Annotated in this window: 45 protein-coding genes (2 of these 45 only partly in view); 25 read left to right on the top strand and 20 right to left on the bottom strand. The window is 62.7% G+C overall.

All coding sequences use genetic code 11. From position 1 onward, the window contains the following. Positions 1-2,446 carry the 3' portion of a TonB-dependent receptor gene (locus tag U8326_RS09170; protein WP_324739876.1) on the top strand. 143 nt of this gene lie to the left of the window's left edge, so 2,446 of the gene's 2,589 nt are visible here — the last part of the coding sequence; its start codon lies off the left edge, out of view; the stop codon is at positions 2,444-2,446. 157 nt (positions 2,447-2,603) lie between these two features. On the opposite strand, the gene U8326_RS09165 is transcribed toward U8326_RS09170, so the two are convergent. Continuing rightward, positions 2,604-4,709, bottom strand: coding sequence for a PQQ-dependent dehydrogenase, methanol/ethanol family (locus tag U8326_RS09165; protein WP_324739875.1), 2,106 nt, complete (start codon positions 4,707-4,709; stop codon positions 2,604-2,606). Positions 4,710-4,890: 181 nt separating this feature from the next. On the opposite strand from U8326_RS09165, the gene U8326_RS09160 reads away from it, so the two are divergent. Both U8326_RS09160 and U8326_RS09155 read left to right on the top strand, forming a co-directional pair. Further along, on the top strand, positions 4,891-5,187 hold the full coding sequence (locus tag U8326_RS09160; RefSeq protein ID WP_324739873.1) for an EthD family reductase: 297 nt from the start codon (positions 4,891-4,893) through the stop codon (positions 5,185-5,187). A gap of 259 nt (positions 5,188-5,446) precedes the next feature. Then, on the top strand, positions 5,447-7,744 hold the full coding sequence (locus U8326_RS09155) for a membrane-bound PQQ-dependent dehydrogenase, glucose/quinate/shikimate family (RefSeq protein ID WP_324739872.1): 2,298 nt from the start codon (positions 5,447-5,449) through the stop codon (positions 7,742-7,744). A gap of 85 nt (positions 7,745-7,829) precedes the next feature. Here the strand turns inward: U8326_RS09155 and U8326_RS09150 are convergent, their stop codons facing one another. The 5 genes from U8326_RS09150 to U8326_RS09130 are packed head-to-tail and all read right to left on the bottom strand — an operon-like array spanning position 7,830 to position 12,315. Next, the gene (locus U8326_RS09150) at positions 7,830-8,942 is read right to left on the bottom strand and encodes an NADH:flavin oxidoreductase (RefSeq protein WP_324739871.1); all 1,113 of its coding nucleotides are present in this window, start codon (positions 8,940-8,942) and stop codon (positions 7,830-7,832) included. 14 nt (positions 8,943-8,956) lie between these two features. After that, positions 8,957-9,763 carry an alpha/beta hydrolase gene (locus U8326_RS09145; RefSeq protein ID WP_324739870.1) on the bottom strand — a complete coding sequence of 269 codons (807 nt, stop codon included), beginning with the start codon at positions 9,761-9,763 and terminating at the stop codon, positions 8,957-8,959. A 24-nt stretch (positions 9,764-9,787) separates the two neighbouring features. After that, entirely contained in the window at positions 9,788-10,249 is a 462-nt protein-coding gene (locus tag U8326_RS09140) for a nuclear transport factor 2 family protein (protein ID WP_324739869.1), read from the bottom strand. Beyond that, positions 10,246-11,553 (bottom strand): acyl-CoA dehydrogenase family protein, encoded by a 1,308-nt coding sequence (locus U8326_RS09135; protein ID WP_324739868.1) that lies wholly within the window; start codon positions 11,551-11,553, stop codon positions 10,246-10,248. The genes U8326_RS09140 and U8326_RS09135 overlap by 4 nt, the downstream gene beginning before the upstream one ends. Before the next feature lie 21 nt (positions 11,554-11,574). Next, positions 11,575-12,315 carry a glucose 1-dehydrogenase gene (locus tag U8326_RS09130; protein WP_324739867.1) on the bottom strand — a complete coding sequence of 247 codons (741 nt, stop codon included), beginning with the start codon at positions 12,313-12,315 and terminating at the stop codon, positions 11,575-11,577. Positions 12,316-12,772: 457 nt separating this feature from the next. Here U8326_RS09130 and U8326_RS09125 point away from each other — a divergent pair, with 457 nt between their 5' ends. From U8326_RS09125 to U8326_RS09085, 9 genes are all read left to right on the top strand, one after another. Beyond that, complete coding sequence (locus tag U8326_RS09125; RefSeq protein ID WP_324739866.1) at positions 12,773-14,995, top strand: TonB-dependent receptor; 2,223 nt, start codon at positions 12,773-12,775, stop codon at positions 14,993-14,995. 53 nt (positions 14,996-15,048) lie between these two features. Continuing rightward, complete coding sequence (locus U8326_RS09120; protein WP_324739865.1) at positions 15,049-15,744, top strand: SDR family oxidoreductase; 696 nt, start codon at positions 15,049-15,051, stop codon at positions 15,742-15,744. Beyond that, positions 15,732-16,763: a phosphotransferase family protein gene (locus U8326_RS09115; protein WP_324739864.1), complete on the top strand. Its 1,032-nt coding sequence runs from the start codon at positions 15,732-15,734 to the stop codon at positions 16,761-16,763. The genes U8326_RS09120 and U8326_RS09115 overlap by 13 nt, the downstream gene beginning before the upstream one ends. Beyond that, entirely contained in the window at positions 16,763-18,421 is a 1,659-nt protein-coding gene (locus U8326_RS09110) for a long-chain-fatty-acid--CoA ligase (RefSeq protein ID WP_324739862.1), read from the top strand. Before U8326_RS09115 ends, U8326_RS09110 begins: the two co-directional genes overlap by 1 nt. Further along, positions 18,414-19,067 carry a TetR/AcrR family transcriptional regulator gene (locus U8326_RS09105; RefSeq protein WP_324739861.1) on the top strand — a complete coding sequence of 218 codons (654 nt, stop codon included), beginning with the start codon at positions 18,414-18,416 and terminating at the stop codon, positions 19,065-19,067. The genes U8326_RS09110 and U8326_RS09105 overlap by 8 nt, the downstream gene beginning before the upstream one ends. 121 nt (positions 19,068-19,188) lie before the next feature. Next, positions 19,189-20,265 (top strand): LLM class flavin-dependent oxidoreductase, encoded by a 1,077-nt coding sequence (locus tag U8326_RS09100; RefSeq protein ID WP_324739860.1) that lies wholly within the window; start codon positions 19,189-19,191, stop codon positions 20,263-20,265. 11 nt (positions 20,266-20,276) lie between these two features. Continuing rightward, on the top strand, positions 20,277-21,437 hold the full coding sequence (locus U8326_RS09095) for a CaiB/BaiF CoA-transferase family protein (protein WP_324739859.1): 1,161 nt from the start codon (positions 20,277-20,279) through the stop codon (positions 21,435-21,437). 500 nt (positions 21,438-21,937) lie between these two features. After that, on the top strand, positions 21,938-24,265 hold the full coding sequence (locus U8326_RS09090; protein WP_324739857.1) for a glycosyltransferase family 4 protein: 2,328 nt from the start codon (positions 21,938-21,940) through the stop codon (positions 24,263-24,265). Further along, positions 24,237-25,547 (top strand): glycoside hydrolase family 130 protein, encoded by a 1,311-nt coding sequence (locus U8326_RS09085; RefSeq protein ID WP_324739856.1) that lies wholly within the window; start codon positions 24,237-24,239, stop codon positions 25,545-25,547. Before U8326_RS09090 ends, U8326_RS09085 begins: the two co-directional genes overlap by 29 nt. A 47-nt stretch (positions 25,548-25,594) precedes the next feature. Here U8326_RS09085 and U8326_RS09080 read toward each other — a convergent pair whose 3' ends face one another. After that, complete coding sequence (locus U8326_RS09080; RefSeq protein WP_324739855.1) at positions 25,595-26,452, bottom strand: SMP-30/gluconolactonase/LRE family protein; 858 nt, start codon at positions 26,450-26,452, stop codon at positions 25,595-25,597. Between the two features lie 212 nt (positions 26,453-26,664). Next, the gene (locus U8326_RS09075; RefSeq protein ID WP_324739854.1) at positions 26,665-27,432 is read right to left on the bottom strand and encodes a FadR/GntR family transcriptional regulator; all 768 of its coding nucleotides are present in this window, start codon (positions 27,430-27,432) and stop codon (positions 26,665-26,667) included. Positions 27,433-27,596: 164 nt separating this feature from the next. On the opposite strand from U8326_RS09075, the gene U8326_RS09070 reads away from it, so the two are divergent. The 5 genes from U8326_RS09070 (at position 27,597) to U8326_RS09050 (ending at position 35,481) form a co-directional block, all read left to right on the top strand. Further along, positions 27,597-29,351: an N-acyl-D-amino-acid deacylase family protein gene (locus U8326_RS09070; RefSeq protein WP_324739853.1), complete on the top strand. Its 1,755-nt coding sequence runs from the start codon at positions 27,597-27,599 to the stop codon at positions 29,349-29,351. A gap of 86 nt (positions 29,352-29,437) precedes the next feature. Next, positions 29,438-30,769, top strand: a complete 1,332-nt coding sequence (locus U8326_RS09065) for a phosphotransferase family protein (protein ID WP_324739852.1) — start codon at positions 29,438-29,440, stop codon at positions 30,767-30,769. Positions 30,770-30,794: 25 nt separating this feature from the next. After that, positions 30,795-31,721 (top strand): DUF7065 domain-containing protein, encoded by a 927-nt coding sequence (locus tag U8326_RS09060; RefSeq protein ID WP_324739851.1) that lies wholly within the window; start codon positions 30,795-30,797, stop codon positions 31,719-31,721. A 5-nt stretch (positions 31,722-31,726) separates the two neighbouring features. Then, complete coding sequence (locus U8326_RS09055) at positions 31,727-33,748, top strand: hydantoinase/oxoprolinase family protein (protein WP_324739850.1); 2,022 nt, start codon at positions 31,727-31,729, stop codon at positions 33,746-33,748. After that, positions 33,748-35,481: a hydantoinase B/oxoprolinase family protein gene (locus U8326_RS09050; protein WP_324739849.1), complete on the top strand. Its 1,734-nt coding sequence runs from the start codon at positions 33,748-33,750 to the stop codon at positions 35,479-35,481. The genes U8326_RS09055 and U8326_RS09050 overlap by 1 nt, the downstream gene beginning before the upstream one ends. A gap of 12 nt (positions 35,482-35,493) precedes the next feature. On the opposite strand, the gene U8326_RS09045 is transcribed toward U8326_RS09050, so the two are convergent. The 8 genes from U8326_RS09045 to U8326_RS09010 form a co-directional block, all read right to left on the bottom strand. Continuing rightward, positions 35,494-36,609 carry a CaiB/BaiF CoA-transferase family protein gene (locus U8326_RS09045; RefSeq protein ID WP_324739848.1) on the bottom strand — a complete coding sequence of 372 codons (1,116 nt, stop codon included), beginning with the start codon at positions 36,607-36,609 and terminating at the stop codon, positions 35,494-35,496. Further along, the gene (locus U8326_RS09040) at positions 36,606-37,592 is read right to left on the bottom strand and encodes a nitronate monooxygenase family protein (protein WP_324739846.1); all 987 of its coding nucleotides are present in this window, start codon (positions 37,590-37,592) and stop codon (positions 36,606-36,608) included. Before U8326_RS09040 ends, U8326_RS09045 begins: the two co-directional genes overlap by 4 nt. Further along, on the bottom strand, positions 37,592-38,752 hold the full coding sequence (locus U8326_RS09035; protein WP_324739844.1) for an acetyl-CoA C-acetyltransferase: 1,161 nt from the start codon (positions 38,750-38,752) through the stop codon (positions 37,592-37,594). Before U8326_RS09035 ends, U8326_RS09040 begins: the two co-directional genes overlap by 1 nt. Then, positions 38,749-39,543, bottom strand: coding sequence for an enoyl-CoA hydratase/isomerase family protein (locus tag U8326_RS09030; RefSeq protein WP_324739842.1), 795 nt, complete (start codon positions 39,541-39,543; stop codon positions 38,749-38,751). The genes U8326_RS09035 and U8326_RS09030 overlap by 4 nt, the downstream gene beginning before the upstream one ends. Then, on the bottom strand, positions 39,540-40,301 hold the full coding sequence (locus U8326_RS09025) for an SDR family NAD(P)-dependent oxidoreductase (protein ID WP_324739840.1): 762 nt from the start codon (positions 40,299-40,301) through the stop codon (positions 39,540-39,542). Before U8326_RS09025 ends, U8326_RS09030 begins: the two co-directional genes overlap by 4 nt. A 52-nt stretch (positions 40,302-40,353) precedes the next feature. After that, entirely contained in the window at positions 40,354-41,421 is a 1,068-nt protein-coding gene (locus tag U8326_RS09020; RefSeq protein ID WP_324739838.1) for a phosphotransferase, read from the bottom strand. Further along, the gene (locus U8326_RS09015) at positions 41,418-42,593 is read right to left on the bottom strand and encodes an acyl-CoA dehydrogenase family protein (protein WP_324739836.1); all 1,176 of its coding nucleotides are present in this window, start codon (positions 42,591-42,593) and stop codon (positions 41,418-41,420) included. Before U8326_RS09015 ends, U8326_RS09020 begins: the two co-directional genes overlap by 4 nt. A 139-nt stretch (positions 42,594-42,732) precedes the next feature. Next, positions 42,733-43,860 carry an acyl-CoA dehydrogenase family protein gene (locus U8326_RS09010; RefSeq protein WP_324739835.1) on the bottom strand — a complete coding sequence of 376 codons (1,128 nt, stop codon included), beginning with the start codon at positions 43,858-43,860 and terminating at the stop codon, positions 42,733-42,735. Positions 43,861-43,953: 93 nt separating this feature from the next. Between U8326_RS09010 and U8326_RS09005 the strand changes: the two genes are divergently transcribed. After that, positions 43,954-44,601, top strand: coding sequence for a TetR/AcrR family transcriptional regulator (locus U8326_RS09005; RefSeq protein ID WP_324739834.1), 648 nt, complete (start codon positions 43,954-43,956; stop codon positions 44,599-44,601). Here the strand turns inward: U8326_RS09005 and U8326_RS09000 are convergent. The 4 genes from U8326_RS09000 to U8326_RS08985 form a co-directional block, all read right to left on the bottom strand. Next, entirely contained in the window at positions 44,576-45,334 is a 759-nt protein-coding gene (locus U8326_RS09000) for an SDR family oxidoreductase (protein ID WP_324739832.1), read from the bottom strand. The genes U8326_RS09005 and U8326_RS09000 overlap by 26 nt on opposite strands. A 31-nt stretch (positions 45,335-45,365) precedes the next feature. Further along, a complete protein-coding gene (locus U8326_RS08995) occupies positions 45,366-45,755 on the bottom strand; it encodes a hypothetical protein (protein ID WP_324739831.1) in 390 nt (129 codons plus the stop codon). A gap of 16 nt (positions 45,756-45,771) precedes the next feature. Beyond that, positions 45,772-47,697 carry a hypothetical protein gene (locus tag U8326_RS08990; protein WP_324739829.1) on the bottom strand — a complete coding sequence of 642 codons (1,926 nt, stop codon included), beginning with the start codon at positions 47,695-47,697 and terminating at the stop codon, positions 45,772-45,774. 158 nt (positions 47,698-47,855) lie between these two features. Next, complete coding sequence (locus U8326_RS08985) at positions 47,856-50,450, bottom strand: TonB-dependent receptor (RefSeq protein WP_324739828.1); 2,595 nt, start codon at positions 50,448-50,450, stop codon at positions 47,856-47,858. Between the two features lie 332 nt (positions 50,451-50,782). On the opposite strand from U8326_RS08985, the gene U8326_RS08980 reads away from it, so the two are divergent. The 7 genes from U8326_RS08980 to U8326_RS08950 form a co-directional block, all read left to right on the top strand. After that, a complete protein-coding gene (locus tag U8326_RS08980) occupies positions 50,783-51,433 on the top strand; it encodes a GntR family transcriptional regulator (protein ID WP_324739827.1) in 651 nt (216 codons plus the stop codon). A gap of 336 nt (positions 51,434-51,769) precedes the next feature. Beyond that, entirely contained in the window at positions 51,770-52,915 is a 1,146-nt protein-coding gene (locus U8326_RS08975; protein WP_324739825.1) for a hypothetical protein, read from the top strand. A gap of 10 nt (positions 52,916-52,925) precedes the next feature. Beyond that, positions 52,926-53,909: a phosphotransferase family protein gene (locus U8326_RS08970; protein ID WP_324739824.1), complete on the top strand. Its 984-nt coding sequence runs from the start codon at positions 52,926-52,928 to the stop codon at positions 53,907-53,909. Between the two features lie 156 nt (positions 53,910-54,065). Further along, positions 54,066-55,610, top strand: coding sequence for a hypothetical protein (locus tag U8326_RS08965; protein ID WP_324739823.1), 1,545 nt, complete (start codon positions 54,066-54,068; stop codon positions 55,608-55,610). After that, positions 55,611-56,120 (top strand): acetyl-CoA carboxylase biotin carboxyl carrier protein, encoded by a 510-nt coding sequence (locus U8326_RS08960; protein WP_324739822.1) that lies wholly within the window; start codon positions 55,611-55,613, stop codon positions 56,118-56,120. Positions 56,121-56,122: 2 nt separating this feature from the next. Further along, positions 56,123-57,481: an acetyl-CoA carboxylase biotin carboxylase subunit gene (locus tag U8326_RS08955; protein ID WP_324739821.1), complete on the top strand. Its 1,359-nt coding sequence runs from the start codon at positions 56,123-56,125 to the stop codon at positions 57,479-57,481. 4 nt (positions 57,482-57,485) lie between these two features. Beyond that, positions 57,486-57,671 carry the beginning of a pyruvate carboxylase gene (locus tag U8326_RS08950; RefSeq protein WP_324739820.1) on the top strand. It continues 1,272 nt past the right edge of the window, so the window shows 186 of its 1,458 coding nt (coding positions 1-186); it begins with the start codon at positions 57,486-57,488; its stop codon lies beyond the right edge, outside the window.

Raw genomic sequence — 57,671 nt, 5'->3', positions numbered from 1 at the left:
GGCCCTGCAGAACCGCCGCGTGGCCTCGCTGGAAGACGTGGCCTCGGTGGCTCCGGGCCTGATCTATACGCCGTCCACCAACAATACGCCGATCTTCACCCTGCGCGGCATCGGTTTCAACGAAAGCTCGATCGGCGTGTATCCGGCGGTCAGCGTTTATGTCGACCAGATCCCGCTGCCGTTTCCGGTCATGGCTTCTCACTCCGCCTACGACCTCGAGCGGATCGAGGTGCTGAAAGGGCCGCAAGGCACTCTGTTCGGACAGAACTCGACCGGCGGCGCGATCAACTATATCGCGGCGGGCCCGACCGACACTTTCCAGGCCGGCGGCGATATCAGCTATGGCCGCTTCAATGCGATCGAAGGCAATGCCTATATCAGCGGTCCGCTGTCGGACGCTGTCGGCTTCCGCCTGGCGGTCAACGGCAAGAACGCGGATGGCTGGCAGAAGGCCTATACCCGCCGTGATACCAACGGCAAGGAATCCTATGTTGCCGGCCGCTTCACTCTCGATTTCGAGCCGAGCGATACCGTCAACCTGCGCTTCACCGCCAATGGCTGGAAGGACAAGTCCGATCCGCAGGCGCAGCAGCTGATCGCCACCCATGAGCAGATCGGCGCTGGCGGATCGAAGGTGCTCACATCCACGCCGCTGGTCGATCCGCTGCGGAATGCCTATCTCACGCCGCCGGCTGGCTGCCCCTCGGCCCAGATGTGCTATCCCTTCCCGACCAAGTTCAATGCACGGACGGCGGAGTGGGGCGTGCTGTTGACCGATCCGAATACTTCCTTGGCAAATGCCGGAGGTATCAGCGATCCAGCCTTGGCCAGCACCACCTCTTTTGAACCGCGCGGTGATCGTGACTTCTGGCAACTCGCTCTTCGTGGAGATTTCGAACTGGGTTCGCTGACGCTGACCTCGCTGACTTCCTATGCGAAGTTCACTCAGGATATGGTGATCGATGGCGATGGCATGGAATTGCCGGGCTTCGACATCCAGCAGGCGCTTGGCTCGATCAAGACCTTCAACCAGGAATTGCGCCTTGCGAATGATCCATCATCTCGGCTGCGCTGGGTAGTGGGTGCGAATTATGAAAAGAGCAAGACGATGGAGGATCAGATCCTCCGTTACTGGGCGAACTCGAACTATTACGCGAACAACCTTTATATCAACCATAGCGGCATCGTTCTCAAGCAGGATATCGAAAACTACGCCTTCTTCGGAAATCTGGAATTCGAAGTTACCGATCGCCTGACACTTAAGGCAGCGGGCCGGTATACCAATTCAAAGAACAGAGTCTTCAATCTCGCCTATACAGGTCCGAACGGTAACGTGGACAAGCTGTTCAATGTGCTTGGCGGTATGTCCGGTCTGTCATTTACGCCAATCTTGCCAAGTGACAGTTACACGCTCAACTCGATCACTATCCCAGTGCCGAAGGATGTTACCGTTCATTCACCAGTTAGCACAGGTGGTTTCCTGGGGCTGGGTATTCCGGGTTACCCATTGGAAGCGACGTTGGAGCAGGATAACGTCTCCTGGCGCTTCGGCTTCGATTATAAGGCCACCGATGACGTGCTGCTCTATGCCAACGTATCGCGCGGCTTCAAGGCGGGCAGCTTCCCCGCAAACGCGTCCTCGGCCTATACTGGCGCTCTGCCGGTCACCCAGGAAAAGGTGACTGCCTATGAAGCGGGCTTCAAGGCGGGCTTCGCCGACGGCGCGGTCCAGTTGAACGCCGCCGGCTTTTACATGGATTACCGGGACAAGCAGGTTAAGGGTAAGCTGTTCGACTTCGTGTTCGGCACGCTCGACACGCTCGTCAATGTGCCCAAGTCGCGGATCTGGGGTGCGGAAGCGGACATCACCGTGCGTCCGACCCGCGGCCTGACGATTTCCGGCGCAGTCACCTACCTCAATTCGAAGGTTCAGGATTTTGTCGGCTACGACATTTTCGCCGGTATGGATAATGACATCGACTCCCGCCCCGGCAATTTCGATCCGACCGGCGCTACCCCGAACACAGAGGATCTGAGCGGGGTAAGGCTTCCCTACACGCCGAAGTGGTCCGGCTCGCTTAACGTCGATTACCGGCACGAGCTGGAAAATGGCGGTGCGCCGTTCTTCGGGTTTACCGTCAGCGCGCGTTCCAACCAGACCGCGGGGATTGGCGGCGAGGATACGACCCTTCCGGTTACCGGCACCAACCGTTACCGGATCGCACCGGGTGTCGGCCTCTATCCCTACATGATCGATGGCTATGCCACGGTCGATGCGCGTGCCGGATATGAAGCGCCTGACGGCGCCTGGAAGGTCATGGTCTGGGGCAAGAACATCTTCGACAAATATTACTGGACCGGCGTTATTCCCTCCAGCGACAGCTCGGCCCGCTTCGCAGGCCGGCCGGCGACTTACGGGATTACCTTCGGTTTCAAGTTCCAGTGAGTTTCACTGCTTAACAACGAGAACGATAACAACCATGAGAACAATCGGGCGCGGCTACATCGTAGCCGCGCTTTTTTTGTTATCGTGGGATGGCCGCTGTAAATCTGCCCTGCCTCGAGCAGGGTGAAGCGCGAAAGCGCTCTCGCGCAGCTACCCTTCAGAACAACCGCCCGCCTTCCTCGGGCGAGCTGTCTCCCTTCGCGGCGCGGCGGGAATAATATTTGACCGCCATATACAGGTCATGGACCTGCTGATCGGTCAGCTCGTCGAACTGCGGCATCCCCAGATTGGCCAGCGCGCCCTTCTGCACGATCTGGCGAAGCATTTCGTAATCATGCGCCATGGGCGATTCACGCAGGTCCGGCCAATTAGCATTCGCGCCGCCTGGGGTGTGGCAGATCGAGCAATTGCGAAGCCACACCTCGCGGCCGCGCGCGGCGGCGGCTTCGTCGATCTTGAAGCTGGGATCATCTATCGCATTCACGCTGAAATCGGGCGGCGGCGTGGCGGGCAATTTCGCTTTCCCATCGAGCTTGAAGCTCACCACTCTCGGCATGTGCTTGCCGAAGCGCCAGCCCGGATCATCCGGCGCGGCGGCGCCATAGCCGACCAGCAGGGTGATATATTGTTCGCCATCCACGAGATAGGTGATGGGCGGAGCCACGACCCCGTTGCCGACGTTGAACTTCCACAGCTGCTTGCCGTTGCGGCCGTCATAGCCATGCAGCCAGCCATCGGCGGTGCCCTGGAAAACCAGGCCGGAGGCGGTTGCCATTGTCCCGCCGTTCCAGCCGGTCGCATGTTTCACGGTCCAGCGCGGCTTCTGCGTCACCGGGTCCCACGCCACCAGCCCGCCCGTGCCGTCGTCCTTGTCGAGCTTGACCAGGCTGAAGCGGGAACCCAGCGCGAATTCATAGTGCTTCGCGCCAAGGGTGAAGCCTTCCGCCTCTTTCGCCTTGTCCGGAGTGGTCCAGTATTTGCCCGGTTGCTGGAGGGTCGGGATATAGGCAAGGCCGAGCTCGGGATTGAACGACATCGCCTGCCAGTTATGGACCCCCAGTTGTGAAGGATAGAGCGTGACCGGCCCATTCTCGTAGCGGGCATTGGCAACTTCCACCGGCCGCCCGGTCTTGAGGTCGATACGATCCGCCCAGGTCGCCTTGCCGAACTTTTCGGCCGAAAGCAGTTTGCCGTTCCGGCGGTCGATCACGTAGAAGAAGCCGTTCACCGCCGCCTGCATCAGCACCGGCCGCTTCTCTCCCTGTATGTCGAGAGTGGCGAGCACGATGTCGTTGGTGGCTTTCCAGTCCCAGGCCTCGCGGGGATTCAACTGGTAATGCCAGATGTATTTGCCGGTATTGGCGTCGAGCGCGACGATCGAGACGAGGAAGAGATTGTCTCCTCCTTCGGGGCTGCGCTGGGCCGGGTTGTAGTTGGATGAGTTGCCGGTCCCGATGTAGATCCGGTTCAGCTCCTTGTCATAGGTGATTGCATTCCAGACGGTGCCGCCGCCGCCCCAGCGCCACCATTCGCCGCTCCAGGTCTTCGCTGCCATCTTCTGCGCATCGTCCTCGAAGCCTTTCGCCGGGTCGCCCGGCACGGTGTAGAAGCGCCACAGGAATTTGCCCGTCCTGGCATCGTAGGTGGAGACATAGCCGCGCGTGCCGAAATCGGCGCCGGCGTTGCCAACGATGACCTTGCCGTCGAACACGCGCGGCGCGCCGGTGATGACCTTGCGCGAATCCACCTCGTCTATCGTATCGACGGTCCAGACGGGTTTTCCGCTCGTGGCGGCTAGAGAAATCAGGCGGCCATCCAGCGCGGCGAGAATGATGTGGCCATCATAATAGCCGATGCCACGGCTCGCCTGGTGGCTGGTGCGCAAGGTGCGGGGGTGCTCCTTGCCCACTTCGGGATCGTATTCCCACAATATCTTCCCGGTCTTGCCGTCGACCGCATAAACCTTCGACAGCGAGGTGGAGAAATAGAGCTTGCCGTCGATCGCGAGCGGGGTGCCCTGCATCGACCTTGCCTGCGGGGGCAGTTCAATGCTCCACGCCAGGCCCAGCCGGTCGATCGTATCGGCATTGATCTGTTCGAGCGGACTGTAACGCTGTTCGCTGCTTTCCAGGCCATACAAGGACCAGTTGGCGCCATCGGCGCCAGAGCCGTCCGGCTTCTGACAGGATGCCAGGGTTGCGGCTAAAGCGGCGGTTGCAAGGATGGGCAGCCATGCATGTTGCTTCAATTTTTTCGTCAGCACAGTTCGATCATCTCCCGGCGGGATTCGAGATCCCCTTGTATTGCGACACATCACGGTTTCTCTCTGCGATGCAAGGCCATATCCTTGCCAAGCCTTGGCCGCCCAACTCTTCCTGCGAAGGGGGCTGGGAGTTCCGCCTGCATTGCTCTAAGCCGGACACTCAATGGAGAGGGAGGCAATCTTGGCCAAATTGATTGTGAGCTATGCCAATCGCGACGGTGCAAAGTTCGACCGCGCCTATTACGAAGCAACCCACATGGCGCTGCTCGATGAGCATTGGGCGGCGACCGGATTTCTCGGTTGGGAAGTGCTGTATCCGGCCGATAGCGGCCAGCCGTTTGCCGCGATGGCGATCCTGCGCTTCAAGGATCAGCCGTCGATCGACGCTTCGCTCGGCGCGCCTGGAACCGCGGCGGTAGTGGGCGACGTGCCCAATTTCACTGATCTTGAGCCGACTCTTTTCCGCACCAGCAATTGAACGCCGAGAGGCAACGGCTCCGCCCCCATTGTAAGTCATGAGACTTATGATGGGGCGGGCTGAATTTGCGGCCCGGAAAAATATCAAGCTATATCGAGTGGTTGCGTCTTGCTTGGCCCGTGCCTTCTTTTGGGGGACGGCATACTTTACATCATGTGTTTTTCAGTAAATACCTCTCGCCTGAGTAATATAAGATTGCTGGAGGGGGCACATGCAGGCAGCAGCAGACAAGATTGAATCTGCAGGTTTTTTCAGAAAATTGCTGTCTGCGGTTCTGGCGCTGGTCGCGCTGGTCCTGATCGCCGGCGGGGCGCAGCTCGCCTTCCTGGGGGGATCGCTCTACTACCTTGCGGCTGGCTTGCTGGTCGCGGCATCGGCCTGGCTGATCTTCAAGGGCGATCGGCGGGGCATCTGGGTCTATGGAGCGATGCTGCTTGTCACACTGCTATGGGCATTATGGGAAGGCGGGCTCGATCCCTGGCGCTTGCAGAGCCGCTTGTTCGGCCCGGTCGTGCTGGGCGTCTGGGTGGCGTGGCCCCTGCTGGCGCAGCATCGCCGCTATCTGATCGGCGCAATCGCGGCGCTCGGACTGCTGCTGGCCGGCTGGATATACGGTGTCAGCCGCTATGCGGTCATTTCCGCTCCGGAAATTGCCGAAGCGAAGGTTCCCGCCGCGACCGCTGCCTTGGCCTCTGGCGAGTGGCGCAATTACGGCAACGACATCGCCGGTTCCCGCCATTCTCCACAGGCGCAGATCACGCCGCAGAATGTCGGCCAGCTGGAACATGCCTGGACCTATCGCACAGGTGTCATCAAGACCAATGGCATGGGGTTCGAGGCGACCCCGATCATGATCGATGACACGCTCTACCTTTGCACCAGCAACAATATCGTGTCCGCGCTCGATCCTGAAACGGGCGTGAAGCGCTGGGTGTTCGATCCGAAGGTAAAGGCGCCGCCCTCGGGCGCGTGCCGCGGTCTCGGCTCCCACGAAGTTCCCGAGGCGACCGGCGCCTGTTCCAAGCGCGTCATCATGAACACCGTGGATGCGCGGCTGATGGCAATAGACGCCGTCACCGGGCAGCCTTGCGCGGATTTCGGCGTGAATGGCAGCGTGGACCTCAAGAAGGGCATGGGGCACGTCATCCAAGGCTATTACTATGTGTCCTCCGCCCCGCTCATCACAAAAGGCAAGGTGATTATCGGGGGTTGGGTGTTCGACGGCCAATATGTGGGTGAGCCATCGGGCGTCATTCGGGCTTTCGACGTGATGACGGGCAAATTCGTGTGGGCCTGGGATATGGATCGCCCGGATTTCAGCGGCGAACCGCCCGAAGGGCAGCACTATTCGCGCGGGACTCCCAATGTCTGGGGCACGATGAGCGCGGACGAGCAACTGGGTCTGGTCTATCTTCCCATGGGCAATTCGACGCCGGATTACTGGGGGGCGCATCGCTCGCCGGCATCCGAGAAATATTCTTCCTCCGTTACCGCGCTCGATGTCGAAACGGGGAAGCCGCGCTGGACTTTCCAGACCGTGCATCACGACATCTGGGACTATGACGTTTCCGCCCAGCCGACACTCGTAGATCTGCCGATCGGCGGAAAGACGGTGCCGGCTTTGATCCAGGCCACCAAGCAGGGACAGGTCTTTCTGTTGAACCGCGCCGATGGCACCCCGCTGGCCGATGTGGAGGAAAGGGCGGTTCCACAAGGCCCGCCGCCAGGTGACTGGGTCACGCCCACGCAGCCCTTTTCGACGGGGTTGCCATCCTTCGATGCGACTGTCCTGACCGAGCGGCACATGTGGGGGCTGACCCCCATCGACCAGCTGTGGTGCCGGATCAAGTTCAAGCAGGCCCGCTACGAAGGGCCGTTCACGCCGCCGGGGGTGAAGCCCTCGATCACCTATCCCAGCTATCTGGGCGGCATCAACTGGGGCGGCGTCTCCATCGATCCTGATCGCAGGCTGCTGGTCGTGAACTGGAGCCGCATGGCGAACTACACCTCGATCGTGCCCCGCAAGGAAGCGGACAAGATGGGGGTCGAGATTTCGATGGATGGCGGCGCCCATGTGGGCGTGCCGGTCGCGCAGATGGGCACGCCCTATGCGTTGTTCACTGGCGCCTTCCTCTCGCCAATCGACGTTCCCTGCACGGAACCGCCGTTCGGGAAGATCACCGTGGTCGATCTCGATACGCGCAAGATTCTTTGGGAAAAGCCGCTGGGAACCGGGGCCGATAGCGGGCCGTGGGCGCTGCGCAGCCATGTTCCCCTGCCGATGGGCGTGCCCAACACGGGCGGATCGATCACGACCCGTTCCGGGCTGGTGTTCATCGGCGCTACGCAGGAACGCGCTCTGCGCGCCTTCGACATCAACACGGGCAATCTGCTCTGGCGCGCGCCGCTTCCGGCGGGCGGTCACGCCACGCCGATGACCTATGTCAGCAAGAAGTCGGGCCGCCAGTTCGTCGTGATCGCGGCAGGCGGCAGCGCGCCGCTCTATTCGGGCTATGGCGATTACGTGATGGCTTTTGCCTTGCCGAAAAAGGAATGATGGTGCGGGGCGGAGCGGCCCGTTTCCTCTCCGGGGTGCGCGGGGCGGTGCCATTGCGGCGCAGCGTCCCCTACGCCACTGCTGTTCAGGTAAGCGTCCTGGTGCATTCAGCGGAATAGGGCGACAGTTCCGAGAGCCTGCCATCGAGCACTTTCCGCAGCCAGTGCGCATCGCCAAGCAAGGCGCGGCCGATTGCCACCAGATCGAAATCCCCACGCTCATACCTGCGGGCCAGATCATCCAGCCGTTCGAGAGCTGGGCTGGATTGCCCATCCACGAAATCCGCCATCAGGTCGCGATCGAGGCCGACCGAGCCGACGGTGATGGTGGGTTTGCCGGTCACCTTCTTGGCCCAGCCGGCAAGATTGAGATCGCTGCCGGGAAAGGCGTTCTCCCAGAAGCGCCGTTCCGAACAGTGGAATATGTCGACGCCGGCTTCGGCCAGCGGTCCGAGCCAGGCTTCCAGTTCCTGCGGGGAGCTGGCGATCTTCGCTTCGTAATCATACACCTTCCACTGCGAAAAGCGGAAGACGATGGCGTAGTCCGGTCCGACTGCCTGCCGGATGGCGGCGATAGTTTCGGCGGCGAATCCCACGCGCTCCGCAATGCTGCTGCCGCCATAGCGGTCGTCCCGCTTGTTGGTCACGTTCCAGAAGAACTGATCGAACAGGTAGCCGTGCGCTCCGTGAAGCTCGATCGCGTCGAAGCCGAGGCGCTGCGCATCGAGAGCGCCCCTGACAAAGGATGCCTGGACTTCGTCGGCATCCTGCCCGGTCATGGGACGTCCGCCGGGAAGGTCCGGCCCGACCAGCCCGGAAGGGCTTTCGAGAGGATCGTGCGGAGAATCCGGGAAATTGAAATCGGTGCAGCCGCCCACGTGCCACAGCTGCGGGATTATCGCGCCGCCCGCTGCCTGGACATCCTGCCGTACGCGGTCCCACCCGGCCAGGGCTTCGTTTCCGAAAAAGCGGGGTATCGTATCGGCGGCGACCGCGCCCGGTCGGTCTATCGCAACCCCCTCGGTGATGACGCAGGCGACGCCGCCTTCGATGCGGCGGCGATAATAGTCGGCCGAGGCGGGGGTCACGATGCCGCTGGTCGCAAAGTAGCGGGACATCGGCGCCATCATGAAGCGATTGCGCAGGTGAAGGGACTTGCACGCGAAGGGCTGCAGGAGAGGTGTCAGCGCGCTGCTCATTGAGGTGTTCCGCGTCAGCCGATGGAATCGAGGAAATCGAGAAGGGTCGCGATGTAGCGGTAGGGTTCTTCCAGGAAGGGGGCATGTCCCGATTCTTCGAAGGTCACGAGCTTGCTGTCTTTCGCGGATGCCGCCGCCTGCCGCCCGATCTCCGGCTGGACGATCACGTCGCTGCCGCCGATGACGGTGAGAACCGGAATGTCGAGTGCGCCGAGCAGCGCGCGTTGATCCTGATCGCAGGCATCGAGGATGGAGCGGAATGCGAATGGGCCGCTGCGCATGAAGATCGACCACATCCAGTCGATGGCCGGCTGGCCGACATCCCTGGCGCATACCGAGGAAGCGATGCCGCGGAAGAAACCCGCCCTGTCGGCCGCCAGCGCCGCAGGCATCTGGGTGTAGTTCTCGCGTTCCCCGCCGTAGGGAAAATCGCTTGCCGGGGTCAGCCTGGGAGAGGCGGGGCAGGTAAGGACCAGCCCTGCCGCGCGCTCGCCCAGCAGCGAGGCCGCTTCGGCGGCGATCATCCCGCCCAGCGACCAGCCATTGACCACGATGCGCGAAAGGCCGAGCCGATCAGCGATGCCTGCCACGTCGCGGGCGATGGCCCGCACCGACAGGTCTGCGAAATCCCGGTCCGAACGTCCGCAACCGCGATGATCGAGCGCTACCACTTCATGACCGGCCGTGACCAGCCGTTCGATCACCGAGCTCCAGACTTCGCTGGACATGGCCCAGCCGTGGACGAGAAACACGGGGCAGCGGTCACCGCGAAAATGTTCGTAGTGGATATTCCGCCCGCATTCGGTTTCATGGAATGCCATCGCTTCCTCTCCCGGCAGACGGCGTTATTTCGGCGGGGTCAGGGTGACCCCGACCAATGGGCTGAAATGGTGCATCTGGACATTGCGCAAGGCGATCTTCCAGACCCCGTTCCTCCGTTCGAACCGATCGCGATAGGTTGCGGAAACCGTCTGGGCCTGGCCATCGCTGGTCGTGCCGATGCAATCGACGTCGCAAATGCCGTCAGCCGAATCCGCGCCATTGAAAGTGACGCGCAGATTGGTGGTGAAGTGGGTCGAGGCGCTCCATGCCGGCCACAGAATCTCCTTCACCGCGCGGGTGACGCCTTCCGCGCCTTCGAAAGTGCCGAAAGGCGGGCCGATCTCCCAGACCGCATCCTCCCACCAGATATTTATGAACCGGCCAAAATCGTGCTTGTCGAAACCCAGGCAATAATCGCTGACCAGATCGAGCATCGCGAAGCGGCTCTCGAGCTGGTCGATCCGCCGTTCAAGTTGTGCGCTCATGCTGCTTCCTCTCCATTGAGATACTCGGCGAACTTGCGTTCCGCCGCCGCTCTTGTGTCGGGCACGAAATAGGTGGGAAAGACGCCGGGGGCAGGGGCCACATTGCGCAGCAGGTCCCTGGCGACGGACACTTTATGGACCTCGGTAGGGCCATCCACGATCCCCATTTCCGGCACATATTGCCACATGTCCATCAGCGGCGTTTCGTTGGACATGCCCAGCGAACCGTGAAGATGGAGCGCGCGGTAGATCACGTCGCGCAGCACGCCGGGCATGGCCGCCTTGATCGCGGAAATCTCGCGGCGGACCCGGCGTGTATAGGCCTTGTCCTGATCGAGCAGCCAGGCCGCATAGAGCACATGCAGGCGGAACTGGGTGATCTGGATATAGCTGTCCGCGATCTTTTCCTGCACCATCTGCTTGTCGGCCAGGCGTTCCCCCTTGGTGATGCGGGAAACCGCCCTTTCGCTCATCATTGCCATTGCCTTGTTGAGCATTCCGACCGTGCGCATGGCATGATGGATGCGCCCGCCGCCGAGGCGGGATTGCGCGACCTTGAAGCCTTCTCCGATCCCGCCCAGCGCGTTTTTGCGGGGAACCCGGCAATCCTCGAAACGGAGATAGCCATGGACCCCGCTGCCCAGCACATCTTTTGGGCCGACGGCAGTGTTGCGGATGATCTCCAGGCCCGGTGTATCGCGCGGGACGATGATAGTCGTCGATCCTTCATGCACCGGCACTTCCGGATCGGTGATGCACACCACGATCAGGAATTCGGCAATACAGGCATGGCTGGCGAACCATTTTTCGCCATTGAGCACCCATTCGCCGTCCCGCAATTCCGCGCGACAGGTGAATTGCCCGGGGTCGGCCCCGGCTTGCGGCTCGGTCATGGAGAAGCAGGATACGATATCGCCATCCAGCAGGGGCTGGAGATATTGCTGCTTCTGCTGCTCCGTCCCGAAGCGCGCGAGAATTTCGGCATTGCCGGTATCCGGGGCCTGTGTGCCGAACACGGTGGGGGCGAACCGGCTGCGGCCGAGGATTTCGTTCATCAGGCCCAGCTTGAGCTGGCCATATCCCTGGCCGCCCAGTTCCGGGCCGAGATGGCAGGCCCACAGGCCGCGCTCCTTCACGATCTGCTGGAGCGGGCGCATGACCTTGCGCGCTGTGGAGTTGGGATCGAACGGCGCGGCCGGGTCCCGAAACACGAGATCCATCGGCTCGATCTCTTCGCGCACGAAGGCATCCATCCAGTCCAATTGCGCCTGAAACTCAGGCTCGGTCGAGAAATCCCACGCCATTATCTTTCCCCGATTTTCAGATTATTTTCCGGCGTACCACGCGCCGTCGATCCACAGCTCCGCGCCGGAGACATATTTCGCCTCGTCGGAAGCGAGGTAGAGCGAGCCATGGGCAATATCCATCGGATCGCCGACGACGCCCATCGGGATGGACGCCTTGATCGCGGCGTCCTGCTCGGGCGTAATATCGCCGAGGATCGGGGTGCGGATCTGACCCGGGAAAATGGTGTTCACCCGGATTCCCTGGCGGGCGAATTCCAGCGCCGCTGCCTTGCCCATCACGCGCACCGCGCCCTTGGTCGCATGATAGGACAAGGCATCCGGGCTGCCGATCAGGCCATAGAGCGAGGATATGTTCACGATGGCCGCGTTGCCCGCCTTGAGCAGTTCCGGCACTGCCGCCTTCATTCCGTAGAACGGTCCGGTCTGGTTGACCGCGATCATCCTGGCCCAGCCCTCGTCGGTTTCGGTGACGACGCCGCCAGGGTGGAATATCCCGGCATTGTTCACCAGGGTGGTGAGGCTGCCGTAAGTATCGACGGCCAGTCGCACCGCCGCTTTCCAGCTGTCGAAGCTGGTAACGTCCAGCCGGGTGAAGATCGCTTCGCCGCCTTCGCCGGCAATCGCCTTCACCACGCCATTGCCGAGATCTTCCTGAAGGTCGCCGATCACCACCCGGGCGCCTTCGCGCGCGAACAGAATCGCCTGCGCCTCGCCCAGGCCGCTGGCGCCGCCGGAAATAAGCGCAACCTTGCCGGACATCCGCCCCGCCATCGTCTCTTCTCCCATATGTTTGTCGTTTCGAGGCCAGCATGGGCAACTTACTAGTGAAAAACAAGTGAGATTCGATGGCGGGTATCGCGAAATCCAGCGACGCCGAATGTGGCGAGAGATAAAAATAATATAAAACAATAATATAATTTCGAGTCTGCTCGAGAGCGGGCAAAAACTCCATGGTCGCGGCAAATTCTATATTGCTTGTTCGCGACAAACTAATTATCCGTGAGGCATGTCTATCGCCAGGGAAATGCGGCGCTTGCTGCCCGCTTCCCATTGAAAAACAGGGCGAAAGACGGGGTGGCAAAGGTTGGCTGCGCGGTTTGAATGATGCGGCGTCCGATGCCTGATCGCCAATGCGTGAAGCGCATGGGGAGGGAGAGAAATGACTGAAGCTTCTTCTTGTTTTCGGACGGTATTGTTGTGTTCCGCCGCGGCATTGATGCTCGCCGGTGCGTCGGGTGACGCCTTCGCGCAGGAGGCGGAAGCGGAGCCTGCGGCGAGTCGCGGCCTCGACATGATAGTCGTGACGGCGCGCAAGCGCGTCGAGAACCTGCAGGACGTCGCCTCCTCGGTCAGCGCGCTTTCCGCCGTCGAGCTGGAGCGGCGTTTCGACAGCGACGTTCGCGACTTCGCCAGTTCCTCTCCCAATGTGCTGATCGACGATACCCAGCAAGGCCCGGGCGGCGTTGCCGCGATCTATATTCGCGGCATCGGCGTCGCGGATGTCGAGAAATCGGTGGACCCGGCCGTCGGCGTGGTGATCGACGACGTCTATATCGGGCAGAGCTCCGGCAGCCTGCTGAAAGCGATCGATATCGACCGCGTGGAAGTGCTGCGCGGCCCGCAGGGCACGCTGTTCGGCCGCAATGCGACAGGTGGCGTCATCAACCTTTCGAGATCGCGCCCGACCGAGGAACTGACCGGCAAGGCGCGCATCACCTACGGCCGGTTCGACACGCTCAAGGCGGAAGGCGTCATCAGCTTCGGCCTGGCGGAGAATATCGCGCTGAAAGTGACCGGCGCCTATGAAAAGAGCGACGGCTATATCTATAACCGCACGCAGGGCAGAGACGGCCAGTCATCCCGGTTCTGGGCGTTCGGCGCGCAGCTGCTGTTCACTCCCACCGAACAGCTGGAACTGAGCGTCAGCTATGACCGGCAGGAAACGAAGCAGGACCCGAGCCAGCTTCTTTCGGTCACTCGCCCGACCGACCTGTTCTGCACCGCTTATGCCCAGTGCTCGCCGTCGCCGGGCGTGCCTACCTCGGGCGACCGCTATGTGAGCCTGGGCGATGGCCCGCTGGACCGGAATGCCTGGTTCGATCTCGACATGGCCATCGGCAAGGCCAAATATGATCTGGGCAGCGATTTCGACCTGACCTATATCCTCGGCTATCTGAAGACGGATGAGGGCGCCACGCAGGACTGGGACGGCTCGCCGTTCACGCTCTATCATACCGACCGCCCCGCGCGCTGGCGCCAGACCACGCATGAGTTGCGCCTGGCCAAGGGCGGCAACGGTCCGCTCAGCTTTGTCCTCGGCGGCTATTTCTGGGATTCGAAATATACGATCGACCTGAAGAACTATATCGGCTTCGCTGGCGCTCCGCTTTTGACCAGCGCGCAGGACGTCAAGCAGACCACCAAGTCCTACGCCGCGTTTTTCGAGGGCGATTACAAGGTCACCGAACAGCTCAAGCTGACGGTCGGCGGGCGCTACACGCACGACAAGAAGACCAGTATCGTCAACGACCTGCCGATCTATATCTACGGCACGACCGTGGAGGCCGATCCGATCGCCGTGCTCGAGCCGAGCCTGGCCGGCGGCAATATCGTGATGACCGACCCGGTGAAGAAGAGCTGGTCCAAGTTCACGCCGAAGGTCAGCATCAGCTACAGCTGGACCGATGACGTGATGACCTATGCCCTGTGGTCGCGCGGCTATCGCGGCGGCGGCTTCAACGGGCGGCCCGCCACCTTCGGCGCGGCGACCATTCCCTACAACCCGGAGACTCTGGATAACTACGAAGTGGGTCTGAAGGCGGAACTCTGGGATCGGCGCATCCGCTTCAATGCCGCCGCCTATATGATGAAATACAAGGATATGCAGCAGGATCTCGACGTGCCGGCCCCCGGCACCTCGACCGGCCGCGAGAACCGGACGATCAATGCGTCGAAGGCCGACCTCAAGGGCTTCGAGGTGGATCTGACGGCCAAGCTGTCCCAGAACTTCACGGTGAGCGGAAATCTTGGCTATCTCGACGCCAAATACAAGGATTTCATGGGCGACATCTACAGCACCGGCACCCCGATCGACGCCAGCTTCCTGAAGATCCGCAGGGCGCCGAAATGGACCTGGGATCTGGGCGCCACCTACGAGCATGACATCGGCCCGGGCAGCTTCTGGATCACCGGCGCCGTCCATTACGTCGGGGCGCATGAGATCACCTTCCTCAACAATCCCAATCTGAGGAACAAGGGCCAGTATCTCGTCGATGGGTCCGTGAACTACAAGATCAACAACACCACGCTCAGCGTATTCGGCAAGAACCTGGCCAACGAAAAGGGCTGGACGATCGGCTATGACGTGCAAGGCGTCTGGAGTTATGCCGCGCCGCGTCCGCCACGGATCTGGGGTGTGGCTCTCACGCAGAGCTTCTGAGGCAGACGCGCATCATGGTTGAAGCATCGGGCACATCTTCCAGGCGTTGGCTGGTGACAGGGGCATCGCGCGGGCTTGGCCGCGCGATCGCCGCCACGGCGCTTGCCCGTGGCGACCGCGTGTGCCTTGTCGCCCGGGACAAGGGGATCGTCGAAGCCGCGAGCGCATTGGGCCAGGACGCCATCGGCGTGGCTGCCGATGTAACCCGCGAGGAGGACATCCGCCGCGCCTGCGCCGCCGCCGCCGAACAGTGGGGCGGTATCGACATATTGGTGAACAATGCCGGCCTGCATCGCGGCGGCAGGGTGGACTCGCTCGATCTCGACGATTGGGAGCAATCGCTGGCCACCAATCTGGGCGGGCCGATGAAGACGGTGCGCAATGCGCTGCCTTTCATGGGCGAGGGCGGGGCCATCATCAATATCGGCGCGGTGGTGGGCTTCCGGGGGTTCCCCGGCGACAGTTGCTATGGCGCTTCCAAGGCCGGACTGGCTGGATTGACGCAGGTCCTTGCGGTCGAGTTGGCGAGGCAAGGCATCCGGGTGAATCTCGTGGTTCCAGGCTTCGTCTCCACCGAAATGACGCAAGGCTTGTCGGAGCGGGCGAAGAGCGCGATCATCGCCAAGATTCCCCTGCGCAGAATGGGCGATGCCGAGGAGATCGCCGATGTTTGCTGGTGGGTCGCCGGCTCCACCTACATGACCGGCTCGGTAATCATGACCGACGGGGGGCTGATGTGCAGCCTCTAGCGCTGGAGCGCGACGCGGCATTTTCGCAATGGCTGGCTACGGAATGCGGCATTGAGGGCGGGCGGCTCGGCCAGGTTCTCGCTGGCGGCAATTCCAACGTGACGCGGCGGGTCGAAACCCCGTCCGGTCCCTTGGTGCTGCGCCATCCGCCGGTCGATGTCATTTCCGACAAGGCGGCTGCCGGGATCTCGCGGGAATTCACGGCTCTGAAGGCGCTTCATGGCAGCGCGCCGGTTCCCCGCCCGGTGGCGTGGTGCGACGACCGCTCCATCCTTGGCCAGCCCTTCGCGCTGACGGAATGGATCGACGGCGTGGCTTTGACCACGGAGCTGCCGGCGGAATATCCGGCGGGGGCGGTCAGCATCGATCAGCTGGGCAGGGAGATGATAGCGGCGCTGGCCGCGGTTCATCGGATGGCCTGGGAAGGCAAGGTGCCGGAAGGCTTCGGACGCCCCTCGGGATTCGTCGAGCGCCAGATCGATCGTTGGCTGGACATCAGGCGGAACCGGCAGGTTCGCGATCTCCCGCTGATCGGTCAGCTGGGCGAATGGCTCAGGGACAATGCCCCCGCTTCCGGCCGGGCCAGTATCATCCATTGCGATTTCCATCTCGACAATTGCCTGATGGACCGCGGGGAACCGCGCCTGAAGGCGATCCTCGATTGGGAAATGGCGACGATCGGCGATCCGCTCGTCGATCTGGGGCTTTGCCTGTTCTTCTGGAAGCGGGATGGCCGGGGTGCGATCGGGTTTCCCTTCGTGCAGGGCCTGTCCAACGATCCTGCCGCGATCGAGCGGCGCGAACTGGCCGATCTGTGGTCCGAGCTGAGCGGCATCGACCATGGCGACCTTTCCTATTTCATGGTTTTTTCCGCCTGGCGCCTCGCCGCTATCGTTGAAGGGGCGTTCGTGCTTTATCGTGAAGGCAAGGTGGACAGCGATTATGCCCGCAATCTGGAACGGGATGTCCCGAACCTGCTGTGGGAAGCTGCCGCCCTGATCGATAGAGGAGGGGTGTGATGGGTCCGACCATGATGCAGCATCCCCTGACGACGCAGATGATCGTCCGTCGCGGGGAACGGCTCTTTCCGGAAAGCCGGGTGGTCACTTATGACGGCGGGGAGTATTCCGAAGCGTCGTTCGCGCGGATCGCCGCGCGGGCGCGCAGCTTGGCCAGTGCGCTGGTCGCGCTGGGCCTTGCCCCAGGCGATCGCATCGGCACCTTCGCCTGGAACAACGATGCGCATCTGGAAGCCTATCTTGCCGTGCCTGCGGCGGGCTATGTCCTCCACACGCTGAACATTCGCCTGTTCGCGGATCAGCTGGCCTATATCGTGGAACATGCGGAGGATCGCGCCATACTGGTCGAAGCTTCGCTGCTTCCGCTGCTGGAGCCGGTGCTGTCGCGCCAGTCCTGCGTGGAACAGCTGATCGTGTTCGGCGGAAAGGCCGATGCCGTCGCTGGATTCAAGGGTGCGATCCACTATTACGAAGATCTGATCGCCGGTCATGATCCGATGGAGCAATGGCCGGAAGTGGCGGAGAACAGCGCGGCGGTGGTCTGCTATACCTCCGGCACCACCGGCAACCCGAAAGGGGTGGTTTACAGCCATCGTTCGATCTTCCTCCACAGCCTGGGGTCGATGGGCGTGGATGCGTTCGCCATCAGCAATCGCGACAACATCCTGATGTTGCCGCCGATGTTCCATGCCAATGCCTGGGGGCTGCCGTTCTCTGGCTGGTTCGCCGGCAGCGACATGGTGATGCCCGGCCCGCATCTGCAGCCGGACAAGATCGCGGCGATGGCGGCCGCGACCAAGCCCACCCTGACGGCAACGGTTCCCACCATCCTTAACGACCTGCTGCAGCTTCATGCCCGTTCTCCGATAGAGATGGGCAGCTTTCGCACGATCATTGGTGGCGGTTCGGCGGTTTCGCCGGTGCTGATCGAACGGGTGAAGGACGCATGGGGTGTCGATATCGTGCAAGGTTGGGGCATGACCGAAACCAGCCCGATGTGCGTGGTTTCCTTCCCGCCGCGCGATGCAGCGCCGGAAGTGGCGGTCGAATGGCGCGCCAAGAGCGGCAGGCCGGTGGCCGGGATGGAAGTCCGCGCGGTGGACGACGAGGGCAGGCCTGTTACGGAAGACGGGAGGACCGTGGGCAGGTTGCAGTTGCGCGGGCCATGGGTGGCGGCGGGATATTACCGCCAGCCCGCGCAGGATGCTCCGTTGAGCGCGGACGGCTGGCTGGAAACGGGCGATGTCGGGACGATCGACGAGCGCGGCTATGTCCTGCTGACCGACCGGACGAAGGATCTCATCAAGTCGGGCGGGGAATGGATTTCCTCGGTCGATCTGGAAAACCGGATCGCGCGATTTCCCGGCATCGCGGAAGTGGCGGTGGTGGCGGTTGCCGACAGCCGCTGGGAAGAGCGCCCGCTGGCGATCGTCGTCGCGCAGGAGGGGCAGGAGCCGGATTTTGGAGAAATCCGACGCTATCTGGCAGGGCAAATTGCAAAATTCATGATTCCGGAATATTGGGCCTGCGTTCCCGGCCTTCCCAAGACAAGCGTTGGCAAGATCGACAAGAAATTCCTGCGCGGGGAAGTGCAGAGCGGAACCTTGCCTTATCTCACTGAAACCGGGTTCGGCCACGCGGAACATGTCTATGAATGAAAATCTGGCTATCAAAGGTGTTTCCAAGGCCAAGCCGCGCATGACCCAGGCGGAGCGCACGGCCCTGTCCGATGCGCGCATGTACGAAGCGGCGATGCAGTTGATCGTCGAACGCGGCACTCACAATACCACGCTGAAGGATGTGGGCGAACGGGCCGGCTACAGCCGCGGCCTCGCCAGCAACCGCTTCGGCTCGAAGGAAGTTCTGTTCAGCCAGATGGTGCGGGACTTCAACCGGAAATGGGCGAGCGGCCTGAAGGGCTTTGTGGAGGATCGGACCGGCCTTGCCGCCTTCATGAGCGCGTTCGATGCGGTCGAATACTTCCTCATGAACCACACGATCGAGATGCAGGCGCTGTATATCCTGTGGTTCGAATCCATGACCAGCCACACGGTCGTTCGCCGGCGGCTGGCGGCGAATCATTCGGCCTACCGCCGGGATGCGGAACGCTGGGTGAGGGAAGGGATCGAGGAAGGGGCCATTCGCCCGTCCATCGACCCCAGCTGCTTCGCGGTGGAATTCGCGGCGCTGATCTTCGGGCTGGTCTACCAGTGGCTGGTGGACCCGTCGGCGATCAACATTCACGCGGTGTTCCAGCACTACCGGCGCAGCACTCTGGAAATACTTGCCGAAAGACGCCCGTGAAGGAGCGGGCGGGAACGATCATCAAGGCAATGATACTTGCTCGAAGTAAGCAAATAAATTAGTTTTGGCTGCATGTCGCGACGGTTCCATCCAACCGTCCGGAGATAACAGGAGAGGTGAGATGCGTGTTGGTCTTTTGATGGTATTTCAGAACTTTATGGATCAGACGACGGATCGGGAGGCATGGGACCGCGATATCCATCTGTGCAGTCTGGCCGAGCCGCTGGGGTTCGATACGGTCGGGTCGGTGGAGCATCATTTCTCCAATTACGCGATGTCTCCCGACAACATCCAGTTCCTGTCCTACCTTGCCGCCAAGACCGAGCGGATCGGGCTGATGACCGGCGCCGTGATCCTGCCCTGGCATGACGATCCGATGCGCATTGTCGAGCGGATGATCGTGCTGGATTACCTCAGCAACGGGCGCGCCATGTTCGGCATCGGCAGGGGGCTTGCCCGGCGGGAATATGACACGTTCGGGCTGGACATGAACGAGGCGCGCGACCGCTTCGACGAATCCGCCGAATTTGTGATGAGCGGGCTGGAAACCGGCGTCTGCGAATGGGACGGAAAACACTACAAGCAGGTCCGCACCGAAGTGCGTCCGCGTCCGTTGTCGAGTTTCAGGAACAGGTTCTTCTCTGTCGCCATGTCGTCCGACTCGGTGCCGGTCTGCGCGCGTCTGGGCGCCACCATGATGAGCTTCGCGCAGAAGCCGTGGGAGCAGATGATCCCCCATTTCTCGAGCTATCGGGAATTGTATGAGCAGCACCACGGCGAAAAGGCTCCGGCGCCGATCTGTGTGGATTTCATGGCGTGCGATGAAAGCGCGGAAAAGGCCGAGGCTCTCGCTCGCGAACATATGTCCAATTATTACGTGACGGTGATGGATCACTACGAAATGGCCGGCGACCACTTCAAGAACATGAAAGGTTATGGCGATTATGCGAATAACGCCAGCATGTTGCAGGACCTCGGCATGACCGATGCGGCCAATGCCTTCGTGGACATCAACACCTGGGGCACCCCGCAGCAGATCCTGGACAAGCTGCATGCCCGCAGGAACGCCCTGGGCAATTTCGATCTCACCGTTCAGGTCAGCTACGGCGGCATGTCCCGCGAAAACGCCGAAAGCGGAATCCGGCTGTTTGCGGAAAAAGTGCTTCCCGAAGTGCAATCCTGGAGCCGTATGAACTGATTGGCGAAGGAATGAGCGGGGCATCCAATCCTCTGCCGCTGGCCGGCGTCAGGATCATTGAACTGGGCGGTATCGGCCCCGGGCCGTTTTGCGGGATGATGCTCGCCGACAATGGCGCCGAGGTGATCCGGATCGATCGGCCGGGCGGCGTGCAGGCGGGCCTGCCGGTGGACGCCGGGCGGGATGTGATGCTGCGTTCCCGGCGCAACATCTCTCTCGATCTCAAGACTGCTGGCGGAGTGGAGATCGTGCGCCGGCTGGTAAGGAGCGCCGATGGGTTCATCGAAGGGTTCCGGCCGGGCGTTGCGGAGCGGCTGGGGCTTGGGCCGGATGACCTGATGGCGATCAACGCCCACCTGGTCTATGGCCGCATGACCGGTTGGGGCCAGGATGGGCCTTATGCTTCGCTGCCGGGGCACGACATCAATTATATCGCCATCAGCGGCGTGCTGGATGCGATAGGGCGCGCGGGCGAGGCTCCGGTTCCTCCGCTCAATCTCCTCGGGGATTATGGTGGAGGGGGATTGATGCTGGCTTTCGGCATGGTTTCGGCGATCATGGCGGCGCGCGGTGGCGCGCCGGGCCGGGTCGTGGATTGCGCCATGGCGGAAGGGGCGTCCGCACTCATGGCGGGCACCTGGACCCTGAAGAATCAGGGGGAATGGAACGGCGTGCGCGGCGAAAATCTGCTGGATGGCGGGGCGCCGTTCTACGACACCTATCGGACGAGCGATGGCCGATATTTGTGCATCGGCGCGATCGAGGAGAAGTTCTTTGCCCGTTTGACCGAATTGACCGGGGTCGCGCACGATCCCGATTTCAGCTCCCAGTATGACCGGGCCCGCTGGCCGGTGATGAAGGCCAAGCTGGCGGCCGTATTCGCGTCGAAATCGCTCAGGGAGTGGTGCGATCTGCTCGAGCACGAGGAAGTCTGCTTTGCTCCGGTGGTCGCGATGGGCGAGGCAGGGGAGCATTCCCACAACCGGGCGAGGGGGAATTTTCTGACCGTTGACGGGGTTACGCAGCCCGCTCCGGTGCCGCGCTATTCCGCCACCCCCGCGCCGCGGCCGAGGATGTGGAAGGAGAACAGCGATCTGGCGGCCTTGCTCGACGAATGCGGGTTCCAGTTGCCGGAAATCGAGCAACTGAAAGAGAGTGGCGCATTCGGATAATCCGCCCCGGTTCCTCGATTTGCCGGATGCCTGACACACCGCGCCGACCACCTGTTCCCTGCATCTGAAAAGTCGCTCGAAATGCGCCGAGCCGTTGGAACTTTTCGCGAGGGGTAAGGTTGGATGCTCGCTATGGTAGAATACAGGTTCGTTACTCCCCACCGCAGCGGCAAATGGTATCGGTCCTTGCGGGACGCCCAGCGATTTGCCTTCCGGATCGGAGCCGGTTTCCTCAGTGAAGCGACACTGGCCTTTGTGAGCTATCCCGGGGTTCGGCTCGAAAAGCGAATAATCCAGGGTGCAGGCTAGATTAGCGCGGCGGCAGGAGCCGTTTGCATCATTTCGGCAGTGCATCATTGCGACTTCTTAAGAAAACTATTTATTATCAATATGATAAATCGGAGTGTCATATCCCTTTGCATTTTTTCGCATATGCGGAACTTGCTCATCCTTCCTTGCGTTTAGGCAATGTCCACGCTGTGCGATGAAGGATTCCACTGATGTCCGGTGACTTTTCAAGTGTATTCGATCGTGCGCAGAGTGCCGATGTCCTGTCGATCTTCCCGAAGCTCAATTCTTCATCCGCCAGGCCGCTGAAGGTCGCGCTCGTCGGCAATTTCGCTCCTCGCAAATGCGGTATCGCGACATTCACGACCGATATTTTCAAGCAGCTTCGCGAGCATCGTCCCGATATTCACTTGGATGTCTATGCTTTGGACGATCCGGAAGCGGGTCTGGTCTATGAAGATATTGCCGCGACCATAGCCTGCAATGATCCTGCCGATTTTGCGGTGGCCGCGCGGAAGATCAACGAAGGCGCGCCGGACGTGATCTGGCTGCAGCACGAATATGGGATCTTCGGAGGTGAGTGCGGAGAACTGGTTTGCGATTTCGTGGACAGGCTGGCCGCCCCGCTCATCATTACCCTGCATACCGTGCTGAGCGCTCCGTCAACCCGGCAACGCGCAATCCTCAAGCATTTGATCTCCAGAGCATCGAGGGTAATGGTGATGTCCCGCCATTCGCGGGATCTGCTGGCGCAGGCCTATGATGCGCCGTCTGAAATCCTCGAAGTGATCGAGCATGGTGCGCCAGACCGGCCATTCGGCCGCCAGCGTCAATTCAAGGCCATGCTGGGCCATGCGGATCGCCCGATAATGATGACTTTCGGGCTGCTGGGACCCGGCAAGGGGCTGGAGCGAGCGATCGAAGCGCTGCCTGCCATCGTACAGTGGCATCCCGACATTCTATATCGGATCGTGGGTGCCACGCACCCCAACCTGATCGCCCGGGAAGGGGAAGCCTATCGTGAAAGGCTGGTCGCCCTGGCCGAAAATCTCGGGGTGGCGCAGCATATCGAGTGGGATAACCGCTTTCTCGACACCGAGGAATTGCTCGATCAGCTGGAAGCGTGCGACATTTACGTCACCCCCTATCTCAACCTTCAGCAATCCACATCAGGCACGCTCAGCTATGCGGTGGCGCTGGGAAAGGCGGTGGTTTCCACTCCCTATGTCCATGCCAGCGAATTGCTGGCGGATCAGGTCGGGGTGCTGATCGAACGCGATTCCGCGGATCAGATTGCCGCCGCGGTGATCGATCTGCTGGACGATCCGGACAGGCTGCGCGCCATTCAGCGGCGTGCCTATGCCAAGGGGCGAGAGACAATCTGGCCAAGGTTCGCGCAAGCCTCGGCCCGATTGATCGAAAGCGCCGTCGCTCCGGAAGGGCATCACGCTCCGTTGACCGCCACGCCGGGGTTGAGCGCGGTTTTCGCGATGAGCGACGGGACCGGCATGTTGCAGCACGCCATCGGGATCGTTCCCGACCGGCGCCATGGCTATTGCCTCGACGATAATGCGCGAGCGCTCATGCTCATGAATGTCGCCAGCGGGATGACCGATACGGAGAGGCTGCACTGGAGCATGATCTACGCATCCTTCATTCAGGATGCCTGGAACGAGGAAGCGGGCCGGTTCCGCAATTTCATGCGGTTCGACCGAAGCTGGTGCGAAGATGCCGGTTCGGAAGATTCCAACGGCAGGGCGCTCTGGGCGCTGGGACAAACCATTGAAACGGCGTCAAGCGACGATATGCGGCGCTGGGCGATGCGCTGGTGGGACACGACGCTTCCCCGGCTGGAAACGCTGGAATCGCCGCGCGCCGTCGCCTTCGCGATGCTGGGGTGCTGTGCGGTGCTGCGGGTTATGCCGGCTCATGACGCCTCGCGCATATTTGTGGCAAAAGGGTCGGATTTTCTCGTCCGGTTGCTGGGAAGCGGCAGGCGGCCTGACTGGGCCTGGTTCGAAGCCGTGCTTGGCTATGACAATCCCAGGCTTTGCCAGGCGATTATCGAAGCGGCGGAAGTGCTCGGCGACAATGCGTTGCTGGAAGCCGGTATCGAGACACTGCACTGGATTGCGGCGCAGCAACTATCCCCCACCGGGCATTTCAGGCCGATCGGTTCGGAAAGTTTCGGAAAGCCCCATCACTATCTTCCGTTCGATCAGCAGCCGCTGGAAGCGCAGGCGGCGATAGAGGCGGCGCGTTCCGCCCTTCGCGCAACTGGCAGCCCGCGATGGTTTGAGCATGGGCTGACCGCCTGGCGCTGGTTCTTCGGCAGCAACGATCGCGGTGTCGCCCTGGCCGATCTGGCCAGCGGCCGTTGCCGGGACGGTCTCACTCCAAGAGGAGCGAATGAAAATTGCGGTGCGGAATCGATACTTGCCTTTCAATTGTCTCATTATTCCATGCTAGCAATGGCGGCGCAGCAATGCGGAAGCATGGTGGGAGAGGAATTTGAGGCAGGTTCAAAATACACACGATAGTCCGCTGCATATCCTCGATACGCGATTGCACGCCGACCCTTCCCGGGTGGTGCTGCGCCCTTTCCACCTCGGCTGGCAGGCGCAGAGCGCGCCAGGCGGCAGGGCGCTGAAGCTGGTCGAGGATGTCGCCTCGCTGAGCGAGGAAGCGGCAGTGGCCGAATATGATCGCGTGCTCAGTGACTTCAAGGAGCGCCATTGGCAGACCGAGAGCATGTTCGCGGAGCGTTATGAAGAGGTTGAACGTTCTCTCAACCTGTTCAGCTGCAATTTTTCCGAAACGCGCAAGCGCCTGATCGGCGCGTATTTCTGCCATGAATATACCTATGCGGCGGCGGCACTGATGAACCCGTCCATCGTCCCGCACCCGGATCAGAGCGGAATAAGCGATGGCGCCTGCCGTTTCGTGATGAGCCTGCGCGCGGTGGGGGAAGGGCATATCAGTTCGATCGTCTTCCGCGAGGGCATCCTGCATGAGGACGGCAATTTCTCGCTTTGGCCGCAAAGCGCCTTCGCCACGTCGGTCGAACTCGATGACACTTCGCTTACGGACATCGATCGCGGAGTGACCGTGCATCGCCATCCTGACAGCAGCCTCTCCAACACGGTCATTTTCCCAATCACGGAACAGCAGCGCAATGGGCTGGAGGATTTGCGCCTTGTCCGTTTCGACCACGGCGGCGGCGATTATGAATGGATCGGGACTTATACCGCCTATTCTGGCGCCACGATCCGGTCCGAATTGCTGCGCACGCGGGATTTCAACCGCTTTCTGCTCGAGGCGATCGACGGGCGCGCGGGCCGTAACAAGGGGATGGCCCTTTTCCCGGAAAAGGTGGGCGGAAGCTATGCCATGGTTGGCCGCCAAGACGGCAAGAATCTTTACCTGCTTCATTCCGACCGGATCGATCGCTGGGATGATGAAGGCGCCTTGCTGATGGAGCCGCGCTTCCCATGGGAGTTCATCCAGATCGGCAATTGCGGCAGCCCGATCCGCACGGATGCGGGCTGGCTGCTGTTCACGCACGGGGTCGGCGCGATGCGCAAATATGCGCTGGGCTGCGCGCTTCTGGATATTGACGATCCATCGAAGGTGATCGGCCGAACTTCCGAGCCTGTGCTGACCGCCGTCGATGCGGATCGCTCCGGCTATGTGCCGAATGTGGTTTACACCTGCGGAGCGCTGCGGGCAGGCAACAGGCTGCTGATTCCCTATGGCATTTCCGACAGTGCCGTCGGCTTTGCGACCGCCAGTGTCGATGAGTTGCTGCAATTGATGGTGTAGCCGGGCAGGGGGGCGGCCGCTATCGCCCCTATGCCGTTCGCTGCATCTCAGGCTGCCGGAACGTTTGCCATTAGCGTCTGGATCGAGGCCTCGCTGTCCCAGTCATTGGCCATGCGTTCCACATTGGTGTCGGCCACCAGCAGAAACAGGGTGCGGCCATCATCGCCGCCCAGCATGCAGTCGACGCAATAGGTGCCTTTCCCGGCGGGCTTGACCACATCGGTCACAGTGCCCCCGTTGAGCACGCGGCGAAATTCCCCGGCAAAGGGCATCCCGACCCAGACCGCGCCTTCGGCATCCATGCAAAGGCCATCCAGCACATTGTTTTCGTCATCGCTGAAATCGGCGAAGACGCGCTGGTTGGAAAGGCTGCCGTCCGGCGCGATATCGAATGCGGTCAATCGGTATCCGAAGGATTCCGCCACGATCAGGCGGCGGCCATCGGCGGAAATGGCAATGCCGTTGGGGAACACCAGCCCGCTGCCGAAATGGGCGATTGCGCCGTCCGGCGCGATGCTCGTCACATGGGTGGCGGCAGGAGGGGCATGGGTGAACAGGTCATAGCCGAACTGCGTGACATAGGCCCGGCCCGTGGGGTCAACCGCCATGTCGTTGGCGTGCAGCACGCTCCCATTGAGGTCGATGCTGGCTTCTATCCGGCCACCCTTGCCGACCCGGTTGAGCGTATTGTCCTCCATGCCGATCACCAGCATGTCGCCATCGGCCGTCCAACCCAGCCCTGACGGCCTTTGCGGTATTGTCACTATCGTCTCAAGATCGCCGTCGGGGCGCATCCGGTGGACCTTGCGGTTCTTGATGTCCGAAAAATACAGATAGCCGTCCCGCCAGCGGGCTGCTTCCAGATAACCGAAGCCTTCCTTCACCACTTTTGGCCGTCCGTTCATGGCGCCTCTCCAGAATAATATGCCTTGCAGTCCGTTCCATGAGCAGCCGGCATGCTTTGCCGTGCTGCCTGATTTTTAGGCCATTTTACGCCCGGGAATGTCCTTCGCTCTCCGATGTCCCGGTTCTCATCCTATAGCGTGAGCTATAGCGTGAGGCGAATATCGTGGTTTTCTCCCGCGATGGCAGCCCCTCTGGCGGAACGGGCATGGAGTCAGCCGGTGGCCGAAGCGGCCTGCTGTTCGCTGGCCAGGCTGCGTTCCTTGGCGAGTTGCTGGAATGCGCCGACATGCTGGGCCATGAGCCGAAAGGCTTCGTCGCCATCCTGCTGCATGATGGCGGCCTGAATGCGGCCGTGAATCTTGACGGTTTCCCGCCGAACTTTCTCGGTGGTGCTGTAGCTCGGCCGCGAGGATGCGAGGATGGGCGAGGAGATCGCTTCCATCAGCGCGATCAACGGCGGGTTGTTGCTCGCGCGCGCAACGGCAAGGTGCCATTCCAGATTGATGCGCCGATAGGCTTCCAGATCGTTCACCTTGCTGGCGAATTGCTCCTGCAATGCCTGAAGATGTTCCGCCTCTTCATCGGTGCGATTGATGGCAGCGAGCCGCGCGAGCGTCGGCTCCACCGCAGCGCGGCAATCGAGCAGGGATTCGAAACTTACTTCATTGGTCTGAATGAACAGTTCGACGGGCCGGCGAATCGAATCCCGATCCGGCAAGGTCACCATCGAGCCGCCGCCGCGCCCGCCCCTGGTATTGATCAGGCCCTCGGCGGAAAGGACACGCAGCGCCTCGCGGACGGAGGATCGGCCAAGCCCGCTTTGCGCCACCAGTTCGCGTTCATTGGGCAGCGCATCGCCCGGCTTCAGTTCGCCAGACAGAATCAGTTCCCGAAGGCGTGACGCCAGCACGTCCGACGCCTTCTGGACAATGATGTTGGAAATCGCGGTTCGGGCGGTCTGTTCCATATTCGATTGCATTCGTAGCTTCATAAAGCCGTGGCTCGCAAACAATATCGTCAGGCCTGGAAAACTCCAAATATGATTATGGTCTGATGTTTAGATGCTTGACCGCAATGGTCGGCTCTCTACAATGCCGCGACTTGGCGTGAAAACGGGTGGGCAACCTGTGCAGGAGAGGTGCCATGCATGACATCGTAATTCGCGGCGGAACCGTGATCGACGGAACCGGGCGGAATCGTTTCCAGGCCGATGTGGCCATTTCGAAGGGGCGAATCGTCAAGGTGGGCCAGGTATCGGAAAGCGGCCGAAGGGAAATCGACGCCACCGGCAAGCTGGTCACGCCCGGCTGGGTGGATGTGCATACCCATTACGACGGGCAGGTCAGCTGGGATTCCTATCTCAGCCCATCCTGCTGGCACGGGGTCACCACGGTGGTGATGGGCAATTGCGGCGTGGGCTTCGCCCCGGTCGCGCCCGATTATCACGATCGGCTCATCAACATCATGGAAGGAGTGGAGGACATCCCCGGCACCGCGCTGGCGGAAGGTATCTGCTGGGAATGGGAGACGTTCCCGGAATATCTCGATTTCCTCGACAGCCGCAGCTACGCGCTCGACGTCGCAACCCAGATTCCGCACGCGGCGGTGCGGACTTACGTGATGGGCGATCGCGGCGGCGCGAACGAGCCTGCTACAGCCGAAGAGATCGCCCGCATGGCCGATCTGGTGGCCGATGGGCTGGCGGCTGGGGCATTCGGCTTCACTACGTCCCGCATCTCGGCGCACAGGACGGCCGATGGCGATGTCGTGCCCGGCACCCAGGTCGGGATCGACGAGATGGAGGGAATCTGCGCCGCGCTGGGCAAGGCGCCGGACGCCGTGTTCGAAGTGGTATCCGATCTGCATCTGGAGGTTCCGGGCAGCCTCACGGCTGAGGAGGATCTCGCATGGATGGGCGATCTGTCGCGCAGATATGGCGTGAAGTTCACCTTCCTGATGCACCGCAATCCAGGCAATCCGGAAAAATGGCGCCACATTATGAAGCTGACCGACGAGCAGAACGGCCGTGGCGCGGACCTCATGCCGCAGATCAGCCCCAGGCCGATCGGGATCATCATGGGCTGGCAAAGCAGCTTCAACATCTTCATGGGCCGCCCGACCTATGACCGGATCGCGAAGCTGCCCTTCGTGGAGCAGTTGCGCGAGCTGCGGCGGCCCGAAATCCGGGAAACGATCATTTCGGAGAAGTCTGGCAAGACCCCCTTCGAGGGGATACCCCTGTTGCCCGAGCTGATGTTCCGGCTCGCGTCGGAAGACGGTTTCCTCAATTACGAACCGGCCTATGCCGACAGCGTCAGGGCGCTGGCGGAGGCGCGCGGCGTTTCCGCCGATGCCATCATCTATGACATGCTGATGGAAAATGACGGGAACGGCTATGTCTACGTCGTGATCATGAACTATGCCGATTACAATCTTGAGTTCGTTCGTGAATTGATGGCCAAGGAAAGCGTCCTGCTGGGCGGGTCTGACGCAGGGGCGCATTGCGGCGCGATTTGCGACGCCGCCATCCCGACCTTCATGCTCAGCTACTGGGCTCGCGACCGCGAGGTCGGTCCGCGCCTTTCGATAGAGGAAGTGGTGGCCAAGCAGACCAGCCATACCGCGCGGGGATATGGCTTACACGATCGCGGCGTGATCGCCGAAGGAATGAGGGCCGATCTCAACATCATAGATTATGCCCGGATCAATTGCAGCGTCCCTTCCATGCTGTTCGACCTGCCGGCCGGCGGGCGCCGCCTTGTGCAGACCGCCACCGGCTATGACGCCACCATCGTAAATGGCGTAGTGACTTTCGAAGGCGGCGTGGCGACAGGTCAACTGCCGGGCAGGCTCGTTCGCCGCAGGCAGCATGCCGACGCCGAAGTGCTGGCCAACTGAAGATTGCAAGAATCAAGTATAACCACTTTGTAAAACTGGAAAACATGTCGTCACGCATAGCTAAGGAACAGGCGGGAAGCGCGCAGATGCTCGACCCCGGACTCGCCGAGTGGGTCATTGAAATCACTGGTGGGGAGATCGTGCGGACCTCGCGCGCATCCGGCGGCAACCGCCGGCAGACCTGGTGCATCGATATTGCCGGGCCGGACGGGAAAGTGTTGCCCCTGCTGCTGCGGTTCGATCCGCGCTCCGGCGATTCCGGCGCCGAGCCCTGGACGATCGAGCGGGAAGCGCAGGTATTCCAGGCGATCCGCGACATTCCGATCCGCGCGCCGAAGCTCGTCGGCTTCAATCCTGCGCTGCGCGCGGTGCTGACCGACCGTTCGGCCGGCGTCGCGGAGCTGCGCCACCTGAAGGACGATGTGGCCAAGCAGTATATCGCGCGCCAGTTCATGGAAGATCTCGCCACGCTGCATCGCCATCCGATCGGGGGGATCGAGCTGGCGGTCAGTGCCTCTGGCCCGCGCATGGCCGATCATATCGTCAACGAGCTGGACATATGGGAGGCGATGTATCGCGAGGTGGGCGAGGATGACCCGCTGCTCGAATTCGCGTTCCTCTGGCTGCGCAAGCATGTGCCCGAAACGGACCGCGCGCCGGTGCTGGCCCATGGCGACGCCGGCCCCGGCAATTTCATGTATGACAAGGGCGAACTGACCGCGCTGATCGACTGGGAATTTGCGCATCTGGGCGATCCGATGGACGACATCGCCTGGTTTTCCATGCGCTGCGTGATGGAGCCGGTCCCGGATTATTTCGAAGCCCTGCGCTGCTATGAGGAAGCCGTGGGCGCGCCGATCGACCGGGCCAGCCTGCTTTACCATCGCGTGCTGGTCTCCACCCGCGTCGTGGTGATCCGCCACCGCAATTTCGCCAGCGAGCCGGCCCATGCGATCGTTTCGCGTGGGCTCAACCGGCGCTTGCTGGTGGAGGCCCTGTCGGCGGCCAGCGGGACGGAGATCGAGCGGGCGCCGCCGGTGGATTCGCCCGAGACGGAATATACTTCGCTGTATGACAGGGTGATCGCCGACCTCGGCAATATCATCGTGCCGCGCAGCAGCGATCCGGCCGCCAGCGCCGCCGCCAAGAATGCGGCCAAGGTGGTGAAATACCTCAAGGCGATTGATCGCTATGGCCGGGATATCGAGGCGGTCGAACTGGCCGAACTGGAAAGGCTGCTGGGCGCTCGCCCGGGCAGCGTGGAACAAGGGCAGCAGGCGCTGTGCGCCGCGCTCAGGCAGGAGGGCGTGTCCTTCGATCAGGCGCTGACCTATTTCGCCGGCGCCGGGGTGCGCGGCGCGCAATTGAGCGCGGAAGCATCCGGCAGCATCGCCGGCCGCCATTACATTGAAATTTGAGAGGGACAGCTCGATGCGCGAGATAATGGCGAGCGACGACAATTTCCATTTCGCCCAGATGGGCGACCGCTGGTGGATGACGGAAACGGCTTGGTTTTCCTTCTGCATTCCGGAGCGCAAGATGGGCGGCTGGTTCTACAACATGATCCGGCCCAATATCGGCACGGTATCGGGCGGCGCCTGGGTGTGGGACGATAGCGCGACCTTGCCGTGGGAAGTGCCCTATTCCAGCAACCTTACCGTCATGCCGCTGCAGGAAGATGCGGACCTGAACGACATAACGCTCCGCAACGGGGTGTCGCTCAAGACGCTGGAGCCGCTGAAGGTCTATCGGATCGGCTATGAGGACGGCGACCTGCTGAAGGCCGACCTGTGCTTCGAGGCGGTGATGCCGCCGCGCCCGCTGCGCAAGCCCGGTTCTGCTTTCGGGGACCTGACCCATTTCGACCAGTTCGGGCGGGTGACCGGCAAGCTGCATTTGCACGGCGAGGAGATCGCGGTGGATTGCCTGGCCATGCGTGACCGCAGCTGGGGTCCGCGCCCTGAGCATCGCCCTCGCAAGAGCGCCTATGTCACCGGCATCGCCTCGCCCGACGATTGCTTCCTGTTCGTGACCAAGGCCAACGAGCTGTCCGAACAGCTCGCTTATGGCTTCATGATCAAGGATGGCGAGATCGGCGATCTGGTGGAAGGCATGCGCCGCGTCGAGCGCGATCCGCGAACAGGCTTCGTCGAGCGCATCCTTATCGAGGGCGTGGACGAATATGGCCGCAGGCTGGAGGCGGAAGGCAAGAAGCTGAGCGGGATCACGCTGATCCGCCACAGCTTCATCGATCATAACGGACTGATGGAATGGTCCATCAACGGCAAGACCGGCCATGGCGAGGATCAGGACATGTGGCCGGTCCATGACTGGTCGCGATACCGGCGCGAAACGGGAAGGGCAGGCTGAAGGTAATGAGTGCGATTGTTGGTATCGATGTCGGCGGAACCTTCACCGACCTTTATCTCAGCCCGGGCGGCGGACAGCCCGACCGTGTGGTGAAAGTCCCGTCCACGCCTGACGATCCGTCGCGCGGCCTGGCCGATGCGCTGGAAGCATCCGGGGTGGCGCCGGGCGAATTGTCCCTGATCCTGCACGGCACCACCATCGCCACCAATGCGGTGATCGAGCGCAAGGGCGCCCGGGTCGCGCTGATTACCACCGAAGGCTTTCGCGACATTCTGGAGCTTGGCCGCCGCGACCGCCAGCGCAGCTATGGGCTGACTGGCGCGCACAATCCGCTGATCCCGCGCAGCCAGCGCTGGGAAGTGGCGGAACGGATGGACCATGAAGGCAATGTGGTCACGCCACTGGACGAGGAAGCGGTAAGGGCGCTCGCCTCGGCGCTGGCCCGGATGGAGTTGGAGGCGGTCGTCGTCTCCTATCTCCATTCCTACGCTAATCCGGAGCATGAGCGGCGCACGGCCGAAATCCTGCGTGCCGCCCGCAACGATTGGCAGGTGGTGATTTCCAGCGATGTGGTGCGCGAATATTACGAGTTCGAGCGTACCAGCACCGCCACGGTGCAGGCATATCTGCAGCCCCTCGTTTCCCGCTATGCGGAACGGCTCCAGAGCCGGCTGGCCGATGGCGGCTATTCCGCGCAGACGCTGGTGATGCAATCCAACGGCGGCCTGGTGCCGCTGGCCACCCTGCCTGAAAGGGCCGCCAACATCGTGCGCTCCGGCCCGGCGGCAGGGGTCATGGCCGCCGCGCGCCTCGCCAGCGAGGCCGGCTTCAACAAGATCATCACCGGCGACATGGGCGGGACCAGCTACGACGTGGCGGTGGTGGTCGACGGCCAGCCGCCGGTCGCCGAGACGACCGAGCTGGATTTCCGCATACCGTTGCGCCTGCCGATGATCGACGTGCATACCATTGGCGCGGGCGGTGGGTCCATCGCCTCGCTCGACCGGGGGGGTATGCTCAAGGTCGGGCCGGAAAGCGCGGGCGCGGTGCCGGGGCCGGTCTGCTTCGGACGGGGCGGCACCCGGCCCACGGTGGCCGACGCCAACGCGGTGCTGGCCCGGATCAATCCGGAAAATCCGATTGGCCTCAAGAATATAGACCGCTTGGATGTCGACACGGCGCGCAAGGCGCTGGGCGAGCTTGGGGCGCAGATCGGCCTCGATGCGGAAGAAACCGCGTTGGCGATCCTCACGCTGGTCAATCACACCATGGCCGGGCGGACCCGGCTGCTGACGGTGGAGCAGGGCCACGATCCGCGCGATTTCGCACTGGTGATCTTTGGCGGGGCAGGGCCGCTGCACGGCGCTGCGATCATGCGCGAGGTTGGCATCAAGACCATGCTGCTGCCGCCGCATCCCGGTGTGCAATGCGCGCTCGGCTGCGCCATCGCCGATATCCGCTACGACATGTCGCTGACGGTCGAGCGCCCTACGGCGGAAATCGACGCCGCATGGACCGCGGCGGCCCTGAAATCGCAGCGCGAGGAGGGGGAGCGCAAGCTCGCCATTTCCGCCAACGATATTGAGCGCAGCCTCGTCGAGCATGTCGCGCTGATGTCCTTCGCCGGGCAGATCCACAGCCTGCGCGTGCCGATCCAGGCGGATTGGTCGCCGGAGCGCATGGCTGAAGGCTTCCGCGAAGTCTATGCGCGGGAAAATGGCGATGCGCCGGGCGATCTGCCGGTGACGCTGGTGAGCCTCAAGACCACGGTGCATGGGGAGCGCAACCGGGGTGGCACAACCCCCGCGCAAGAACTTTCCCCGGGCGAAGCGGTCCCTCAGGCATACCGCAAGGTGCGCTTCGAAAGCTGGCTCGATACGCCGATCTATCAGCGCGAGTTCCTGAAGCCGGGGCAGCATTTTTCAGGCCCGGCGATTATCGAGCAGGCGGATACCACGACTGTGATAGAACCTGATATGGTGGCGAGGGTGGACGTGGCAGGCAATATATTGGTGGAGATGGCGTGATGGCTGATCCCGTTACCCTTTCGGTGGTGCGCGGCGCGCTGGAACAGATCACCGATGAGATGGATCTCCATCTGATCCGCGCGGCGCTGTCGCCGATCATTTCGGAAACCAATGATTGCGCACATGGCCTCTATGACGCTGAAACCGGCGAGACTATCGCACAGGGCAGCTATGGATTGCCGCTGTTCCTCGCCAGCATGCAATGGACGGTGCAGCGCGTGATCGCGGTGGCGAAGCAGCAGGGCGGTTTTCGCGACGGCGATCTGTGGATCGTCAACGATCCCTATATCAGCGGCACCCATCTCAACGACGTCGTGCTGGTGAAGCCGGTATTCGTGGACGGAAAGCCGTTCGGCCTGTTCGCCAATACCGGCCACTGGATGGACATGGGCGGCAGCGTGCCGGGTGGCTGGGCGCCGTCTGCCACCGAGATCCATCAGGAAGGGATCATCATCCCGCCGATGAAGCTGTGCGATCAGGGCCGCTTCAACGACGGCGTTCTCACCATTATCAAGGCCAATGTCCGTCTGCCGCGCCAACTCGAGGGCGATCTGGCAGCCATGATGAACGTCTTCACTGTGGGCGCGCGGGGGCTGGACAATCTGATCGAGCGTTATGGCGTGGAAACGCTGCAGGAATGCATCGCGGAAATCCTCGACCGGTCGGAACGGCAGATGCGCTCCTACATCGCGGAAATTCCGGATGGCTCCTATCGTTTCGAAGACTGGTTTGACAATGACGGAGTAGAAGACCGCCCGCTCAAGGTGGTGGTGACGCTGAAGGTGGAAGGTGATTCCATCCTGATGGATTTCACCGGCACGGAGGAGAAGGCGCGTGGTCCGATGAATATTTCGGACAGCACCGCCATGTCGATGTGCCTGGTGGCGATCAAGCATGTGTTCCCGGATGTGCCGGTGAATGGCGGGGCGTTCCGACCCATCGGCTTTCATATCCCGCGCCCGTCCATCCTGTCGGCGCAATATCCCGTTCCGGTTGGCGGCACCACGGACGTTACCCAGCGCGTGGTGGATGTCGTGTTCGGCGCGCTGGCGCAGGCGATCCCGGAGCAGGTTCCAGCGGCGCCTTTCGGCACCACCGGCGTGCTGACGATCACCGGAAACAGGCCGGAAACCGGCGGCTATTTCGTGGCGGTCTATCCCTATCCGGGCGGCTATGGCGGGAGCCGGGAATCCGACGGGCTGGTTAATGGCACGCCGCCAGGATCGATGGCGCGCTTCATGTCGGTCGAGATGTCGGAGCATCGCTATCCGGTGCGGTTCGAATATCTCGCCATTCGCGAAGAATCGGGCGGTGCGGGCGAGCATCGCGGCGGCTGCGGCACGGCCTATGGGATCGAGGCGCTGGCCGATTGCACCATCAGCATTCTGGGTGACCGGGTGGATTACAGCCCGTTCGGCATCGGCGGCGGAGGCAAGGCGCAATCCAACCAGGTCAGGCTGGTGATCGATGGCAAGGAAGTCATCCCGCCCTTTCGCAGCAAGGCGGAAAAGCTTCCGCTGCATGCGGGCGACAAGGTCCGCCTCGCGTCACCCGGCGGCGGCGGCTACGGCAATCCGCGGAAGCGCGATCCGCAGGCCGTGGAGGCGGATCTCAACAATGGCGTCATCAGCGAGGATCAGGCCGTTTCCATCTATGGCGCGACCATAGCCGGGCGTGAGGTGCGCAACGGCCGGACATTCTATCGCCTGGAGCATCTCGAGGCGGCCGAATAGCTGCGCTCCGGTTCAGTCCCGGGGGATCACGTCCCACTCGGCAAGGGCTTCCATCCCGCCTTCCCCGGCGGCGCAGGGGCGCGCTCCGGCCTTGCCTGGGGTGCGGGAAAAGCGAGGCGCAGGAACAGGTTGGATGACGCCGCCCTGCTCGAAATAGATGCCGCGCGCCGCCATATGTGGATGATGCGGCGCTTCTTCGAGTTCGAGCACCGGCGAGAAGCAGGCGTCGGTCCCTTCCAGCAATTCGCACCATTCGTCGCGTGTGCGCCAGGCGAAGATGGCGGCGAGCGCCTCGCGTCCCTTGGCCCAGTTCGCCGGGTCTTCACGATTTGCGAACAGCGCCGGATCGAGTTCGAGCTTGTCCGCCAGAATGGCGAAGAACTGCGGCTCGAGCGGACCCACCGCGACATATTTGCCGTCGGCGCAGGCATAGGTGCCGTAATAGGGGGCCTGACCGGCCAGGAAATTGCGGGTCCGGCCCATTTCGGTCCACCCGCTGGCGGAAATCCCCTGAAAGAAAGACATCAGCGACGCGGTGCCATCCACGATGGCGGCGTCAATCACTTGCCCCTGGCCGGAGCGGGTGCGTTCCAGTAGCGCTGACACGATACCGAAGGCGAGGTAGAGCGCGCCGCCGCCGAAATCTCCGACGAGATTGAGCGGCGGGGAGGGGGGCGTGCCCGGAATGCCCATTTCGGCGAGCGCTCCGGTCAGGGCGATGTAGTTGATGTCGTGCCCGGCCGTATGGGCGAGAGGGCCGGTCTGGCCCCAGCCGGTCATCCGCGCATAGACCAGGCGCGGATTGCGGGCATGGATCTGCTCCGGCCCCAGGCCAAGCCGCTCCATCACGCCGGGGCGGAAGCCTTCGATCAGCACATCGGCCCGGTCCGCTGCTGCCAGGCAGGTTTCGAGGTCTTCCGGCCGCTTGAGATCCAGCGCCAGCGAGCGGCGTCCGCGCCACGTCACGTCGCGCGGGTCCGGTCCCTGCCCGGGGCGGTCGATGCGGATGATGTCCGCGCCCATGTCCGCCAGCAGCATGCTGCAGAAGGGGGCGGGACCCAGCCCGGCAAATTCCAGCACGCGCACGCCCAGCAGGGGACCTTGCCGTTCGGCCTTCGCTTCCGTCATGCTGCCTGCGCGAGCATGTTGGCGAGCCTGCCGGTAATGATGTTCTCCGCATCCCTGACGATCCGGCCGATCAGTTCCTCGCAGGTCGGGATGTCGTGGATCAGGCCCTGAATCTGCCCGGCCCAGACCAGCCCCGCGTCCACATCGCCGGTCTGCAGCGCCTCGCGGCCCTTGGCCCCGGACACCAGCGGGCGGATATCCTCGAACACGGAATCCGGCTGGTTGGAAATCTCCACCACCTTGTCGGACACGCTGGTCTTGGCCACGCGCCCGGTGTTCTTGAACTTGCGGAAGATCAGATTGGTCGCGCGCTCGTCATTCTCGACGATCAACTGCTTGATGTTGTCGTGGATCGGCGCCTCCACCGTGGCGCAGAAACGCGTGCCCATGTTGATCCCGTCCGCACCCAGCGCCAGCGCGGCCGCCAGCCCGCGCCCGTCGCCGAAACCGCCGCTGGCGATCATCGGGATGGTGATCTTGTCCGCGGCGGCGGGGATCAGGATCAGGCCCGGAATATCGTCCTCACCGGGATGACCGGCGCATTCGAACCCGTCGATCGAGATCGCGTCCACGCCCATCCTCTGGGCCGACACCGCGTGGCGCACCGCCGTGCATTTGTGGATCACCTTGACCCCATGCGCCTTGAACTCGTCGACATGCTCCTGCGGTTTGTAGCCGGCGGTTTCGACGATGGTCACGCCGCTGTCGATGATCGCCTGGCGATATTCGGCATAGGGCGGCGGGTTGACGCTGGGCAGGATGGTGAGGTTCACGCCGAAGGGCTTGTCCGTCATCGTCCGGCAACGGTCGATCTCGCGGCGCAGATCGTCCGGCGTCGGCTGGGTGAGGGCGGTGATGATGCCCAGCCCGCCCGCATTGGAAACGGCGGCGGCCAGCTCCGCATAGCCGACCCACATCATGCCGCCCTGGACGATGGGATGCTCGATCCCGAGCAATTCCGTGAAGCGGGTCTTCAGCGTCATTACAGTGCCTCCACGATGGTGACATTGGCGATACCGCCGCCTTCGCACATCGTCTGCAGACCCCAGCGCCTGCCGCGCGCACGCAGGGCGTGGACCAGCGTCGCCATCAGCTTGGCGCCCGATGCGCCCAGCGGATGGCCCAGCGCGATCGCCCCGCCGTTGACGTTGAGCCTGGCCGGATCCGCGCCCAGTTCCTTGATCCAGGCGAGCGGGACCGAAGCGAAGGCCTCATTCACTTCGAACAGGTCGATATCGCCGATGCTCAGGCCGGCGCGCTGCAATGCCTTGCGCGTGGCGGGGAGCGGTTCCTCCAGCATGATGATGGGATCGCCTGCCGTGACGGTCAGGTTGTGGATACGGGCGATCGGCGTCAACCCGTGATCCTTGAGCGCCTTTTCGTTGACGATAAGCGCGCCCGACGCGCCATCGCTGATCTGGCTGGCATTGGCGGCGGTGATGGTGCCGCCTTCCTGCAGCGGCTTGACCGAACCGATGCCTTCCATCGAGGCATCGAACCGCACCCCTTCATCCTGCGCGAAGATGCCGTTTTCCGTCTCGACCGGCACGATCTCCGCCTTGAAGGCGCCTGCTTCTATGGCCGCCGCCGCCTTCTGATGGCTCCATAGCGCAAATTCATCCATGTCGTCGCGCGAGAAGCCGTATTTGTCGGCCATCATCTGCGCGCCGGTGAACTGGCTGAACTCCGCAACGCCGAAGCGGTCCATCACCGCCTGGCTCCACGGCGCGGTGCCGATCCCGGCCTGCTTGTGCAGCATGAAGTTGGAGAACATCGGCACCCGGCTCATGCTTTCCACCCCGCCCGCGATGACCATGTCCTGCGTGCCGGACATCACGGCCTGGGCCGCGAAATGGATCGACTGCTGGGACGATCCGCACTGCCGGTCGATGGTCACGGCGGGCACGCTAACCGGCAGGCGGGAGGCCAGCACGACATTGCGGCCCAGCGCGAAGGACTGCTCCCCGGCCTGGGTGACGCAGCCGATGATTACGTCATCCACCGCCGCCGGATCGATCTGGGTCCGGTCGAGCAGCGCATCGACCACCCTGGCGCCCAGGTCGTTGGGATGGACACCGGCCAATCCGCCATTGCGGCGGCCGCCTGCGGTGCGCACTGCTTCGACGATATAGGCTTCGCTCATGATCCGGCTCCTTCAAAATCGGGTTTGCGTTTGGCGAACAGCGCGGCAAGGCCTTCCTTGCATTCGGCGCTGCCTGCGGCGTTGGAGATAGCGCGGACTTCGCGCTCCATCTGGGTTTCCAGCCCGGACGTATAGGCCTCGGTCAACAGGGCGCGGGCCGCGCCCAGCGCCGCCGTGGCCGATGCGGCAAGCGTTCCGGCCGCCGCTTCGCCTTCCGCTGCGAGCGCGTCATCGGCCACCGTGCGGGTGACAAGTCCGATCCGTTCCGCTTCGTCCGACTTGATGCGGCGATTGGTGAGGATGATGTCCTGCGCCTTGCGCAGGCCCACCAGGCGCGGCAGCAGCCAGCTCATCCCGCCATCGGGGCTGAGGCCGATCGCGCCATAGGCGGCGGTGAAATGCGCGGACTCCCCGGCGATCACGACATCGCCGGCAATGGCGAGGCTCAGCCCCGCGCCTGCCGCCGGGCCGTTGACCAAAACAAGCAGCGGCTTCCGCATCCGGGCGAGCCGCGCCACTGCCATGTGAAGCGTGCTGGCAAGCTCTCCGACCACGGCTGGCGCATCATCCCCGGCCTTGGCCATCACGCCGACATCTCCGCCCGCGCAGAAAAGACGCCCGGCCCCGGTCAGGACGACGCAGCGGATCGACCCATCAGTATCGCACCGCACCGCGGCCTCGAACAGCGTCCGCGCCATGCCCAGATCGATCGCATTGCCCTGATCCGGCCGGTTGAGGACCAGCCTGGCAATCGCGCCATCGCGTTCGAACAGGACCGGCTCGGCGCTCATCGCGGGGCCATCCGGATCGCGCCGTCCAGGCGGATGGTCTCACCGTTCAGCATCGGATTGGTCACGATGCTTTCGACAAGCTGGGCATATTCCTCCGGCTTGCCGAGGCGGCTGGGGTGGGGAACCTGCTGGCCGAGCGAATCCTGCGCGGCCTGCGGCAGGCCCGCCAGCATCGGTGTCCAGAAGATGCCGGGGGCGATGGTCACGACCCGGATCAGGTGCTGGGAAAGATCGCGCGCGGCGGGCAGGGTAAGGCCCACGACGCCGCCCTTGGATGCGGAATAGGCGATCTGGCCGATCTGGCCGTCGAAGGCGGCGACCGATGCGGTGTTGACGATCACGCCGCGTTCCTCGCCCACGGGTTCGGCCTGCGCGAGCTGCGCGGCGAATTGCGACAGGACATTGAAGGTGCCGACCAGATTGACTTCCACGGTCTTGCGGAAGGTGTCGAGCGGGTGAACCTTGAATTCCTTGCCGACCGTCTTGATCGCCGGGGCAATGCCCGCGCAATTGACGAGGATGCGAGCCGGACCATTGGCCGCTTCCGCTTCGGCCAGGGCATTGGCGACACTGTCACCATCCGTCACATCGACCTTGGCGAAGCGGCCGCCGATCCTGGCGGCATGGGCATTCCCGGCTTCATCCTGAAGGTCGAAGATGGTGACTTTCGCACCCTTCGAGGCGAGCATCGCGGCGGTCGCTCCGCCAAGCCCGGAAGCGCCGCCGGTTACGATTGCGGCTAAACCTTCGATCTGCATCTGTCTCTGTCCTTTCCTCGAATTTCCTATGGCAGCCGGGCTGCCGTTCCGTTCAGGCGCACCGTTCCATCGCTTCGCGGGCAAGCCGGGCGAGGACAGGGAAACTTTCCGCCCGTTCCCTGGCATGGGCGGATGCGGCGGTTCCGCGGATCACGCGGCCCTTGATGCCGTGGAAGATCGCGGCCAGCCGGAAGTAATTGAAGGCGATGTAGAAATCCCAGTTGGGGATGCCCTCGCGGCCCGTGCGGGCACAATAGGCGGCCACATATTCCTGCTCCGGCGGGATGTTCAGCGCCGCGATGTCCACGCCGGCCAGCCCCGCCACGATATTGGGCGGCATCTGATACATCATCGCGTGATAGGCGAAGTCCGCCAGCGGATGGCCCAGGGTCGAAAGCTCCCAGTCCAGCACCGCGATCACGCGCGGTTCTGTGGGATGGAAGATCATGTTGTCGCAGCGGAAATCGCCATGGACGATAGTGGTTTCGTCGCCGGGCGGAATATTGTCGGGCAGCCATTCGACCAGCCGGTCCATGTCGGGATTGCGGCCAGCTTCGACATCTTCCAGATATTGCCTGGTCCAGCGCCCGATCTGCCGCGCGAAATAATTGCCGGGCTTGCCGTAATCCTCCAGCCCCAGCGCGATATAATCCGTGCTGTGCAGGCGGGCGATGGTCGCATTCATCGCATCGAAATAGGCGGGGCGATCTTCCCGCGCGACATCGGGGAAGGTCGCATCCCAGAAGATCCGGCCCTCGACCATTTCCATGACATAGAACCAGCTGCCGATCACACCTTCATCGATGCAAAGCCCATAGACATGGGCCACGGGAAAGCCCGTCTTGCCGAGAGCGCTGAGCACGCGCGCCTCGCGCTCCACCGCGTGCGCGCCTTTGAGGATCTGGCCGGGCGGTTTGCGGCGCAGCACATAGCTGCGGCTGGGCGTGACCAGCTTGTAAGTGGGGTTGGATTGGCCGCCCTTGAACTGCTCCACCGTGAGCGGGCTGGCATAGCCCTCGACATTGGCTTGCAGCCAACGGTCCAGCGCCGCCTCGTCGAAGCGGTAGGCCTCGCGAACCGCAGTCGTGCCGGCGTTGGCGTCCTGATCCAGCGCGCTCATGCCTGCAGCGCCTTCCAATCCCGCCGGATCTTCTTGGCCAGGCTCCATTTGTGGACTTCGGTTGGGCCGTCGTAGATGCGGAAGGCGCGGATCTCGCGGAACACCTGCTCCACGATGGTGTCATCGGTGACACCCGTGCCGCCCATCACCTGCACGCAGCGATCCGCCACGCGCATCAGGCCCTCACTGACCGCGACCTTGGCCATGGAGCTTTCGGGCACGCCCATCTCGCCGCTGTCCAGCACGTCGGCGCACCAGTCTATCATCAGTTCGGCCTGTTTCAGATCGATCAGGTTCTCGGCCAGCATGAAGCCGACCCCCTCATGATCGATCAGCGGCTTGCGGAACGCCTCGCGGCGATTGGCATAATCGGTCGCGATCTCGTTGGCGCGGATGCAGGCGCCCAGCCAGCGCATGCAGTGCGACAGGCGTGCGGGCGAGAGGCGGACCTGCGCATATTTGAAGCCTTCTCCGGCCTCGCCCAGCATCTGATCGGCCGGGATGCGCAGATTGTCGATGGTCAGCACGGCATGGCCGCCGGGCATGGAATTGTCGATCGTGTTCGGGATGTGATCGATGCGAATGGCCGGATCGGGCAGGTCCACCAGGAACATGCAGGCGCCTTCTTCCGCCTTGGCCATCACGATTCCGATCCGTGCGCCCTCTGCCCCGGTGATGAAGGCCTTGCGCCCGCTGACCACCCAGTGATTGCCTTCCTGCCAGCATTTGGTTTGCATCATGGAAGGGTCGGAACCTGCGCCGCCTTCGCTGGCAGGCTCGGTCATGAAGAAGGCTGTGGTCTTCTCGCCCGAGATCATCGGGGCGAGGAAGCGCTCCTTCAACTCCTTGCTGCCGACCTTGCCCAGCAGATACATATTGCCTTCGTCCGGCGCGGCGGTGTTGCAGGCGAGGGGGCCGAGCGGGGAAAGGCCGGTGCGGATCAGCACGGCCGCGGTTTCGCGCTGGTTGAGGTGGGAGCCGTCCGGCAGGATATGCGGCGTCATCACCCCGGCGGCGCGCGCCTTGTCCCGCAATTCCGCGACGAGTTCGTAGGTCGGGCAATTGTGATGATCGCGGCGCGGGTCCTTCTCATGAGGCACGACTTCCTCGCGTACGAAGCGCTCCACCCGATCGGCGATTTCCAGCGCCGCCGCCATGCCGATCCCGCTCATGCGCGCGTTCCTTCAAATATGATGCAAGCGCGGCCTGCGATTGCCCTGCGGGCTGTCGAACCGATCATTTTCGATCATCTCCCAATCAAGATAGTGAAGACCTTCGCCGCCGCGCGATCAAGCCGCTTTTCCATGCCGCTCAAAGATTGCGGGCAATGACCATCCGCTGGATATCGGATGTGCCTTCGTAGATCTGGCATACGCGGACATCGCGGTAGATCTTGGCGACGCCGAATTCCTCAAGATAGCCGTAGCCGCCGAGAGTTTGGATGGCGGCGGACACCACGCTTTCGGCGGTTTCGGAGGCGACCAGCTTGGCCATGCTCGCTTCGGTGAGGCAGGGCGCGCCGCTGTCCTTCACCGCCGCCGCGTGGAGCACCAGCTGCCGGGCGGCTTCCAGCCGGGCTGCATGATCGGCCAGGCGGAAGCCGACGGCCTGATGCTGCATGATGGGCTTGCCGAAGCTGGTCCGTTCCTTGGCATAGGCGACCGCGATATCCAGCGCCGCCTGCGCCATGCCGATGCATTGCGAGGCGATGCCGATCCGGCCCGCTTCCAGGTTGGAAAGGGCGATTCCGTATCCGGCCCCTTCCGCGCCGAGGCGCAGGCTCTCATCCAGGAACATGTTCTCGAACCGGATGGCGCAGGTGTCGGACGCATACTGGCCGAGCTTGTGCTCGACCTTGTCCACGACGTAGCCGGGCGTGTCGGTCGGCACGAGGAAACCGGAGATGCCGCGCTTGCCCGCGTCCGGATCGGTCACGGCGAAGACTATGGCGATCCCGGCGATCTTGCCGGAGCTGATGAATTGTTTCGCCCCGTCCAGCACGTAGCCGCCCTCTGCCTTGCGGGCGCGCGTGCGCAGGGCGGAGGCGTCGGAGCCGGCGTCGGCTTCCGTCAGCGCGAAGGCGCCGATAGCGCGACCCGCCAGCAGGTCCGGCAGGAAACGTTCCCTTTGCGCGTCGTTGCCGTCCTTCAGCAGGGCGGACACGATCAGGCTGTTCTGGATGCTGAGAATGGTGGAGAGCGCGCCGTCAGCCGCCGCGATTTCCATCAGGGCGAGGGCGTAGGATACGTAATCCGCCCCGGCGCCGCCCGCTTCCTCGGGCGCGGTCATGCCCATCAGGCCAAGCTCGGCCAGCTCCGTATACAGTTCGGGCGGATATGCCTTCGCCGCCTCGTATGCCGGGGCATTCGGCCTGATCCGCTCCTGCGCGAAGCTGCGGACCATGTCTCGGATTGCGGACTGCGTTTCGGAAAGAATCATTCTCTGCCTCGCGACAGTTTCTATACTCGTGAGTATATTGTGTTCTTACGGGTTTTGTGTCAACCGTGAATCGATGCAGCCACGATGTGTTTCATGAGCAGGCCAGAGTCCCCGTTCCAGACGCCTGGGCAGCGGCGGGAAGAACGCGCGGCGAAGCGGCAGGCGGTGCTGCGCGCGGCGGTGCAGATGTTCAACGAGCGGGGCTTCCACGCCACTTCGCTGGAAGATGTCGCCGCCAGTCTCGGCATCACCAAGCCGACGATCTACCATTATCTTGGCAACAAGGAGCAGGTGCTGCTCGAATGCGTCACCATCGGGCTGGAGCAATTGCTGGAAGCGGCGGAGATCGCGCGGCGCGAGGAAGGGACGGGGAAGGATCGCCTGTGCAGTTTCCTGCGGCGCTATGCCGAGATCAACATGGACGATTTCGGCCGCTGCGTGATCCGCACCGGCGAGGAAACCTTGTCGGAGAATGGCCGCAAGCAGTTTCGCGGGCTCAAGCGCAAGATAGATACGGCGCTGCGCGAACTGATCGACGAAGCGATTGCTGACTGCACCATCTCGACCAGCGATCCCAAGCTGCTTGCCTTTACGCTTGCCGGAGCGCTCAACTGGCCCGCGCGCTGGCACGAGCCCGGCGGGGCACGCCCCGCGAGCGAGATTGCGGAGGGCATGGTGGATATTCTGGCCGCGGGCTTCGCGCCACGCCAGGCCATCACGCCATCAATACGCCGCCATTAACCTGCAGGGTCTGCCCGGTCATCCACGATGAGCGCGGGCCCGCCAGAAACAGCACGCCATCGGCGATTTCATCGCAATCGGCATAGCGGGCCAGCGGAATCGCCTTCGTCACTTCCGCCACGGCGCCGGTATTGTCATCCGCTTCCAGCGCGACGACGGTTTCCGTCCGCGTCGGCCCGGGGGACAGGCAGTTGATCCGCACATGCGGCGCGGCTTCGGCGGCGATGGCGCGGGTGAAAGCCTCCACCGCGCCCTTGCTGGCGGCATAGACCGACAGACCGGGCGTGGGCGCCCGCGCGGCGATGGAGGTGACGTTGATCACGCTGCCGCCGCCCCTGGCGATCATCGCGGGCACGAAGGTGCGGCAGAAGTGGAAGGTGCCGAAGAAATTCACCTGCATCACCTGTTCCGCCAGGGCCTCGCCCGTGTCGGCGAGCAGCGCGGTGGGGAAAATCCCGGCATTGTTGACCAGCACGTCGCAGCCGCCCATGGCCTGCGCCGCTGCGAATGCCCGCTGAGCGGTTTCGCCATCGGTGACGCAGCCTGCAATCGCCTTGACCTCGGATGCCGGTGGAAGGGCTGCGATGGTTTGGGCGAGTTTCTCTTCGCCGCGCGCGACCAGCACGAGCCGGGCTCCCGCGGATGCGGCCTGCCGGGCAATCGCCTTGCCGATTCCGGCCGTGGCGCCCGTGAGCACAAGGGTCTTCCCGGCAAGCCCCGCGTCGTCCTGCATGTTCGATCCAATCTCTGTTTCTTGAAGAGGTTCAGGGCCGGGCGGGCCGGTATTGCAGAGGCAGGCCGGCCTCGAGCTGGGCCAGCGTCACCAGCGTTGTTCCATCGCCGTCGCCGCAGATTTTCACGGCATCGGTGCGGGCGGTCGCTGCCGGGGCCAATGTGCTCCCTACGATACCGGCTATGTGATCTCCGTGATCGACATAAAGCCAGGTCGCCACACCGCCTATCTCCACCACGGCGATAGCCACGATTGCAACGCGCACCGCCGGCCGCGCGAAGATGCGGCGGAGCGCGCCCAGCAATGTGGGCAAGTCCTCTTCGCCCGCGCCTGCCCGAACCACGCCCCAATAGATACCCCACCGCCGCAACACGGCCATCGCCTGCGCGAAGAGGAAGGCAGCTATGACGCAGCACATCATGGGCAGATACCCGCGTTCAGCCCTGGGGCACGATGGTCAACTCCACGCGGCCCGCCAGCGGGATCGTGAAGCGGGCCTTGCCCTGGCTGTCCGCCGTCAGATTGGCGCCTGTCTGGCGGATATGGTAGCTCTTGCCGGGCACAAGCCGGTCTAGGCCCAGTTCGGTCGTGCCCGCTTCACCCCCGGCGCGCAGCACCAGTTCGAGCGCTTCGCCGTCCGTGACCGCCCGGGTGACGATCACCTCGGGATAGCGTGCCTCGCTCAGGATCGGGCCGGTTCGCCAGGCTTGCGGCAGGCCGCGATTGACCATGTCGCGCACGGTGTTGGCGCGGGTCCAGGTCATCGCGTCGGCAATCCCTTCGCCGTAGCGCTCGTCGATGGTCAGGCGGGTGGCCTGGATGATCGGCTCGTCGCCCATTTCGAGCGCGGCCCACAGCACCATGATGAGCGGGTTCAGCTCGGGCCATTGCGATGAAGAGAAATTTGCGGGCTTGCGCGTATCCCAGCCCAGCGGAAGCAGGCGGAAATCGAGGCGGCCCTTCTCATTCACCGACATGAAATCGCGCTTCAGCACTTGCCAGAGCCGTTCCGCCTGTTCCGGCGCATGGGGTGTCAGGAAGCGGATGCCCCATGTTTCCCCGAACAGTCCCGAGAGGCTCGGCACGGTGAAGCCGAAGGTGCTGGAAGTGCAGACGCGGATGCGGCCGTCGGGCAGCATCATTTCCTCTTCCATGGTCTGCTCGAAACGCTTGCCGATCTCCTCGGCCATCTTGGTTCCATGCCGCGCATCGTGCAATTCCAGCGCGGTCAGGCCCACGAGATTGCACATGGAATAGATCCAGCGCGGCTCGCACGGGAACCAGCCATAGTCGTAGCGCTTGGCGTTCTTCACGATTTCGCCCAGCATGGTTTCGTGGCTGTAGGGAAAGGCGGTGTTCTCGTCCCAGCGGAATGTCAGGGAGCCTGGCTCGCGGAAAGGCGACGTGCCGCTGGCGGTTTCGAACAGGCCGAGGGATACGCCGAGGAAGCCCGATAGCATGATATTGTCGATATGCACCGGGTTCTTGTCGATGCGCAGGTTGCCCCAGATGCTTTCCCAATACCAGTAATTCCAGGTGTTCCGGTGGATATGCTTGCGGATCAGGTTTTCCTGCGCAGTGTTCAGATAGCCGTGGAAGGCGGGAAGCTGCGTGTATTGCCCGAACGACAGATTCCAGGACATCGTGCAGATCTGGTAGCGGAGCGCGCCATCCTGCCAGGTGTCGTTGAAATTGAAGCCTTCCCAGCTGTCGACCGGCTGGAGGGCGAGATCGAGCATCCGGCGAAATTCCGCGACTTGTCCGTCGGGCATTTCCGGCGATGCGACGATCGGGCGATCCCGAAGGACCGGCTCCGCCTTCTCGATGGCCTTGTTGTGACCTTCCGCGCGCTTCTGCGCCTCAGCGAATTTTTGGCGGCGGCCGACTGCCAGGTAAAGATGCAGGCCCAGGAATGCTGCGGGAACGACATACTCCATGGCTTTTACGCCGGACCCATCGCCGACCCATGCCGCGGCGAGCAGTGCGGTTCCGACCATCACTCCCGGCGGGCCGAGCACCACCCCGCGCGCCCACCAGATGAACATGATGACCGCAAAGGCCGCCACCGAAAGCAGGCCGAACAAGGCGCCGGCAATGCCGCCGGCATAGAAGAAGCCTCCGCCGGGCAGGATAAGCCCAAGCCCGAAGGCCTTCCATTGCGCGCTCATGCCGAGGGCGATGGGCAGCAGGCCGACGACGAACACCAATGCCTGAAGGATGTAGAATCGCCGCAGGATGCGCTGCGTGATCGGACCATGCATCCGCTCGATTCGCGGTATCGGCGGAATGCGATCCACCAGTTTCGGAAGCATCTCCTCCGTCACATTCACAGATTCGGCCGGAGCCTTGATCTGTGTCGCCATTTGCAGTCTCCCGAAGCGCTGCTTCCTGCGGTTGTATCCTGCCTGCCTGGCAGATGATTTCGTCGAACGATATAGGAGTTCGCCCCTCGGGGCAAACCCCAAAAAAGAGGGCGACGAATAGGTTTCGCCGCCCTTAGGGAGGTAACTTGTGAGTTGGTTCAGTAACGGAAGGAGAAGGATGCGCCGTAGACGGCCGGGCGACCGGCCATGCTCCAGCGGGCGTCGCCATAATAGGTCGGCGAGGTCAGGTAGTATTTGTTGAAGACGTTGCGGCCATAGACGGTGAGTTTCCACTGGCCGTCATTGCCGCTCAGGCCCGCGCGCAGGTCGACCGTTTCAAAGGCCGGGATCTCGAAGAAGTCGGCGCGCAGGATGTCGTTCTTGAAGGTCGCGTTGGACTTGCCCTGATAGACTATGGTGCCGCCTACGAAGGGCCGGAGGTTGCCCATGTCCCATTCGTACTGGATGTCGGCATTGCCCATGAAGTGCGGCGTATAGGGCAGCTGGGAACCCTTGAACTCGCCGGTCCAGCCCTGGTTGTTGAATACCGGGAAAGTGTCGGTGTCGGTGACGAGCTGGGTGAAGGTTTCTGTGACCTTGCTGTCCAGATAGGTCGCGCTTGCCGACAGCGTCAGGCCATCGACCGGCTCCGCGAACAATTCCCCTTCGATCCCGTAGACTTCCGACTTGGGCACATTGACCAGGCGTTCGAGCAGGCCCCAGATCTGATCCAGGACTTTGGCGCGAACCTGCTTGTCGCTGTAGTCGTAATAGAAGGCCGAGGCGTTCAGGCGCAGTCTGCCATCGGCGAACGGCATCTTGAAGCCGCCTTCATAGGAGATCAGCTTTTCCTGCGTCGCCGGCACATATTGCGAGATGACCGAAGCGCCGATGTTGGAGAACACGCCGGCCTTGTAGCCCTGGCTGACCGTCGCATAGATGAGGCCGCCATTGTCGAACTTGTAGTTGAGGCCGACGCGCCAGGACCAGTTGTCCTCGGTCAGCTTTTTGGTGACCGGGTTTATGACCGGGGTGAATGCGGGATATTCCGGGCTGCCATCGCCGAGGACGAACACTTCACCCGGGTTGATTACACAGCCGCAGATAGCCTGGAAGACCGAGTTCCCGCCGTACCAGTTGGAGAACAGGTCGTCTGCCGGCGGATCGACATAGGCGTAGGTGCCGCTCTGCTTGTTCTTGGTATAGCGAAAGCCGCCGCTGAGCGTGAGGTTGTCGACGACCTCGAATTCCGCGTTGCCGAAGAAGGCGTAGGTCTTCGTCTTGGAGTTGAACAGGTTCAGCGTGTCCTGCACCGGACCGATCCCCGTGGCAGCCCAACCGAAGGGATCGTTTCCGAGAAAGCTGTACAGGAAATAGGTGTTGTTGTCCGTGGTTTTCAGGTGGTCGTAATTGGCGCCGATGATCCAGTTGAGCCGGTCGGTCTTGCCGGCCAGGCGCAGTTCCTGATTGAACGCCTTGATATCCCCATAGGCGATAATATCGTAGGATGTGGACCCGGTCCCATCCAGTTCGACCGTGCGATTGGTCTTCTTCTTCGCATAGGAAGTGAGCGAGGTCAGGGTGATGGCGTCCGTCAGGTCGATGTCGGCGCGCAAGGTGCCCTGCCAGTAGGAATCCCTGCTGCCGCGCATGAAGCCCGGCGACCAGGATGCCGCCCGCGCGTTGTTGACGATGGGCGTTCCCAAGATGAACTGGGTCGATTCCTGCATGTCGAACTGCGACCATGCCGAATTGTCGAAGGCGAGCAGGGGGCTGACCCCGTTCAGCCGGGTGACCGCCCGGTTCTGGAAGTCGAGGAATGTCGGCAGGTAGCCGGGATCGCCCGGAGTGGTGAGCGCGGCATACAGCGCATTGTCGACATAGCCATAGGGGTTGGCCGTCGCCGGATCGGCATTGGCGGCCGCCAGCGCGGCGTCGCTGTAGATATTGTAGAACGAGCCGTCGTAATGCGGCGCCTGGGTGTCGGACCGATCACGCCCGGCGGTGAAGGTCGTCTGGATGCGGATCGTGTCGGAGGGCGTCCAGTCCAGCGAGGCGCGCCCGACGATCTTGCGCTCGTCGCCGTTCTTCTCCGTCGAATTGGCCAGCTGGGCCTTGGCCAGATTATACTGCCAGGCGCCGCCGGAAATGCCTTTCAGCGCAAGACGGCCGCGCAGGGTGTCGGACAGCGGGCCGCTGATGAAGCCGGAGATTTCGGCCCGGTTGAAACGCTCGTAGGAAGCGTCGGCGCCCGCCTGGAAGGTATCGGTCGGCTTGGCCACGATATAGTTGATGGCGCCGCCGGTGGAGCTTTGCCCGAACAGGGTGCCCTGCGGTCCCTTCAGCACTTCGACGCGCTCGATGTCGAGGTTGAGGCCATCCGACATGATCGGGAAGTTGCGGGAAATTTCGTCGGTGTAGATCGCCACGGCCGGCGCCGCGCCGATGGTGGCGTCGTACAGGCCGATGCCGCGCAGGGTGTAGACAGGGGTCGCGAAGGTCGATGCGGTGGCGATGAAGCCCGGCACCAGCTTGCTCAGGTCGCCCACGTCCTTGATGCCGCGATCCGCCAGCGTGTCGGCCGTGGCCGCCTGGATGGTCAGGCCCACGTCGTTGATCGACTGCTCGCGCTTGTTTGCCGTCACGATGATCTCGCCCGCCGAACCGCCTTCCGCCGATTGCGCGAACGCAGAACCGGATGCCGCCAACGCCAGCAACGAACTGCACGTCGTGATCGCTTTCAATTGCCTCATTTCAGGTTTCCTCCCTCATCAAGTTCGCTTTTCGAAACCGATGGGGCCTGGGGAGATATGCCTCCCTCGCTCTGGTTATCCATCCGCCCCCAAGCGAACCGGCATCATTCTAGGCCGAAAAAATACGCAGTCAATAATGTCGAACGATTTCGTGAGATGAGGCGATCTTGTTGACCTTGCGATCCGTTATGCGCAAAGAGGATTCCTGAATATCCATGCTTTTGAAGGCGCGCCCGCCGGGGAGCCACGTGACACAGACGGTCAAAAATAAAATCGAGCGAGTCGGGGGCGCAAACGCGTCGACAACCAGGCAGGCGAGCGAGCGCACGAGTGTGAGCGACCGCGTTGCAGAAGCGATTCTGCAGGACATAAGAAGCGGCCGCCTGGTTCCCGGCCAGCATCTGCTCGAACCGGAACTGACCGCTCGCCTTGGCATCAGCCGCGGATCGCTGCGCGAGGCGCTCAAGCATCTCTCCGCGGCCGGCATAGTCAATCTCAGTCGTTTCCGGGGCGCCTACATCGCCACGCTGGATCGCAAGGCGGTGCTGGACTTGCTGGACACGCTGGAGCCGCTGGCAAGGCTTGGCGCCCGGCTTGCCGCGCAGAGCGGGGCGACCGACAAGGACTATGCCCGCCTGCTGGATGCCGCGAAGAGGCTTGGAGTGGCGCAGGCTTCCGGCGGCCGGAGCGACTATCTCAATGAACGCCGCCGCTTTTACGGCATCATGATCGAGCTGGGCGGAAATTATGAGCTGGCGCGAACGATGCCCTTGCCCCGCGCCGATCTCTTTCGTGCCCAGGTCGAAACCCGCCAGAACGAGAAGCAGAGGCGTTTGCACTTCGAAGGCTACGAACGAATAGCCCAGGCAATCGCCGCGCGCGATCCTGTGGCGGCCGACAAGGCCGTGAAGGAACATTTCGCGGGCACCCGCCGGACGATGGCGGAACTTGACGAAGATGCATTTCCCCGATCCAATTTCTGAAGGCGATCGGGTTTAGGCTGAATCAGGCTTCCGGCAGTCCGGCGGCTTACCGAATGACAGGTGCGGAAATTTCTCGCGCGGGCGTTGCGCGCATGGGAATTTTTGTTTTTCGTGAAGATAGCTAGACGAAATCGTCCGACGCATTTAAGCCTGAGAGGACAGAACGAATCGCCAGGACGAATCGGATGCCGGGAGCATCACTTTTGGGCTGACTGCGCAGGGATGCTCAGGCATCCTCGTATTCAGAGCGGAACGCCGAAAGTTTGGGAGACGGTAATGAATGCTATATCCAATCAGCCTTTGAAATTCGTCCGCAATGCGATGGAAGATATCGGAATGCTCACCGCTTTGGATGAGCAGCTGAATCATCAGATTGCGGATACGTTCTCCACGGTTTCCACGTCCGAACACAGCTGGACGGAAAAGATCTGGACAGCGATCGTCCGCAAGGACGGCGGGCTTGCCATCGATTTCGGCCTTGGCCGCTATCACAATCGCGGCGTGCTGGACGGATGGGGCGCCGTATCGCGGGGGGCGGAGCAGTGGACCGTTCGCGCCAATCGCGAGCTTCGCGACGATCCCACGGTGACCGAGGTAGGCCCGCTCCGCTACGAGATCGTCGAGCCGCTCCGCCAGGTGCGCTATGTGCTGGAAAAGAACGACCTCCAGCCGATCTCTTATGACATCACCTTTACCAGCGAGATGCCGCCCTTCTTCGAGGATCGCCATCGCCAGCGCGAGCATGACGGCTTTCGCGTAGGTTCGGATGTGGTTCGCTATCACCAGATCGGCGTGCCGTCGGGCTGGGTGGAGATCGAGGGCGAGCGGATCGAGGTTCGCCCGGATGAGTGGACGGAATATCGCGACCACAGCTGGGGCACGCGTCTGGACGTGGGCGCTCATGCCGCTGACATCCGCCCGCGCGCAGGGTTCGGAGACGCCAATTTCGGCCAGAACGAATTCGTCCTGATCTGGAGCCCGTTCATGCTCCAGAAGCCGAATGGTGAGAAATACGCCTATCACTTCTATTTCATGTCCAGCATGGGCCGTATCTTCTACTCGTCGGGCTATCTGAACCGTTCCGACGGAACGCAGGAGAAGGTCGCCCGGGTGCGCCCCGAGCTGCGATATGACGACGCCACACGGCGCCTGCTGGGCGGCCAGGTGCATTTCGACATGCTGCAGGGCGGCAGCCACACGGTGAATGTCGAGGTTGTCGGAACCTCAGGCGTGCATCTCGGGCCGGGCCTCTATCTGGGTTTCGATGGCCGCAAGCATGGCTCGTGGCACGGGCCGCTGACCCTGGAAGGCGAGAAGTTCGACGATACGCTGGACCGCGAGACGCTCAAGCGCATCAGGCAGCTTCGCGACTGCCCGATCAAGGTCACGGAAGGCGATGCGGTCGGTTACGGGATCATGGAAACCATCATTCATGGCGCCCATCCGGAACTGGGGCTGACCAAAGAAAATTCGCTCGTCTGAGTGCGGTAACATGGCACGCGACAATGAACGCCTTGCCGACGGGTTGCGCCGTTGGCTGCCTCGCGGCAATCGGATCACCGGGGTGCGAACCCTTTCGGCAGGACATTCGAACGAAACCCATTTCGTCGAGGGCCTGAACGAGATTCTCCGGATGCCGCCGTCGGAGGAGGGCTTGCTCCCGCCATACGACATGGCCCGTCAGCACGCCGTGATGTCTGCAGTGGCGGCGCATGCGCCCGGCATTCCGATGCCGCCCATGCTGGAGTTATGCACCGATCCGGATGTGCTGGGCGACGAGTTCTATCTGATGGGCGCCTTGCCGGGCGAAGCGTTCGAATATTCCATTCCGGATTGGCTGGCGGCCGATCCGGTCGAGGGGGCGGATTCCGTCTGCCGCCAATGGTTCGATGCCTTCACCAGCCTGAACAATATGCCGGTGGAGCATATGCCCCCCGGCGAGCGGACGGTGCAGGAGGAAGTGGATTACTGGCTGAATGTCTCGCGTGAATGCGAAGCGGTGCCGGAGCTTGTCGGGATACTGGAAGATCTGTCCGCCCGTCCGCCGCGCACCACCGGGCCTGCCACGCCCGTGCATGGCGATACGAAGCATGGAAACTGCCTGTGGCATGAAGGCAGGCTGACTGCTCTGCTCGATTGGGAAATGGCGCGGATCAGCGAGCCGATGCTGGATCTGGGCTATATCCTGATGTTCCACGATCAGGGTCCGGCCTCTCTGGGCGATGCCGGCTACGAGCTGCCAGGCTGGTGGTCGGCGGAACGAATGATCGCGGAATGGGAAGCGCGAACCGGCCGCACCGCGGTCGACACCGCGCGTTACACCGTGCTCGGCCAGGCGAAGGTCGCGGCGATCATATCCGTCGGCGCGCATCTGTTTCGCACCGGCCGGATAAAGGACCCGCGCTTCGAAGGCTTTGCAAAGCTGTTGCCGGCCTACATGGATCTGCTGCAAAAGCGGGCGATGGCGGCGAGTTGATGAAACATATGCGCACTGTCCATGGGTGCGGAATTTTGTCAGTCTTTTTCGTCGAACAATTTTGATCGCACACTCTTGCCTGTGTACTGGCTTCTGCTATCAGCGGCGCAAGGTTCGAAGACCAAGAGCTGAATCGAGAGGAAGCGGAGCCGATAAATGCCAGATTACGTCCGCCTGCTGGAGGCGAACAATGCGATCCAGACCATCGGCGACGACACCTACTGGCTGTGCGTCACCCGCACGGTCCAGGAATTGAAACTGTTTCCCGTGCCGTCCTACATGCTGCTGTCCTACCTGTGCTGCTATTACCGCTATCCGGAATTGCTGCGGAAGGTGGAAAGCCGCATCCGGGCGGAAGAGATCGGCGATCGTTCGCGCACATTCGGCGGCAAGTTCGGCAGCGTGACGGGCTGGGCCATGCCCACCTTCTATCTGCTGGGCCGCGAGATGCTGATCAATTTCGGCGTGATCGGCCCGGAAGACGGCGCCGAGGATGTCGCCTATGTCACGGACTTCTGGCGCCGCTTCAAGCTGGCCCAGCAGCGCGAGGACGGGCACCTCAACGCCCGCGAATTCGGCCAGCGGGTGCAGCACCTGCCGGAGCGGCGCATCCAGCGCTTCCATGCCGACATGCTCGCCTGCAAGCCGGGTGATCGGCTGCATACCGCAGCCCAGGCGTTCCTGGCCGCCGTTTCGCAATATGGCTTCCTCGTTTCCTGCGAAAGCCGCTGCACGCTCAACAATTCCGGGCCTTACAAGCTGGCCGACGACCGCGAGATGGTGATCCGCGAATTCACCGATCTGTCGCGCGGCGATTATCCCTGGCTCGACGGGATTGGTGATCTGATCCCTTATAATAATCTCACCGTGACGATGGAGGCCACGGGCTGCCATTTCTACCTGATGGATGATTGGGGCAGCTTCGAATCCCGCCCGGAATTCACGGGCGAGGCGCTGTCGGGCATCGGGCTTTACACTTCGGACTGCCTGAGCGACGGCCTGCTGCCCCTGGGCATGGGCTCGGCGGAGGAACTGGCCGCAACCTTCGAGGCGCTGAACGAGCAGATCAAGGAAGCGACCATCCAGCTGTGGAAGCGCATGGCAGGCTGGAGCCGCGACCAGATGATGGATGCGGGCGCGATCGTCTATTTCTCCTTCATCAAGGATTTCGCGCATATCGCCGGGGTTTACGATCCCGAGGACTGGATGAAGATCGATGCCCGCGCCGATCGTTTCCGTCCCTTGCTGAACGACCAGTTCGGACGCGATTTCCTGGGCGAGATGGTCGGGCTGGTCGGCCTGCCCAGCCAGCAGCTGCACGAATATGCGATGATGCAGCACAACAACCGGCCCGCGCGCTATATTTCGCAGATTCCCTATTCCGTGCTGGACCGGGCCGAGCTTGGGGAAGGGCTTGCGCCGATCGGCAAGGGCGTTTCGCACCTGCCCGAAAAGACGGGCGAATATCGCACGACCGAAGGAATGCTCTCGCTGGAGGAATACAACCGGCGAGCGTCCGCGAACCGGCCCACGCAGATGGAGCCGGGGCTGCGCCATCTGTGCGATACCAGCATCAAATATGCCGCGGACGACAATGAGGCCGTGCAGCGTCTTTACGCCGATGAGCGCAAGCATAGTGCTGCCCTGGCGGACGCTCCGTTGCGTCTGTCACGCGACGAGGTGGAAGGCAGGAGGCGATAAATGTCCGGCAAGGATACGATTTCCGATATTGAACGATTGATCGCCGAGTTCGAGGCTTCCGGCCTGCGCGAGCTTCATGCGCGCCGGGGGGATTTCGAGATCTATCTCTCGAACGATCCCGATGCGCCCGGCCTGGATGGCCCGCCTTCCGTTTCCGCGCCCGTCGCAAGGGGGCGGCAGGCGGCGGCAAAGGCGCCTGCCGCCAGCGCGCCGGCGCCCGCAAGCCCGGCTGTCGCCGCGCCCGCGCCGGAAGCCAGCTTTCCGGATGGAGCCGTGGTCGTCCGCGCGCCCTATCTGGGCACGTTCTATCGCGCGCCGAAGCCCGGTGCGCCTGCCTATGTCGAGGTCGGCCAGCAAGTCGCGCAGGACAGCGAGATGTGCCTGGTGGAAGTCATGAAGCTGTTCACCGCCGTGCGGGCGAGTTGCAGCGGCACTGTCCATGCCGTGCTTGCCAATGACGGCGACATGGTCGCGGCCGACCAGCCCTTGTTCGTCGTGATTCCGGCCTGACCATGGCGAGCCATCGCGTATTCGTCGCCAATCGGGGGGAGATCGGCCTGCGCATCGTGCGCGCGGCCCACGCCCTCGGCATGGAAGCGGTGATCGGCGTGTCGGAGGCGGACCGTGGCAGCCTTGCCGCGCGCGAGGCCGACCGGGCGGTGGTGCTGGGGCCAGGCCCCGCTGCGAAGAGCTATCTCGACGCCCGGCTGATCGTGCAGGCTGCGCTGTCCACCGGCTGCGACCTGCTGCATCCCGGATATGGCTTCCTCTCGGAACGGGCGGAACTTGCTCGCCTGTGCGAGGAACATGGCATTGCCTTTGTCGGCCCGCGCCCCGATGTGATCGACGCGCTGGGTGACAAGCTGCGCGCGCGCGCCATGGCGGAAGCCGCAGGCGTGCCGTTGGTTCCCGGCACCGGCGAGATCGCCAGCGCGGCGGATGCGGTAAGGGCGGCGGCGGAAATCGGCTATCCCGTGCTGCTCAAGGCTTCGGCCGGCGGCGGCGGACGCGGCATGGTGATCGCGCATGACGCGAAGGAAGTCGAAGCCGGTTTCGCCAAGGCGAGCGCCGAGGCGCTTGCCGCCTTCAATGACGGCACGCTGTTCATGGAACGCTTCGTGCCGGAAGCGCGCCACGTCGAAGTGCAGTTGATGGGCGACGGCAAGGGCCATGTCATTCACTTCGGCGAGCGCGACTGTTCGGTGCAGCGGCGCTATCAGAAGCTGGTGGAAGAAGCGCCCTGCGCGGCCATGTCCGCCCAATTGCGGGCGAAACTGCATGAAGCCGCGGTCGCGCTGGCGGCCAGCGTCAATTACCGCAACGCCGGAACGGCCGAGTTCCTGTATGATGTCGCCCGGCAGGAAGTCTATTTCATCGAGGTGAATGCCCGCATCCAGGTGGAGCACCCGGTCAGCGAGATGATCTCCGGCTTCGATCTGGTGCAGGAGCAGCTGCGGATCGCCACCGGCGCCCCGCTGAGCCTGACGCAGGATCAGGTCGTGCTCTCGGGCCATGCGATAGAATGCCGGATCAATGCCGAGGACTGGCAGCGCGATTTCATGCCGGTGCCGGGCACCGTCACCCGCTGGAAAGCGCCGCAGGGCGAGGGTGTGCGGCTGGACAGCCATATCACCGAAGGGGCGACGATCCCGCCTTACTACGACAGCATGGTGGGCAAGCTGATCGTCCATGGCGCCAGCCGCGAGGAGGCGGTGGCGAAGCTGGGCGAGGCGATCGCCGGGTTCGAGGTGGAAGGTGTGCCGACCACCCTGCCGCTGCATGCGAAGATCGTAAGCCAACCCGATTTCATGGCCAACCGCATCCATACGCGCTGGCTGGAGAAGACCGTCCTTGCCGGGGCGATGGAGTAGACCGATGGCCCATATCAAATTCCTCGATGAAACCATGCGCGACGGGCAGCAGAGCCTGTGGGGCATGCAGATGCAGGCGGGCATGGCGCTGCCGGTGACCCCGATCATCGACGAAACCGGCTATGAGATCATCAGCCTGGGCGGGTCCTCCCTGTTCGAGGTTCTCATCAAGCGCCGCCGCGAAGATCCA

The sequence above is a fragment of the Tsuneonella sp. CC-YZS046 genome (assembly GCF_035581365.1).
Lineage (GTDB): Bacteria > Pseudomonadota > Alphaproteobacteria > Sphingomonadales > Sphingomonadaceae > JAWKXU01.
This window is presented reverse-complemented; position numbering and strand designations above follow the sequence as displayed.

Coding starts and splice junctions, on each gene's coding strand:
- U8326_RS09060 (WP_324739851.1), top strand. CDS start 30,795: ATGGCGAGCGACGACAATTTCCATTTCGCCCAGATGGGCGACCGCTGG.
- U8326_RS09145 (WP_324739870.1), bottom strand. CDS start 9,763: ATGGCATTCCATGAAACCGAATGCGGGCGGAATATCCACTACGAACAT.
- U8326_RS08965 (WP_324739823.1), top strand. CDS start 54,066: ATGCCAGATTACGTCCGCCTGCTGGAGGCGAACAATGCGATCCAGACC.
- U8326_RS09080 (WP_324739855.1), bottom strand. CDS start 26,452: ATGAACGGACGGCCAAAAGTGGTGAAGGAAGGCTTCGGTTATCTGGAA.
- U8326_RS09010 (WP_324739835.1), bottom strand. CDS start 43,860: ATGATTCTTTCCGAAACGCAGTCCGCAATCCGAGACATGGTCCGCAGC.
- U8326_RS09075 (WP_324739854.1), bottom strand. CDS start 27,432: ATGCAATCGAATATGGAACAGACCGCCCGAACCGCGATTTCCAACATC.
- U8326_RS09015 (WP_324739836.1), bottom strand. CDS start 42,593: ATGAGCGGGATCGGCATGGCGGCGGCGCTGGAAATCGCCGATCGGGTG.
- U8326_RS09100 (WP_324739860.1), top strand. CDS start 19,189: ATGCGTGTTGGTCTTTTGATGGTATTTCAGAACTTTATGGATCAGACG.
- U8326_RS09070 (WP_324739853.1), top strand. CDS start 27,597: ATGCATGACATCGTAATTCGCGGCGGAACCGTGATCGACGGAACCGGG.
- U8326_RS08960 (WP_324739822.1), top strand. CDS start 55,611: ATGTCCGGCAAGGATACGATTTCCGATATTGAACGATTGATCGCCGAG.
- U8326_RS09025 (WP_324739840.1), bottom strand. CDS start 40,301: ATGCAGATCGAAGGTTTAGCCGCAATCGTAACCGGCGGCGCTTCCGGG.
- U8326_RS08970 (WP_324739824.1), top strand. CDS start 52,926: ATGGCACGCGACAATGAACGCCTTGCCGACGGGTTGCGCCGTTGGCTG.
- U8326_RS09090 (WP_324739857.1), top strand. CDS start 21,938: ATGTCCGGTGACTTTTCAAGTGTATTCGATCGTGCGCAGAGTGCCGAT.
- U8326_RS09110 (WP_324739862.1), top strand. CDS start 16,763: ATGGGTCCGACCATGATGCAGCATCCCCTGACGACGCAGATGATCGTC.
- U8326_RS09105 (WP_324739861.1), top strand. CDS start 18,414: ATGAATGAAAATCTGGCTATCAAAGGTGTTTCCAAGGCCAAGCCGCGC.
- U8326_RS09065 (WP_324739852.1), top strand. CDS start 29,438: ATGCTCGACCCCGGACTCGCCGAGTGGGTCATTGAAATCACTGGTGGG.
- U8326_RS09095 (WP_324739859.1), top strand. CDS start 20,277: ATGAGCGGGGCATCCAATCCTCTGCCGCTGGCCGGCGTCAGGATCATT.
- U8326_RS09125 (WP_324739866.1), top strand. CDS start 12,773: ATGCTCGCCGGTGCGTCGGGTGACGCCTTCGCGCAGGAGGCGGAAGCG.
- U8326_RS08990 (WP_324739829.1), bottom strand. CDS start 47,697: ATGGCGACACAGATCAAGGCTCCGGCCGAATCTGTGAATGTGACGGAG.
- U8326_RS09000 (WP_324739832.1), bottom strand. CDS start 45,334: ATGCAGGACGACGCGGGGCTTGCCGGGAAGACCCTTGTGCTCACGGGC.
- U8326_RS09035 (WP_324739844.1), bottom strand. CDS start 38,752: ATGAGCGAAGCCTATATCGTCGAAGCAGTGCGCACCGCAGGCGGCCGC.
- U8326_RS09150 (WP_324739871.1), bottom strand. CDS start 8,942: ATGAGCAGCGCGCTGACACCTCTCCTGCAGCCCTTCGCGTGCAAGTCC.
- U8326_RS09005 (WP_324739834.1), top strand. CDS start 43,954: ATGAGCAGGCCAGAGTCCCCGTTCCAGACGCCTGGGCAGCGGCGGGAA.
- U8326_RS09020 (WP_324739838.1), bottom strand. CDS start 41,421: ATGAGCGCGCTGGATCAGGACGCCAACGCCGGCACGACTGCGGTTCGC.
- U8326_RS09140 (WP_324739869.1), bottom strand. CDS start 10,249: ATGAGCGCACAACTTGAACGGCGGATCGACCAGCTCGAGAGCCGCTTC.
- U8326_RS08955 (WP_324739821.1), top strand. CDS start 56,123: ATGGCGAGCCATCGCGTATTCGTCGCCAATCGGGGGGAGATCGGCCTG.
- U8326_RS09130 (WP_324739867.1), bottom strand. CDS start 12,315: ATGTCCGGCAAGGTTGCGCTTATTTCCGGCGGCGCCAGCGGCCTGGGC.
- U8326_RS09050 (WP_324739849.1), top strand. CDS start 33,748: ATGGCTGATCCCGTTACCCTTTCGGTGGTGCGCGGCGCGCTGGAACAG.
- U8326_RS09135 (WP_324739868.1), bottom strand. CDS start 11,553: ATGGCGTGGGATTTCTCGACCGAGCCTGAGTTTCAGGCGCAATTGGAC.
- U8326_RS09030 (WP_324739842.1), bottom strand. CDS start 39,543: ATGAGCGCCGAGCCGGTCCTGTTCGAACGCGATGGCGCGATTGCCAGG.
- U8326_RS09045 (WP_324739848.1), bottom strand. CDS start 36,609: ATGACGGAAGCGAAGGCCGAACGGCAAGGTCCCCTGCTGGGCGTGCGC.
- U8326_RS09055 (WP_324739850.1), top strand. CDS start 31,727: ATGAGTGCGATTGTTGGTATCGATGTCGGCGGAACCTTCACCGACCTT.
- U8326_RS08975 (WP_324739825.1), top strand. CDS start 51,770: ATGCTCACCGCTTTGGATGAGCAGCTGAATCATCAGATTGCGGATACG.
- U8326_RS09040 (WP_324739846.1), bottom strand. CDS start 37,592: ATGACGCTGAAGACCCGCTTCACGGAATTGCTCGGGATCGAGCATCCC.
- U8326_RS08985 (WP_324739828.1), bottom strand. CDS start 50,450: ATGAGGCAATTGAAAGCGATCACGACGTGCAGTTCGTTGCTGGCGTTG.
- U8326_RS08995 (WP_324739831.1), bottom strand. CDS start 45,755: ATGATGTGCTGCGTCATAGCTGCCTTCCTCTTCGCGCAGGCGATGGCC.